At 63.0% G+C, this 57,671-nt stretch carries 45 protein-coding genes and 2 tRNA genes (2 of these 47 only partly in view); 23 read left to right on the top strand and 24 right to left on the bottom strand.

Annotation, left to right across the window (positions count from 1 at the left end):
• Nucleotides 1-954 carry the 5' end (the start) of a xanthine dehydrogenase family protein molybdopterin-binding subunit gene (locus tag GTP45_RS22875; protein ID WP_229258591.1) on the bottom strand. 1,206 nt of this gene lie to the left of the window's left edge, so 954 of the gene's 2,160 nt are visible here — the first part of the coding sequence; its start codon is at nucleotides 952-954; its stop codon lies off the left edge, out of view.
• Nucleotides 955-956: 2 nt separating this feature from the next.
• Complete coding sequence (locus GTP45_RS22870) at nucleotides 957-1,421, bottom strand: (2Fe-2S)-binding protein (protein WP_161016133.1); 465 nt, start codon at nucleotides 1,419-1,421, stop codon at nucleotides 957-959.
• Nucleotides 1,422-1,643: 222 nt separating this feature from the next.
• Between GTP45_RS22870 and GTP45_RS22865 the strand changes: the two genes are divergently transcribed.
• Both GTP45_RS22865 and GTP45_RS22860 read left to right on the top strand, forming a co-directional pair.
• Nucleotides 1,644-3,593, top strand: coding sequence for an acid phosphatase (locus tag GTP45_RS22865; RefSeq protein ID WP_161016132.1), 1,950 nt, complete (start codon nucleotides 1,644-1,646; stop codon nucleotides 3,591-3,593).
• Between the two features lie 60 nt (nucleotides 3,594-3,653).
• Complete coding sequence (locus tag GTP45_RS22860) at nucleotides 3,654-4,241, top strand: hypothetical protein (RefSeq protein ID WP_161016131.1); 588 nt, start codon at nucleotides 3,654-3,656, stop codon at nucleotides 4,239-4,241.
• A 52-nt stretch (nucleotides 4,242-4,293) separates the two neighbouring features.
• Here GTP45_RS22860 and GTP45_RS22855 read toward each other — a convergent pair whose 3' ends face one another.
• Both GTP45_RS22855 and GTP45_RS22850 read right to left on the bottom strand, forming a co-directional pair.
• On the bottom strand, nucleotides 4,294-6,435 hold the full coding sequence (locus GTP45_RS22855) for a S53 family peptidase (RefSeq protein ID WP_161016130.1): 2,142 nt from the start codon (nucleotides 6,433-6,435) through the stop codon (nucleotides 4,294-4,296).
• A gap of 135 nt (nucleotides 6,436-6,570) precedes the next feature.
• On the bottom strand, nucleotides 6,571-7,464 hold the full coding sequence (locus GTP45_RS22850) for a LysR family transcriptional regulator (RefSeq protein WP_166454697.1): 894 nt from the start codon (nucleotides 7,462-7,464) through the stop codon (nucleotides 6,571-6,573).
• Nucleotides 7,465-7,586: 122 nt separating this feature from the next.
• Between GTP45_RS22850 and GTP45_RS22845 the strand changes: the two genes are divergently transcribed.
• From GTP45_RS22845 to GTP45_RS22820, 6 genes are all read left to right on the top strand, one after another.
• The gene (locus GTP45_RS22845) at nucleotides 7,587-8,267 is read left to right on the top strand and encodes a type 1 glutamine amidotransferase domain-containing protein (protein ID WP_161016129.1); all 681 of its coding nucleotides are present in this window, start codon (nucleotides 7,587-7,589) and stop codon (nucleotides 8,265-8,267) included.
• Entirely contained in the window at nucleotides 8,264-8,563 is a 300-nt protein-coding gene (locus GTP45_RS22840) for a putative quinol monooxygenase (protein ID WP_161016128.1), read from the top strand. The genes GTP45_RS22845 and GTP45_RS22840 overlap by 4 nt, the downstream gene beginning before the upstream one ends.
• Before the next feature lie 42 nt (nucleotides 8,564-8,605).
• Nucleotides 8,606-9,565: a GlxA family transcriptional regulator gene (locus tag GTP45_RS22835; protein ID WP_161016127.1), complete on the top strand. Its 960-nt coding sequence runs from the start codon at nucleotides 8,606-8,608 to the stop codon at nucleotides 9,563-9,565.
• Between the two features lie 74 nt (nucleotides 9,566-9,639).
• Nucleotides 9,640-10,629, top strand: coding sequence for an SLAC1 anion channel family protein (locus GTP45_RS22830; protein WP_161016126.1), 990 nt, complete (start codon nucleotides 9,640-9,642; stop codon nucleotides 10,627-10,629).
• Between the two features lie 19 nt (nucleotides 10,630-10,648).
• Entirely contained in the window at nucleotides 10,649-10,873 is a 225-nt protein-coding gene (locus tag GTP45_RS22825) for a DUF2783 domain-containing protein (protein WP_161016189.1), read from the top strand.
• Between the two features lie 69 nt (nucleotides 10,874-10,942).
• Complete coding sequence (locus tag GTP45_RS22820; RefSeq protein ID WP_161016125.1) at nucleotides 10,943-11,428, top strand: DUF3016 domain-containing protein; 486 nt, start codon at nucleotides 10,943-10,945, stop codon at nucleotides 11,426-11,428.
• A gap of 66 nt (nucleotides 11,429-11,494) precedes the next feature.
• On the opposite strand, the gene ssb is transcribed toward GTP45_RS22820, so the two are convergent.
• A complete protein-coding gene (gene ssb / locus GTP45_RS22815) occupies nucleotides 11,495-12,013 on the bottom strand; it encodes a single-stranded DNA-binding protein (protein ID WP_161016124.1) in 519 nt (172 codons plus the stop codon).
• A 214-nt stretch (nucleotides 12,014-12,227) separates the two neighbouring features.
• Here ssb and uvrA point away from each other — a divergent pair, with 214 nt between their 5' ends.
• Genes uvrA through GTP45_RS22800 form a run of 3 tightly spaced genes read left to right on the top strand, consistent with a single transcriptional unit; the run spans nucleotide 12,228 to nucleotide 16,862 of the window.
• Entirely contained in the window at nucleotides 12,228-15,074 is a 2,847-nt protein-coding gene (gene uvrA, locus GTP45_RS22810) for an excinuclease ABC subunit UvrA (protein WP_161016123.1), read from the top strand.
• A 1-nt stretch (nucleotide 15,075) separates the two neighbouring features.
• Entirely contained in the window at nucleotides 15,076-15,978 is a 903-nt protein-coding gene (locus GTP45_RS22805; protein ID WP_161016122.1) for an AraC family transcriptional regulator, read from the top strand.
• Complete coding sequence (locus GTP45_RS22800) at nucleotides 15,975-16,862, top strand: hypothetical protein (RefSeq protein ID WP_161016121.1); 888 nt, start codon at nucleotides 15,975-15,977, stop codon at nucleotides 16,860-16,862. Before GTP45_RS22805 ends, GTP45_RS22800 begins: the two co-directional genes overlap by 4 nt.
• Here GTP45_RS22800 and GTP45_RS22795 read toward each other — a convergent pair.
• Nucleotides 16,810-18,612 (bottom strand): DUF885 domain-containing protein, encoded by a 1,803-nt coding sequence (locus GTP45_RS22795; RefSeq protein WP_161016120.1) that lies wholly within the window; start codon nucleotides 18,610-18,612, stop codon nucleotides 16,810-16,812. The genes GTP45_RS22800 and GTP45_RS22795 overlap by 53 nt on opposite strands.
• Nucleotides 18,613-18,803: 191 nt before the next feature.
• Between GTP45_RS22795 and GTP45_RS22790 the strand changes: the two genes are divergently transcribed.
• On the top strand, nucleotides 18,804-20,240 hold the full coding sequence (locus tag GTP45_RS22790) for an aldehyde dehydrogenase family protein (protein WP_161016119.1): 1,437 nt from the start codon (nucleotides 18,804-18,806) through the stop codon (nucleotides 20,238-20,240).
• Between the two features lie 230 nt (nucleotides 20,241-20,470).
• Here GTP45_RS22790 and GTP45_RS22785 read toward each other — a convergent pair whose 3' ends face one another.
• A complete protein-coding gene (locus GTP45_RS22785) occupies nucleotides 20,471-21,076 on the bottom strand; it encodes a TetR/AcrR family transcriptional regulator (RefSeq protein WP_161016118.1) in 606 nt (201 codons plus the stop codon).
• A gap of 88 nt (nucleotides 21,077-21,164) precedes the next feature.
• On the bottom strand, nucleotides 21,165-23,030 hold the full coding sequence (locus tag GTP45_RS22780) for a phosphoenolpyruvate carboxykinase (GTP) (protein ID WP_161016117.1): 1,866 nt from the start codon (nucleotides 23,028-23,030) through the stop codon (nucleotides 21,165-21,167).
• Nucleotides 23,031-23,311: 281 nt separating this feature from the next.
• Between GTP45_RS22780 and GTP45_RS22775 the strand changes: the two genes are divergently transcribed.
• Nucleotides 23,312-24,310 carry a D-2-hydroxyacid dehydrogenase family protein gene (locus tag GTP45_RS22775; RefSeq protein ID WP_161016116.1) on the top strand — a complete coding sequence of 333 codons (999 nt, stop codon included), beginning with the start codon at nucleotides 23,312-23,314 and terminating at the stop codon, nucleotides 24,308-24,310.
• On the opposite strand, the gene GTP45_RS22770 is transcribed toward GTP45_RS22775, so the two are convergent.
• Entirely contained in the window at nucleotides 24,307-25,074 is a 768-nt protein-coding gene (locus tag GTP45_RS22770; RefSeq protein ID WP_161016115.1) for a phosphonate C-P lyase system protein PhnG, read from the bottom strand. The two genes, GTP45_RS22775 and GTP45_RS22770, sit on opposite strands and share 4 nt — an antisense overlap.
• 107 nt (nucleotides 25,075-25,181) lie before the next feature.
• Here GTP45_RS22770 and GTP45_RS22765 point away from each other — a divergent pair, with 107 nt between their 5' ends.
• Nucleotides 25,182-25,667 (top strand): asparaginase domain-containing protein, encoded by a 486-nt coding sequence (locus tag GTP45_RS22765; RefSeq protein ID WP_161016114.1) that lies wholly within the window; start codon nucleotides 25,182-25,184, stop codon nucleotides 25,665-25,667.
• A 70-nt stretch (nucleotides 25,668-25,737) separates the two neighbouring features.
• Here GTP45_RS22765 and GTP45_RS22760 read toward each other — a convergent pair whose 3' ends face one another.
• From GTP45_RS22760 to dinB, 5 genes are all read right to left on the bottom strand, one after another.
• Entirely contained in the window at nucleotides 25,738-28,155 is a 2,418-nt protein-coding gene (locus GTP45_RS22760; RefSeq protein WP_161016113.1) for a hypothetical protein, read from the bottom strand.
• A gap of 84 nt (nucleotides 28,156-28,239) precedes the next feature.
• Nucleotides 28,240-35,046: a beta strand repeat-containing protein gene (locus GTP45_RS22755; RefSeq protein ID WP_229258590.1), complete on the bottom strand. Its 6,807-nt coding sequence runs from the start codon at nucleotides 35,044-35,046 to the stop codon at nucleotides 28,240-28,242.
• A 153-nt stretch (nucleotides 35,047-35,199) separates the two neighbouring features.
• Nucleotides 35,200-36,096 (bottom strand): recombination-associated protein RdgC, encoded by an 897-nt coding sequence (locus GTP45_RS22750; RefSeq protein WP_161016111.1) that lies wholly within the window; start codon nucleotides 36,094-36,096, stop codon nucleotides 35,200-35,202.
• Nucleotides 36,097-36,151: 55 nt separating this feature from the next.
• The gene (locus tag GTP45_RS22745) at nucleotides 36,152-37,684 is read right to left on the bottom strand and encodes a sensor histidine kinase (RefSeq protein WP_161016110.1); all 1,533 of its coding nucleotides are present in this window, start codon (nucleotides 37,682-37,684) and stop codon (nucleotides 36,152-36,154) included.
• A gap of 45 nt (nucleotides 37,685-37,729) precedes the next feature.
• Nucleotides 37,730-38,878 carry a DNA polymerase IV gene (dinB, locus tag GTP45_RS22740; RefSeq protein ID WP_161016109.1) on the bottom strand — a complete coding sequence of 383 codons (1,149 nt, stop codon included), beginning with the start codon at nucleotides 38,876-38,878 and terminating at the stop codon, nucleotides 37,730-37,732.
• A 93-nt stretch (nucleotides 38,879-38,971) separates the two neighbouring features.
• Here dinB and GTP45_RS22735 point away from each other — a divergent pair, with 93 nt between their 5' ends.
• The 9 genes from GTP45_RS22735 (at nucleotide 38,972) to GTP45_RS22695 (ending at nucleotide 44,301) form a co-directional block, all read left to right on the top strand.
• Entirely contained in the window at nucleotides 38,972-39,799 is an 828-nt protein-coding gene (locus GTP45_RS22735) for a substrate-binding periplasmic protein (RefSeq protein ID WP_229258589.1), read from the top strand.
• A 125-nt stretch (nucleotides 39,800-39,924) separates the two neighbouring features.
• Nucleotides 39,925-40,000, top strand: a tRNA-Val gene (locus GTP45_RS22730).
• A gap of 22 nt (nucleotides 40,001-40,022) precedes the next feature.
• Nucleotides 40,023-40,099: transfer RNA gene (locus tag GTP45_RS22725), tRNA-Asp, on the top strand.
• 61 nt (nucleotides 40,100-40,160) lie between these two features.
• Nucleotides 40,161-41,252: a hypothetical protein gene (locus GTP45_RS22720; RefSeq protein WP_161016107.1), complete on the top strand. Its 1,092-nt coding sequence runs from the start codon at nucleotides 40,161-40,163 to the stop codon at nucleotides 41,250-41,252.
• Nucleotides 41,243-41,848, top strand: coding sequence for an ABC transporter ATP-binding protein (locus tag GTP45_RS22715; RefSeq protein WP_161016106.1), 606 nt, complete (start codon nucleotides 41,243-41,245; stop codon nucleotides 41,846-41,848). The genes GTP45_RS22720 and GTP45_RS22715 overlap by 10 nt, the downstream gene beginning before the upstream one ends.
• Before the next feature lie 79 nt (nucleotides 41,849-41,927).
• Nucleotides 41,928-42,410, top strand: a complete 483-nt coding sequence (locus tag GTP45_RS22710) for a cyclic nucleotide-binding domain-containing protein (RefSeq protein WP_161016105.1) — start codon at nucleotides 41,928-41,930, stop codon at nucleotides 42,408-42,410.
• Entirely contained in the window at nucleotides 42,407-43,534 is a 1,128-nt protein-coding gene (locus GTP45_RS22705; RefSeq protein WP_161016104.1) for an AI-2E family transporter, read from the top strand. The genes GTP45_RS22710 and GTP45_RS22705 overlap by 4 nt, the downstream gene beginning before the upstream one ends.
• A 77-nt stretch (nucleotides 43,535-43,611) precedes the next feature.
• Complete coding sequence (locus tag GTP45_RS22700) at nucleotides 43,612-43,806, top strand: hypothetical protein (RefSeq protein ID WP_161016103.1); 195 nt, start codon at nucleotides 43,612-43,614, stop codon at nucleotides 43,804-43,806.
• Nucleotides 43,807-43,815: 9 nt separating this feature from the next.
• Nucleotides 43,816-44,301 carry a hypothetical protein gene (locus GTP45_RS22695; protein ID WP_161016102.1) on the top strand — a complete coding sequence of 162 codons (486 nt, stop codon included), beginning with the start codon at nucleotides 43,816-43,818 and terminating at the stop codon, nucleotides 44,299-44,301.
• A gap of 28 nt (nucleotides 44,302-44,329) precedes the next feature.
• Here the strand turns inward: GTP45_RS22695 and ahpF are convergent, their stop codons facing one another.
• The 10 genes from ahpF to GTP45_RS22645 all read right to left on the bottom strand — a co-directional run.
• Nucleotides 44,330-45,928, bottom strand: a complete 1,599-nt coding sequence (gene ahpF, locus GTP45_RS22690) for an alkyl hydroperoxide reductase subunit F (protein WP_161016101.1) — start codon at nucleotides 45,926-45,928, stop codon at nucleotides 44,330-44,332.
• Nucleotides 45,929-46,039: 111 nt separating this feature from the next.
• Nucleotides 46,040-46,603, bottom strand: coding sequence for an alkyl hydroperoxide reductase subunit C (gene ahpC / locus GTP45_RS22685; RefSeq protein ID WP_161016100.1), 564 nt, complete (start codon nucleotides 46,601-46,603; stop codon nucleotides 46,040-46,042).
• 147 nt (nucleotides 46,604-46,750) lie between these two features.
• A complete protein-coding gene (locus GTP45_RS22680; protein WP_161016099.1) occupies nucleotides 46,751-47,065 on the bottom strand; it encodes a hypothetical protein in 315 nt (104 codons plus the stop codon).
• Nucleotides 47,066-47,108: 43 nt separating this feature from the next.
• Nucleotides 47,109-49,901 (bottom strand): EAL domain-containing protein, encoded by a 2,793-nt coding sequence (locus GTP45_RS22675; protein ID WP_161016098.1) that lies wholly within the window; start codon nucleotides 49,899-49,901, stop codon nucleotides 47,109-47,111.
• 24 nt (nucleotides 49,902-49,925) lie between these two features.
• A complete protein-coding gene (locus GTP45_RS22670) occupies nucleotides 49,926-51,374 on the bottom strand; it encodes an RCC1 domain-containing protein (protein ID WP_161016097.1) in 1,449 nt (482 codons plus the stop codon).
• A gap of 163 nt (nucleotides 51,375-51,537) precedes the next feature.
• Nucleotides 51,538-53,940, bottom strand: a complete 2,403-nt coding sequence (locus tag GTP45_RS22665) for a YgiQ family radical SAM protein (protein WP_161016096.1) — start codon at nucleotides 53,938-53,940, stop codon at nucleotides 51,538-51,540.
• Between the two features lie 221 nt (nucleotides 53,941-54,161).
• A complete protein-coding gene (locus GTP45_RS22660; RefSeq protein WP_161016095.1) occupies nucleotides 54,162-54,437 on the bottom strand; it encodes a DUF4404 family protein in 276 nt (91 codons plus the stop codon).
• A 13-nt stretch (nucleotides 54,438-54,450) separates the two neighbouring features.
• Nucleotides 54,451-54,654 carry a VF530 family protein gene (locus GTP45_RS22655; protein WP_161016094.1) on the bottom strand — a complete coding sequence of 68 codons (204 nt, stop codon included), beginning with the start codon at nucleotides 54,652-54,654 and terminating at the stop codon, nucleotides 54,451-54,453.
• Between the two features lie 80 nt (nucleotides 54,655-54,734).
• Nucleotides 54,735-56,864 (bottom strand): M3 family metallopeptidase, encoded by a 2,130-nt coding sequence (locus tag GTP45_RS22650; protein WP_161016093.1) that lies wholly within the window; start codon nucleotides 56,862-56,864, stop codon nucleotides 54,735-54,737.
• Between the two features lie 28 nt (nucleotides 56,865-56,892).
• Nucleotides 56,893-57,671 carry the end of a M3 family metallopeptidase gene (locus tag GTP45_RS22645; protein ID WP_166454696.1) on the bottom strand. Its footprint extends 1,345 nt past the window's final position, so only the last 779 of its 2,124 coding nucleotides appear in the window; the start codon falls outside the window, past its right edge — the gene reads right to left on this strand; it ends in the stop codon at nucleotides 56,893-56,895.

Genomic DNA, 57,671 nt, shown 5'->3' with positions numbered 1-57,671 from the left:
ATCGCCGTCGTTGCGGGCAATGTGGCCCGGTTTGGCCAGCGCCGCCACCATGGTGGTGCGCACCTCGTCGGTGGTCAGCTTGGCGTACTTGCCCTCGTCCCACTTGATATCGAGCGCGGCCAGGCCCTGCTTGGCGTACCAGTAATTGTCGGCCACCACCGCCACCGCGTTGTCCAGCTTGACCACCTGGCGCACGCCGCGCAGCTTGCGCGCCTTGGCGTCGTTGACCGATTTGAGCTTGCCGCCGATCACCGGGCTGGCCGCCACCACCGCCACCTTCAAGCCCTTGACCTGGGCGTCGATGCCGAATTGCGCCGTGCCGTCGGTCTTGCCCTTGGCGTCGAGGCGCTTGAGCGGCTTGCCGATCAGCTTATAGTCCTTGGCATCCTTGAGCGCGATCTTTTGCGGCGCGGGCAGCTTGGCCGCCGCTGCCGCCAGCTGGCCATACTTGAGGCGGCGGCCGCTGGCCGCGTGGATCACTTCGCCGTGCTCGGCGCGGCAGCTGTCCGCCGTCACGCCCCACTGCGTGGCGGCGGCCTGCACCAGCACCATGCGCGCGGCGGCGCCGGTCTGGCGCATCGGCTCGAACATGGTGCGGATGGTCAGCGAGCCGCCGGTGAACTGGTCGCCGAACGGCGCGCCGTAGACCTTGGCGTCGGGCGGCGCGTGGCGCAGCGCGATCTTGTCCATGTCCACTTCCAGCTCTTCCGCGATCAGCATCGGGATCGAGGTGTACGTGCCCTGGCCCATTTCCACTTTCGGCATGGTCAGCACGATGCTGTCGTCGGCGCCAATGGCGATGAAGGCGTTGAGGTCGGCCGGCGCGCTGGCCATGGCAGTCGCCGCCTCGCCCTCGCCGGGCCAGAAGCCGACCATCAAACTGCCGCCGGCAGCGGCCGCCACTTTCAGGAAACTACGGCGCGACACGGCGCCCGGAGCGTAGGGGGTATGCATGCTCATGCTCCTTTCAGCGTTGCGCCGGCGTCCTTGATGGCGGCGCGAATGCGGCTGTAGGTGCCGCAGCGGCAGATATTGCCCGACATCGCATCGTCAATCTCGGCATCGGTCGGCTTGTTATTTTTCGCCAGCAGCGCTGCGGCCGACATAATCTGCCCCGATTGACAGTAGCCGCATTGCACCACCTCGGCCTTGAGCCACGCCACTTGCGCCGCCTTGCCGGCCGGCGTGGCCGCCACGCCTTCAATGGTGGTGATCTGCTTGCCGGCCACCGCCGATACCGGCAGCACGCACGAGCGGGTGGCCTCGCCGTCGACGTGCACGGTGCAGGCGCCGCACAGCGCCATGCCGCAGCCGAACTTGGTGCCGGTCATGTGCGCTTCGTCGCGCAGCAGCCACAGCAGCGGCATATCGCCGGGAACATCGAACTGGCGCGGCTGGCCATTGATGGTGAGCTTGATCATGTGCGGCCTCCATGGACAAAACCCCAACTATAGCCAGATATGTACGCTAGATAACACTAGCCGTAAGGGATACAGAAACAACCATCAGTTGTAAATCCAGACGATTTTTCGCAGCAGCGATAATATTTTCATCTGGAAGCGCTGCCAGTCGATGGGCGTAACAGCCATGTCATATGACCTCTCTACCCTGTGGCCTTTTTCCAACTGACCACGGACACCACCATGCACCTCCTTCCCGCCCGCCCCCTGGTACTGGCCCTGAGCATCGCCGTCGCGCTAAGCGCCTGCGGCGGCTCCAATTCCGACGCACCGCTGGTGATCCCGGCCGCGCCGGCCGACCAGGGCGCGCCCGAAACCGTGGCCGTGCCATCGGCCACGGCGTTTGTCGACACCATCGCCAGCAACCAGCGCGGCGACGCCCGCTACGCCACCCTGGCCACCAACGCCGGCGTGCGCGTGCTGGGCGGTTTCCTCAGCATCTGGAAACCGCTGACCGAGCTGGTCGACGCCGGCCAGAGCGCGCCGGCGGTGGACGGCTTCCCGGCCGTGACGGCCTCCAAGTGGACCGGCGTGCCGGGCGACGGCAGCCCGGACGGCACCGTGCTGAACGCCGCCGTGCACCAGGCCAATATCGACTACGTGGTCAAGGCCACGGCCAACCGCACGCCCGAGCAGGCGCAGCAAGCCTACCTGGACGACCGCCGCGGCAAGGGCTACAGCGTCAGCGACGGCATGGGCCCGCTGACCGCGGCCTACCGCGCGGCGGCCCAGCAGACCACCACCATCACCAGCGTGGCGGCCGACGCCACCACCGTGCTGTACAACGACGGCGGCAACAACACCGGCGTCGGCGGCAGCGCCAACGCCAGCTTTGGCGCCGTGGTCGACCTGGTCAACCTGGTCGGCAACAACGCCTCGACCGAGCCGGCCAAGCGCTTCTACAAATACGCCCGCCCGTACCGCTGGAGCAGCAGCGTGGCGGTGCTGCCGGCGCTGGTGCCGGCCAAGAGCAGCACGCCCGCCACCGACGGCGGCTACACCAGCGGCCACACGGCCGAGGCGGTGCGCGACGCCATCGCCATGGCCTACGCGGTGCCGGAGCGCTACCAGGAAATGCTGAGCCGCGGGCTGGAGCTCGGCGAATCGCGCATCCTGGCCGGCATGCACTCGCCGCTGGACGTGGTGAGCGGGCGCATGCTGGGCACCGCCAGCGCGGCCGCCAACCTGGCCGACCCGGCCAACGCGGCCAAGAAAACTGCCGCCGTCAGCCAGGCGCACAGCGCGCTGATGGCCGCCACCGGCACCACGGCCGGCACCTTTGCCGCCTACGCGCAATCGGGCACCGTGGCCAACGACCGCTTTGCCGACTACGCCGCCAACAAAGCCAACTACCTGCGCCGCAGCACCTTTGGCTTCGCGCCAATCGCCGCCACCAATGCGGCGGCCGTGGTGCCGAAAGGCGCCGAAGTGCTGCTGGAAACCCGTCAACCGTACTTGTCCGACGCGCAGCGCCGCGTGGTGCTGAAAACCACCGCGCTGGCCTCGGGCTACCCGGTGATGGACGACGCCGAGGGCTGGGGCCGTTTGAACCTGTTTGCCGCCGCCGACGGCTACGCCGCCTTCAGCGGCAACGTCACCATCGTGATGGATGCTAGCAAGGGCGGCTTCCACGCGGTCGATCGCTGGCGCAACGACATCAGCGGCGCGGGCAAGCTGGTCAAGCAGGGCACGGGCACCTTGAAGCTGGCCGGCGCCAACAGCTGGAGCGGCGGTACCGAAATCACGGCCGGCACGGTGCAGGGCGACTCGGTGGCAGCGCTGGGCGCGGGCGACGTCTACAACAGCGGCGGCACCCTGGTGGCCAACGCCCCGGCCGCGCTCAAGCTGGCCGGCAAGTACACCCAGCTCAGCGGCAGCACCACGCTGGAACTCGACCTCGGCGGCGCCGCGGCCGGCGCGCCCGGCAGCCTGAACGTGGCTGGCACCGCCACCATTGCCGGCGGCACCTTGCGCATCAAGTTCGCCAACGGCTACAAGCCGAAAGCGGGCGAGGTGCTGAACGTGATCACGGCCGGCAGCCTGAAGGGCAAGTTCAACACCATCACGGTGGACGGCTTCAGCACGGTGACGCCCAACTACGGCGCCACCACCCTGACCTTGACGCTGGGCTAAGCGGCGCAAGCGCGGCGGCACGCGGTATGATGGCAGCATCGACCATTTGCCGACCGCGCCATGAACCAAGCTGAACTCGATCTCTTCCACGACAAGCTCGACGCCCATGCCAAGGAAGTCGAGCGTTTTCACGGCGAGGTGGCCAACGTCACGCGGCAGATCGCCAACTGCGACAAGCTGGTGCGCCTCGCCAATGCCGGCCTGAGCCAGATTGACGGCAAGATCGCCGACGCGGTGCGGGTCGGCGCCGCGGCGCAGCTGGCGGCCGATGCGGCCGGCGCGCAGGCGAGCCAGGCGGCGACCGCCGCCACCCAGGCGGCAGTGCAAGAGATGGTGGCGCAATTGCAGGCCGCCACCGAGGCGGCGCGCAAGACCAGCTTGTCGCTGAACCTGCTGCAATTCAAAACCGGCGGCTGGATCGCCGTCTACACCGTGCTGGTGTTGCTGTGCTGCCTGGCCACCGGCGCGCTAACCAGCTGGGCGCTGCGCGGCAAGGCGCTGACGCCGGAGCAAGCCCACTACATCGAGCTGGGCAAGGCGCACGAAGCGCTGCTGGCCAACGCCAGCGACAAAGAACTCAAACAAATCACCGCCATCCGCAACAAATCCGGGGTCAGGTCCCCCATTTCTACACGGCCCCAGCCGTAGCGAATCGCTATGGCCGTGCTCGTGTCTGATTGGCAGAACTGACCCCGACGTTTTAGCGGGCCTTGATGGTGACCGGGATGCTGGCCGTGGCGCTGGCGCCGGTGCTGTCGGTGGCGGTCAGCTTGAGGGTGTAGCTGCCGGTGACCGGCGAAGCCCAGCTCACCACCACATTCATGCCGCTGGCGGTGAACATCATGCCCAGCGGCGCACCGCTGATGGCGAGACTGACCGCGCCGCTGTTGCTGACCTTGACGCCGATGGTGCCGCTCAGCGCCTTGCCGGCCACGCCGCTCAGGGCGGTGGCGGTGATCACCGGCGGCGTGGCCGATGGCTTGGTGGTGGTGGCCGTGGTGCTCGCAGCGGCAATCACCACGGTGTACACGCCCTGCCCGCTCAGGCCGGTCTTGCTGTCCTTGGCAGTGACGGTGACAGCATACGTGCCGGCCACCGGCGCCGCCCAGCTGACCACGCCGGCGCTGCTGATGGCCATGCCGGATGGCGCGCCGCTCAGCGCGTAGGTGACGGCGTTGCTAGCCGTGACCGAGACGGTGAAGCTCAGCGCCGTGCCGGCCTTGCCGTTGATGGTGGCGGCGCTGACCACCGGCGCGGCCTGCACGGTCAAGCCGGACAGGGTCGACAGCAGCGACGCGGCGTTCGGCGTGCCGAGGCCAGTGGCCTGGTCATAGCCGGTCTCGCCGCTGCAGGCGCTGCAGGTGCCGTGGCTACCCTTGGTGATGTCGCTGAACACGCTGGCATAAGTGCCGGCCACGGTCGAGATATTGGTGTACAGCGCGGCGTGCGGCGCAGCCAGCGCGGCCTTGCCGTTGACGGCGCGCAGCGCGTTGGCGACCGCAATCAGGCCGGCCCATTGCGGCGTCGACAGGCTGGTGCCGCCGACGCTGGCCCACTTGACGGTGCTGCTGCCGGCGGCAATCACCGCCACGTACTGGCCGCTGTTCGGATCGGCGTTGAAGGCCACGTCGGCCACGGTGCGGCGGGTGGCCGTGCCCATGCCGGGCACGGCGCTGCTTTGGTAGCTTGGTGTCGCCACGTACTGGCTGACGCCGCCGCCGGTGCTAGCCCATACCACTTCCGAGCGCGCACCCGCGCCGCTGTAGCTCAAGGTGGTGCCGCCAACGGCCAGCACCTTGGCCGACGACGACGGCCACGACACGGCCGCGCCGGAGTCGCCGGTGGCCGCCAGGTAGCTCATATTGGCCACCGAGAACACGCTGTCCGCGCTGCCCAGGCCGCTGCTCTCGCTGCCGCCAAAGCTCATCGAAACGATGCCCGGGCCCATCTTGTTGGCCAGGCGCACGCCGCCCAGCAGATTGTCGTAACTGGCGCTGGCCGCTTCGATCACGACGATGCGCGCCAGCGGCGCGGTGGCGTGGGCCCATTGCACATCGAGCGCGATCTCGGTGGCCCAGCCGGCATCGTAGGCCGGCGCGGTGGCAGTCATGCCGCCGCTGGCCGTGTTGTACACCACCGACAATTCGCAGGCGCTCGACGAGGCGGCCGCCAGCGGCAGGCTGGCGGTGGTGGCGATGGCCTTGGTGGTGCAGGCCGGCAAGCCGAACTTGCTGTTGAAGGCGGCCAGCTCGGCGGCGATGTTCGGGTTGTGCTGGGCGTCGACGATGTAGATGGTCTGGCCGGCGCCGAGCTGGGCGGCTTGGGCGGCGCTCAGGCCGGTGTAGCTGGCCGGCAGCGCCGGCAAACCGTAGGCGGCGCGGATCTGCGCCGGGGTGTAAGTCACCACGGTGCTGGTGGCGGCCAGCGGCGCGGCCGACGAGCTGCCGCTGGTATCCGCGTCGGCATCTGCGCTGCGGTTGGCTTGCACCTGGCGCAAGGTTTCCAGCGTCAGGCGCTTGCTGCCCAGGCGGCGGAATTGCGACGGCACGGTCTGGGTGTGGACTTCGCTGCTGGCGGCAGCGCCGGGCGCGGCGTCGGCCGGGGTCTCCAGCAGCACCGGCGCCATGTGGTAGGACGGCTGCGCGAATTGCTGGGCGTCAGCCGCCGGCAGCGCGCCGTCGTCGAGTTGCAGCACGGTGGACGCGGTCGCCAGCGGAGCGGCGGCGACCATTGGAGACGCCGTGCCGGCGCTCTCGCTACTGCCGCCGCAGGCGCTCAGCAGCGCGGCAATGCAGGTCAGTGGCAGCGCCAACAAGCGGCCGGGGCGGGAAAAGTATTGCATGGCAATCTCTCGGGGAATTGGGGGAGGAAGAGGCCAATAAATACTAACAAATTTCCACACGGAAATCTGTTACGGATCGGTCACACTGGGCCGGAAACCGCGTAAATCCACGTAAATCCGCGGCTGGAAGCGCTGTCAGTCGGCGGCCGCGTCAAGCAGAAAGTCACGCAATAAGCGCGCGCTGGGGCCGATGCGTTGTGAATGCACCAAGAAAATTTCCAGCGGCGCGGTCTCGGCTTCCGGCACCACCCGCACCAGCTCGCCCGAGGCCAGCAGCGCCGCCGCGTCGTAGGCCGGCAGGCGGGCGATGCCCTCGCCGGCCAGCACGAAGGCGAGGCGGGCGGCGGCGCTGTCGGTCACCACGTCGCCTTTCACCGGAATCTGGATTTCCTTGCCGTCGACGCGCACGGTGGCGGCGCGCTGGGTCGGCGGGTACAGCACCCAGCGGTGCTGCTCCAGCTCGTCCACCGAGGCCGGCGCGCGGTAGCGCCGCAGGTAGGACGGTGCGGCGCACAGCATGGTTGGCTCGCGCACCAGGCGGCGCGCCACCAGCGACGAATCGGCCAGCGGGCCGGCGCGCACCGCCAGCTCGATGCCGTGCTGGACCAGGTCGACATTGGAATCATTCATCGCCACGTGCACGCGGATGGCCGGGTAGCGGCGGCGGAATTCCAGCAGCGCCGGCATGATGCGCTTGCTGCCGAAGTGGTGCGAGCAAGTGATGCGCACCTCGCCGCGCGGCTCGGCGCGCAGCAGCTCCATGCCGCGGATGCCGTCGTTGGCCTCGTCCAGCAGGCGCTCGCAGTGGACGCGGAAGGCTTCGCCGGCCGGGGTCAGGCTGAAGCTGCGGGTGCTGCGCTGGGCCAGCGGCACGCCGAGCTTGGTTTCCAGCACGCGGATGTGGTGGCTGACCACGGCCCGCGTCAGCCCCAGCGAGCGCGCGGCGGCGGCGAAACTGCCGCTGCGCACCACGGTGGCAAACACCGCCATGGCGCGCAGTTCGTCAAGAATCGGGGATGGATCGTTCATGATTGTATGATTTTGTTTGACATTGCGTCATGCTGGCGCTATCTACTCCGACCGCTCACATGCTCCTATAGTTAGATCAACCGCAGACGTAGCGCGGATTCTTAATCAAACTGGAGGTTATCATGAGCGTCAAACACGTACTGTTTATTTTGACAAACGCAGCCGAAATCGGCCCTAACAAACGCGCCACCGGCTATTTCTTCCCGGAAGTCGCCCACCCGTACGAAGTGTTCGACCACGCCGGTATCGCGGTGGAATACGCTTCGCCGCTGGGCGGCGCCATCCCTGAAGACGGCTACGACGAAACCGACCCGGCCCAGCTGGCTTTCCGCAACAGCGCCGCGATCCGCCGCCTCAACCGCAGCCGCAAGCTGTCGGAAGTCGATGTGCGCGACTACGACGCCATCTTCTTCCCTGGTGGCCTCGGCCCGATGGTCGATATCGCCACCGATCCCGACGTCAAGCGCGCGGTACAGGCGGCATGGGAAGCGGGCAAGATTGTTGCCGCCGTCTGCCACGGCCCGGCTGCTTTCCTTGGCGTCAAGCTGGAAGACGGCACGCCGCTGGTGCATGGCCGCAAGCTGACCTCGTTCTCGAATGACGAAGAAGCCGGCTACGCCCAGGCTGACGTGTCCTTCAATCTGGAAACCGCGCTGCGTGCAGAAGGTGCTGAATACGCCTCGGCCGATGTGTGGCAAGAGAAAGTGGTGGTCGACGGCCGCCTGATGACCGGCCAAAACCCAGCCTCGGGCGGCCCGCTGGCCAAAGAAATCGTCAAGGCCCTGCAAGGGGAAGCAGCATGAGCGCCGCCGGCGTGATCACGGTGGTGGCGCGCTGGCAGCCAGTCGAGGGCAAGCTCGGTGATGTCCTCGCGCTGGTGGCGGAAATGCGTCCCAAGTCGCTGGCCGAAGCGGGCTGCCTCGGCTACGAGGTGTACCGCGGCGTCGACAAGCCGCACACCTTGCTGCTGCTGGAACACTACCTCGACGAGGCGGCACTGGAAGCGCATCGCCACTCCGAGCACTACCAGTCGCTGGTCATCGGCAAAGCCCTGCCGTTGCTGGCCGAGCGGCAAGTGGAGATCCTGCAGCCGCGTTGAGTATGGTAATTTGTTGCCCTGAGATGCAGAGACAGGGAAACAATGAAGCTCACCTTGGTAGTACTGGATGGGGTGCAGGCGCTGGATGTGGCCGGCCCCCTCGACGTGTTCGCGGAAGCCAACCGCTTCCTGCCCAGGCAGGATCATTACGAGATCACGCTGGTCGGCGGACGCGCCGACGGCGTGATGTGCTCCAGCGGCATGGAATTCAAGGTGCACCATGATTACCTGAACTACGCGGTCGACGGCGAACTGCTGCTGGTGGCCGGTGGCCCGCGCTACCCGGAGTACCGGCCGGAGCCGGCCTTCGTGCAGTGGCTGAGCCAGCGCGCATACGGCGCGCGCCGCGTCGGTGCGGTGTGCAATGGCGTGTTCCTGCTCGGGCATGCGGGCTTGCTGGCTGGACGTGAAATTACTACCCACTGGGATCATGCGCAGCGCCTGTCCGACCAATTCCCCGGCACGCACGTCCGGCCCGATAAAATCTTTGTTCGCGACGGCAACCTGTTCACTTGCGGCGGCGTCACGGCCGGCATCGACTTGTGCCTCGCGCTGATTGCCGAGGACTGGGGCCATGACCTTGCAGTCAAGGTAGCCAAGCAGTTAATCGTCTACATCCGCCGCGATGGCGGCCAATCGCAATATAGCCCTTACCTCGCGGTGGGGCCGGATGAAGATTCGCTGGTGGCGCGCGTGCTGAAATACGTGACCGACCACATTAGCGACGACCTCAGCATCGAAGAGATCGCCGATGCGGTGGGCATCAGCCGCCGCACCTTCTCGCGCGCCTTTGCCAAGCACGCGCATGTGACGCCATCGGTCTTTGTCGACCAGGTACGGATTGATTTTGCCCGCAAGCTGCTGGAAGAAACCGATGTGCCGCTGAAAACCGTGGCCTTCCGTTGCGGCTTTCACAACGCCACACGCATGCGCATGATCTTCTCGCGCCAGCTACAAACCACGCCTAAACTGTACCGGGAACGGTTTCGGGACAAGCAGTAGCGGTTTTGGGCCACGCCGCGCACGGCACTTAACTGCTGCGGCAGAATTCCTGCATCGACCTTCAAGGAGTCATCATGGAATCTGCCTCTACCAGCGCTGCGCTGCCTGCGCGCGCTTTACCCTCAGCCCGGTACATGCCGGTTAGCTTGTTCGGCTCAGTCATGAGCGTGGCCGGCCTGGCACTGGCGTGGCGTCTTGCCAGCAAATATTACGGCGCGAATACCGCAGTGGCCGACAGCATCGGCATGCTGGCCTTGCTGCTGTTTGGCGTGCTGTCGATTTCTTATTTAAGCAAGCTGCTGCGCTACCCAGAGCTGGTGCGGCAGGAATTCTCGCATCCGGTGATCGGCAGTTTCTTCGGTACGGTGGGCATCAGCGTCTTGCTGCTGTCGAGTGTGATCGGTAGTTATAGCGCGAACGCGCAGCTGGTGGTTTGGTGCATCGGCACTGTGGCTACCTTGGCGCTCAGTGTGATCATGATTTCGCGCCTACTCAATGGCAGCGCCGCGCCCACCAGCGTCGTGCCGGCTTGGCTGATTGCCGGTGTCGGCAGCCTTGATATCGTGGTCACTGGCGGCGCGCTGAAGGCGGAGTGGACTCACGAGGTCAACCTGCTGGCAGCAGCCGTTGGCGGCGTCAGTGCCATCGTCTTCTTTGTGCTGATCTTTTCACGCCTGATTCATCACGAGCCCTTGGCCGCGCCGATGCGGCCATCCAAAATGATCTTGGTTGCGCCGTTTGCGGTGGGCTTTATCGCGTACGTCAATCTGGTGCAGAAGGTGGATATGTTTGCGGCACTGCTGTTCTACTTCGGGCTGTTCCTGTTCGTGATTATCGCGTGGCGCTTGGTAACGCGGCCCGCGCCGTTTTCGCCAGCATGGTGGGCGATTGGCTTTCCGCTGGCGGCACTAGCGAACACCGCGCTTATCTACGCTGATGCGGTGGGCGGTGTGGTGTTGCACCTGATCGCCTTCCTGCTGCTGATGCTGCTGACCGTAGCGATTCTCGGGCTGGCACTGCGCACCCTCTACGCCCTGTGCACTGGCCGCTTTTTAACTGCTTAATCAAGGAATCCACATGAACATGCAACTGAACCTGAGCCAGAATCTCGACAGCTACGACGATTTCTACGACATGCTCACCGACTCGCACCACGACCTCGACGAAGGCCAAAGCAAAATGCTGGATGCGCAGTTGGTGCTGCTGCTCGCGAACCATATCGGCGACCTCAACGTCCTGCGCCAAGCCTTCGCGCTGGCGCGGGTGAATGTGGAGCAAGCGTTGCCGCACACGCCGAGCGCCGGCTAGACCATCTGCGCCCGCGTGCCAGAAAAGGCGTATAGTCCCGCAGGTCACATCTTGCACGAGAGGCCAGTCATGAAAATACCGGCATTGAAATCCGCTGCCGCCATCACCCTGCTGATCGCATCGGCTGCTGCTGCCGCTGGCACGGCCGAGGCGAAGTACGTGAACACGGACAAAATGACCGACGTGCCCCGGCATTACAAAGACCTGGAGGCCATGGAATACCTGTTCACCGAGCACCTGAAGCAACTGTCGGAGCAGCTTCCGGCGGGGCAGGTGCTGAAGGTGGAATTCCTGGACATCGACCTGGCCGGCGACGTCTTCCCGCGCATGCCGGTGCGCGACATCCGCGTGACCAAAGGCCAGGCCGACTGGCCGCGCATCGACCTGCGCTACAGCATCGAGCAAGACGGCAAGCTGATCCGCAGCGGCGAGGCCAAGCTGTCCGATCCGAACTACCAGCAAGGCATCAATCGATACCAGCAAGAGCTGTACGGCTACGAGAAACAAATGCTCGATACCTGGTTCCGCAAAGAGCTGCTGCCAGCGAAGCGATAAACGTGAAAAAGCCCCGTCACTTCAAACAGTTACGGGGCTTTTTTAACAGCTGGTTCTATTTAAATTTTAGAACGGGATGTCGTCATCCATGTCCGAGAAGTTCGGCGCTGGACGTGGTGCCGGGCGCGGCGCCGGGGCTGGTGGCGCCATTTGTGGGCGCGGGGCCGGGGCTTGGCGCTGTGGTGGGGCTTCGTAGCCGCCGCCGCCGCCGTAACCGCCGCCGTCATCCATGTTGTCGCCGCCCATACCGGCACGGCCGCCCAGCATTTGCATGTTTTCTGCAATGATGTCGGTTGCGTATTTCTCGACGCCGTCTTTGTCGGTGTACTTGCGGGTCTGCAGACGGCCTTCGACGTAGACCGACGAACCTTTTTTCAGGTACTGGCCGACGATTTCCGCCAGACGGCCGAAGAACGAAATACGGTGCCACTCGGTTTGCTCTTTCTGCTCGCCGGTGTTGCGGTCTTTCGATTTGTACGATGTCGCCACTGCAATGTTGGCGATCGCGTCACCGCTAGGCATGTAGCGAATTTCTGGATCGCGACCCAGATTGCCGACGATGATGACTTTGTTGACTGATGCCATGTTGTTAAAACTCCTGAGTAACGACCGCCGCCGTGCTGGCGGGCCTATTTATCTAAAAGCTAAACGGGGATTATAGTGCACCGCAAGTTGAAACGGCGCAAGAAAATACTGGTATTATATACAGTGCCGCGCCGCCGCAGCTCGATCTAGCGCAAGGTCGGCGCATATATCCAAACCCGGCTATAGTAACGGGTTGACTCTAAAGGCCAAATCAATGGAACAGATCCGCATCCGCGGCGCACGCACGCACAACCTGAAAAACATCAATCTCGATCTGCCGCGCAATAAGCTGATCGTGATCACCGGCCTGTCCGGCTCCGGCAAGTCTTCGCTGGCGTTTGACACGCTGTACGCCGAAGGCCAGCGCCGCTATGTGGAATCGCTGTCGGCATACGCCCGCCAGTTCCTGCAATTGATGGAGAAGCCGGATGTCGATCTGATCGAAGGCCTGTCGCCGGCCATCTCGATCGAGCAGAAAGCCACCTCGCACAACCCGCGTTCGACGGTCGGCACCGTGACCGAGATCCACGACTACCTGCGCCTGTTGTACGCGCGCGTCGGCACGCCGTACTGCATCAACCACCCGGATCAGGCGCTGGCAGCGCAGACCGTGTCGCAGATGGTGGACGCCGTGCTGGCGCTGCCGCAGGACACCAAGCTGATGATCCTCGCACCAGTGGTGGCCAACCGCAAAGGCGAGCATTCCGATTTGTTCGAATCGATGCAAGCGCAGGGCTTCGTGCGCTTCCGCGTGCAAAGCGGCACGCATGACGCAAAAATCTACGAAGTAGACGACCTGCCCAAGCTGAAGAAAACCGAGAAGCACACCATCGACGTGGTGATCGACCGCGTTAAGGTCAACGCCGACATCAAGCAGCGCTTGGCCGAAAGCTTTGAAACCGCGCTGCGCCTGGCCGATGGCCGCGCCGTCGCGCTGGAAATGGACAGCGGCGCGGAGCACGTCTACTCCAACAAGTTCGCCTGCAACACCTGCGGCTACTCGCTGCAAGAGCTGGAGCCGCGCCTGTTCTCGTTCAATAACCCGATGGGCGCATGCCCTGAGTGCGACGGCCTCGGTCACATCGAGTTCTTCGATCCGAAGCGCATCGTCGCCTTCCCTAACTTGTCGCTGGCTTCCGGCGCGGTGAAAGGGTGGGACCGCCGCAACCAGTTCTACTTCCAGATGCTGTCCAACCTGGCGGCCTACTACGAGTTCGACCTGGACCTGCCGTTCGAGCAGCTGCCGAAGGCGTCGCAGGAAGTGATCCTGCACGGCTCGGGCAAAACGCAGATCCCGTTCACCTACATCAATGAGCGCGGCCGCACCGTGGTCAAGGAGCACGCGTTTGAAGGCGTGGTCACCAACCTCGCGCGCCGTTACCGCGAAACCGATTCGATGGCGGTAAAAGAGGAACTGGCAAAGTTCATCAACGAGAAGAAGTGCCCATCGTGCGAAGGCGCGCGCCTGCGCGTGGAAGCACGCTACGTGAAGGTCGGCAGCGGCAAGCAAGAACGCGCCATCTATGAAATCGCCGAGAAGCCATTGCGCGAAACGCTGTCCTTCTTCGAACAGCTGAAGCTCAAGGGCGCGAAAAAAGAGATCGCCGACCGCGTGGTGAAAGAGATCATCTCGCGCCTGCAATTCCTGAACAACGTCGGCCTCGATTACTTGTCGCTCGACCGCAGCGCCGACACCCTGTCGGGCGGCGAAGCGCAGCGTATCCGCCTGGCCTCGCAGATCGGCTCCGGCCTGACCGGCGTGATGTACGTGCTCGATGAACCGTCGATCGGCCTGCACCAGCGCGACAACGACCGTTTGATCGAAACGCTGAAGCACCTGCGCGACATCGGCAATAGCGTGCTGGTGGTGGAGCACGATGAAGACGCGATCCGCACCGCCGACTACATCGTCGACATGGGCCAGGGCGCGGGCGTGCACGGCGGCGACGTGATCGCAGCCGGTTCGCTCAAGGACATCCTGAAGAACAAAAAATCGCTGACCGCGCAGTACCTCAACGGCTCGCTGAAAATCGAGGTGCCGAAGAAGCGCCACGTGGCCGATCCAGACAAGCAGCTGGTCATCACCGGCGCCACCGGCAATAACCTGAAGAAGGTCAACCTCAAGCTGCCGGTCGGCCTGATGACTTGCGTGACCGGCGTTTCCGGTTCCGGCAAATCGACGCTGATTAACGACACGCTGTACCCGGCCCTGTCGCGCCACCTGTATGGTTCGCAGACCGAGCCTGCGCCGCACGACGCTATCAGCGGCCTGGAGCACTTCGACAAGGTGATCTCGGTCGACCAGGCGCCGATCGGCCGCACGCCGCGTTCGAATCCTGCGACCTACACCGGTTTGTTCACGCCGATCCGCGACTTGTTCGCCACCGTGCCGACCGCGAAAGAGCGCGGCTACAGTGCCGGCCGATTCTCGTTCAACGTCAAGGGCGGCCGCTGCGAAGCCTGCCAGGGCGACGGCGTGATCAAGGTCGAGATGCACTTCCTGCCGGACGTCTACGTGCCGTGCGACGTGTGCCACGGCAAGCGCTATAACCGCGAAACGCTGGAAGTCCAGTACAAGGGCAAGAACATCACCGAGATCCTCGACATGACGGTCGAAGATGCGCACGAGTTCTTCAAGCCGGTGCCGCTGATCGCGCGCAAGCTGCACACGCTGCTTGACGTGGGCCTTGGCTACATCAAGCTGGGACAGAGCGCGACCACGCTGTCGGGCGGTGAGGCGCAGCGCGTCAAGCTGTCGCTGGAGCTGTCCAAGCGCGACACCGGCCGCACGCTGTACATCCTGGACGAGCCGACCACCGGCCTGCATTTCCACGATATCGACCTGCTGCTGAAGGTGATCCACCGCCTGCGCGACCAAGGCAATACGCTGGTCATCATCGAGCACAATCTCGACGTGATCAAGACCGCCGACTGGATCGTCGACCTTGGCCCGGAAGGCGGCGCTGGCGGCGGCAAGATCATCGCCAGCGGTTCGCCGGAAGAAGTGGCGGCCAACCCTGCCAGCGTCACCGGCAAATACCTGGTGCCGCTGTTGAAATAAGATGAAGCGCGACCTCGCCCCCACGCGGCTCGATCACATGATCGACATCGTCCAGCAGCACGCGCTGGACGAGCAGCGGGTGGCGACCAGCATTCCATTCTTATCGCTGCTGCGTTCCTCGCATCCCACGCCCGTGACCAAGGGCGTGTTGAAGCCTTCGTGCTGCGTGATCCTGCAGGGCCACAAGCGCGTGCACCTGGCCGACGAAGTGCTCGATTATGGCCCCGGCGAATACCTGGTGGTATCGGTCGATATGCCGGCCTCCGGCCACATCGTGCGCGCCACGGCGGACAAGCCCTACCTGCTGCTGAATATCGAACTCGATCCGCAGGAGATTGCGGCCATCGTGCTGGAAGCGAAGGTCGATATCGATACGCAGGAGCCGGTGCGCGGCGCTTTCGTCGGCCAAACCGATGACGCCTTGCAGGAGACCTTGTACCAGCTGGTGCGCTTGCTGCAAGCACCGCCGGCGGAAGCGGCCTTCCTTGCCGTCGGCTTAAAGCGAGAAATCATCTACCGCATGCTGACCGGCGCCTACGGCCGCCAGCTATATCAGAACGTGGTGCTGGACCAGCAGGATCGCGGCATCAGCAAAGCCATCGCGTGGCTCAAGGATCATTACGACCAGGCGATCAAGGTGGAAGACCTGGCGCAGGCCACCAATATGAGCGTCTCCAGCTTGCACCACCGCTTCAAGGCCGTGACCACCATGGGGCCAATGCAGTATCAAAAGCAGCTACGGCTCCAGCAAGCGCGCACCCTGCTGCTCAACGGCGATGTGGACGCCAGCACCGCCGCATATAAAGTCGGCTACGAAAGCGCCTCGCAATTCAGCCGTGAATACCGCCGCCTGTTTGGCGCACCACCGATGCAGGACATCAAAAAACTTCGGATCACGCCATGAACATCAACAAGAAGCGCTTACTACCATTGGGCATGGTGTTGTTTTTGTTTGCCATCGCCGCGCTGCTGGCCGATAAGTCGTGGTCGGAGAAACAGCAGCAGCTAGACCTGATCACCAACTTCTACAAAGATCACCTCGCGCGGCCGGAGACCCGGCAAGCGAGCCAGCTGCCAACAGGCTCCTTTTATTCCAGGGAGCTGGAAGCGCTGGTCGACGCCAACCTGCAACTGTGCGATAGCCTGTCGCGCGGCGACGATATCTGCGGCTACGGCGCCGATGGCGATGTATTCCTCGACGCGCAGGAAGTCTCGCCCAGCCTCGATTACGAACGCGCGCACTTCAACGTCACGCGCTCCGGCGAGGATACGGTCGATGCTTCATTCAACGTCTATCCCGACATGGGCTCGGCCTACGAACGGCAAATCCGCTATGTGCTGGTGCAAGAGGAGAACGGCTGGCGCGTGAACGATATGCTGTTCGGGCAAGGACGCTCGATGCGTCAAGAACTCCAGAAGGAAAACGAGACCGTGCTGGCGCGTGCACGCGAGCTGTCCGATGCGGCAGGCTGGGTGTTCAACTATCTGGGGAATGAGGACATGCTCGATCGCGCAGTGCGCTTCATCGCCTTCCCGGTGCAGGTGTGCGATCAATACGGCATTTGCACCGCCATGAAACGCGACGATCCGCGCCTGCTGCAAGCATTAGACGCGCTGGCAGACAACGGCGCCGATATGAGCTTCGTGCCCAAGCCCGGCGACGTAACAGCCAGTGAAGGCAAGGTCGTGGCAGTGCACGCCCTTGACTTCACCTTTCAGAACAAGGCGTGGTGGGTTACGAAGATTGACCTGCGACGCGCTGCTTCTCTGCCGCGACCCAATCCTTGACGTGGGTTTCCAGCACGTCCATCGGCAGGGCGCCCGCACCTAGCACCTGGTCGTGGAATTTGCGGATGTCGAAGCCGGCGCCCAGTTCTTTGCGAGCGTAGTCGCGCAGTTCCAGAATCTTCAGCTGGCCGATCTTGTAGCCCAGCGCCTGGCCTGGCCACACGATGTAGCGGTCGGTCTCGCTCTGCACTTCCACTTCCTCGATGCCCGAGTGGTCATGGAAGAAGTCCACCACCTGCTGGCGGTTCCACTTCTTGTAATGCAGGCCGGTGTCCACTACGAGGCGGATCGCGCGCAGCATCTCGTCCTGCAAGTGGCCGTAGTAGCTGTACGGGTCTTTGTAGAAGCCCAGCTCCTCACCCAGACGTTCCGAATACAGCGCCCAGCCTTCCACGTAGGCCGTGTAGCCGCCCTGCTGGCGGAAGTCCGGCAGGCCCTTGATCTCCTGCGCGATGGTCAGCTGCATGTGGTGGCCCGGCACGCCTTCATGCAGCGCGGTGGTTTCGATACCGATGGTGGAGCGGTGTTCGAAGTCGCCGGTGTTCACCATCACGCGGCCCGGACGCTTGCCATCCGGGGAGCCCGGCATATAGGCCGCACCGGAAGCGCCCTTCTCGGCGAATTCTTCCACTGGCTTGATCTCCACCTTGTTCTTCGGCAGGACGCCGAATTGGTTAGGCAGCTGTGGGTACATTTGATCGGTGTACTTCTGATAGAGATCGATGATCTCCTGGCGCGATTTCGGATGCAGCGCCGGGTTGTCGGCTACCGCCTTGTTGAAGGTTTTCAGATCGCTGTAGCCCAGCTTCTTCGCGGTTTCCAGCATCTGGCCTTCGATGCGCGCTACTTCCGACAGGCCCAGTTGGTGGATCTGCTCCGGCGTCATATCTGTGGTGGTCGAGTTGCGGGCCTTGAAGGTGTAGCGCGCGTCGCCGTCCGGCAGCGACCACATGCCCACGTCCTTGCGGCCATGCGGCAGGTACTTGGTCTTGGTGTAGACCGCCAGTTTTTTGTAGGCCGGTGCGACGTCGGTCTTCACCGCGGCCAGGATCTCCTTGCTCAAGCGCGCCTTGTCGGCGGCCGAGAAGTCTTTCGGGAAGCGCTTCAGCGGCTCGGCGTATGGCGAATCGGCTGGCTTCATGGCCGCCACGTCTTCGCACTGCTTGACGATTTTCGGGATCAGGAACTGCGGCGGCATCAGCTTGTCCTTCACGCCGTTGTCCATTTGCGCGCGGGTCTGGTCGAACAGCTTGGGCAGCGCGTGCAGGCGCTTGATGTAGTCCTCGTAGTCCTTCACGGTTTCAAACGGCAGCGCGGCCACGACTTGCGGGATGTCGAGGTGAACGCCGGAGTTCTGCGCCAGCGGCATCTCCCAATCCTTGAAGCGCGCGCCGTCGACGTTTTGACGCAGCTGGCGCAGCATCAGCTCGCGGTTCAGCTGTTCTTGCAGCGGGAAGCCGGTGGTGTCGACGGCTTCAAAGCGCTTGAGGAAATCGGCGCTGACCTTGATGTCGGCATCGATGCCGGCTTGCGAGAAATCGCTCCACTTGTCGTTGTAGCGCTTATCGCCCAGCAGCGAGGCCCATTCCGGGCTGCTGCGCATGGTGTAGTCCCACTGCTCTTTAATCAGGTTATTCAGAGTCGCACGGCGCGCTTCCAGGTCGGGAGCGGCGGTGTCGGCATGGGCCGCGCCCAGGATCAGGGAGAACAACAAGGCGCTGGCTGCGCCGATACGGGTAGTCGTTGTCATGGAGGCCTATCGTAAAAAATGTGGTGAGGCTGCACTTTAACGAGGAGCGCGGCAGGGCGCGGGCAAAATATGACGAAATGCCAAAAGTACGGCATGAATTGCAGAATCAGGCAACCCTGCGGCAGGAATCCCACTGATGCGGCGGCGCGCAGATTTCTAGAATGGCTCCATCAACCTAGCAAGGAGCTGTCATGCACACCATCGATCAGATTTACATCAACGGCCAGTTCGTCACCCCGCACGGCGAGGAGATGTTCGACCTTATCAATCCGACCACGGGCCAAATCGACGGCCAAGTACGGCTGGGCGACGCCGCAGACGTGCAGCGCGCCGTGGCTGCCGCCAAGGCTGCCTTCCCGGCATTTTCGCGCTCGTCGCTCGCTGAGCGCGGCGCAATATTGCAACGATTGCACGATGCGGTACTGGCGCGCGCCGACGACGCGGCCGCCGCGCTGGTCGAGGAATACGGCGGCCCGGTGAACACCAGCGTCGGCCGTTCGCGCTACACGGCGCAGATGTTCCTAGATGTTAAAAAAGTCATGGACGAACACCAGTTCGTGAAAACCATGAACAAGTCCAAGGTGGTGCTGGAGCCGGTGGGCGTGGTCGGCATCATCACGCCGTGGAATTCCAGCGCCTGGTTTATCGCCAATAAAGTGGCCACCGCAATTGCGGCCGGCTGCACGGTGGTGGTCAAACCGAGCGAGTTGAGCGCGCGCCAGAACCAGATACTGACCGAATGTTTCCACGCAGCACAACTACCGCCGGGCGTGGTAAATATCGTCAATGGCCGTGGCGACGTGGTCGGTGCGGCGCTGAGCGTACACCCGGATATTCAAAAGATTTCGTTCACAGGGTCTACGCCAGTCGGCAAGAGCATTGCCCGCTTGGGTGTGGATACCATGAAGCGCGTGACGCTGGAATTGGGCGGCAAGAGCGCCAATATTATTCTCGACGATGCGGACTTTGAAAAAGCGATTCCAGCCGCGATTCAAGCCTGCTTTATGAATAACGGCCAGGCGTGCATCGCCGGTAGCCGCTTGCTGGTGCCGGAAAATAAACTGGAATTGGTCAAGCAATTAGCCAAGGCAGCGGTGGAAGCCGTGAAAGTCGGCGATCCGCATCATGCGGAGTTTTCCGTCGGCCCTTTGGTTAATCAAAAACAATTTGAACGCGTTCAAAAATATATTCAAATTGGTTTGGATGAAGGCGCGGAGTTATTAGCGGGCGGCGTGGGAAAACCTGCTGGCCTGGAGGCCGGTTATTTCGTGAAGCCGACCGCATTTATTAACGTTAGCAATGATATGACGATTGCACGCGACGAAATTTTTGGCCCGGTATTGTCCATTATTAGCTATAAAACCGAGGAAGAGGCAATTCAAATCGCCAACGATACGCCATACGGTTTGCAGGCGTATATCAGCTCCACCAATCTCGATCGCGCTAACCGGATGGCCCGCGAGATCATCGCCGGCCGGGTGCATATTAATGGCATCCACGATGACTTGATTGCGCCGTTCGGCGGCTTCAAGCAATCCGGCATCGGCCGCGAGTTTGGCCCCTACGGATTGGACAGCTACCTCGAGCCGAAGGCAATTCTCGGGGTAGAGGCGCAATATCCGCGCTAATTCATGCCAAAAATTAGCACGTAAAGGCCAACATCCGGCATGACAGGCTCAGTAGTAGACGAGATCGTCATTGCAGTCCGGGAGCGAGCGCAGCAGGTTCCACAGCCTGCTGCGCATGACCAGATAAACCGCGACCGGTACGATCAATATTAAGCTCATCATTTTCGCTCCCATATTTCGCACAGGTGTGCGAAATTAAGTTAAATAAAACCCCAGACGGATCTGCGGCATCAGGAAATACGGTAGGACGCGATTAACCGGTCAAATGCCTTGAGCATATGGCGCCCAGCCGATTCTTCGCGCAGAAAACGGCTATCGTGAATCAAGCCGACGATTAAACTATAAATTTCGTACACCAATTGGCCGGGATCGGTATCCGGCTTTAAATGGCCTAATTCAATCGCCTGCAAAATAGTTCGGCGCAAAGAAGCACGCCATGCTTCGACACCTTGCTGCAAACGATCACGCAGCGGGCCATTTAAATCATCAAATTCAAAAGCGCCGGCGCTGTATAAACACGAATTATGCAAACCTTCATCCGAGATTCGGCGCGCCCATGTATTAACCTGTGCAATTAATCGCGGCAAGCCTTTTTCCAATTGCAGCGATGGCAGGAATATATCGGCAGAGAAACGGCGATCATATTCATCCAGCACTGCCGTCTGCAAAGCTTCGAGCGAACCGACGCGGGAAAATATTCCGCTTTTACTAATGCCGGTACGCTTGGCTAATTCACCGAGCGATAACTTGCCGATACCTTCGGCCGCCGCCATTTCCAACGCGGCATTAATGATGGTGGCGTAAGTGGCCTCGCTTTTTGCAGTCAACGTATCCATGGGCTGAACTTTAGCACACCTGTGCGAAACTGCAATCAAAAAAACGGCGCGTATTTCTACGCGCCGTCGCTGTCTCCTCCGGGCTGGCTTATTTTGCCAGGCGCTTCTCGAGGTCGGCTTTCACGGCCTTCAGTTCTTCAGGCAGGTGGTAAGCCAACTTGGTGAACAGTTCGTCGTGCAATTTCAGTTCTTCGCGCCATGCGTCCTTGTCGATCGAGGTGATGGTCTCGAACTCTTCCGGCGAGAACGGGATACCGTCCCAGTTCAGGTCGCCAAAGCGCGGGGTGGTGCCAAAGATGTTTTCGATACCGCCGGCTTCGCCTTCGATACGCTCCAGCATCCATTTCAGCACGCGCATATTGTCGCCGAAGCCAGGCCAGACGAAGTGGCCTTGCTCGTCGGTACGGAACCAGTTGACGCAGAAGATCTTCGGCAGGGTGGCGCCGTCGATCTTGCCTACTTTTTCGCCCAGATTCAGCCAGTGCTGGAAGTAGTCGCTCATGTTGTAGCCGATGAACGGCAGCATCGCGAACGGGTCGCGGCGCACCACACCCATCTGGCCGGCAGCGGCGGCAGTGGTTTCCGAGCCCATGGTGGCGGCCATGTAGACGCCTTCCACCCAGTTGCGCGCTTCAGTCACCAACGGCACGGTGGTCGAACGGCGGCCGCCGAAGATGAAGGCCGAGATCGGCACGCCGGCCGGATCGTCCCACGCTGGATCGATCACTGGATTCTGGGTCGCAGGCACGGTGAAGCGGGCGTTCGGGTGTGCGGCTTTGCCGGTCGATTCCGGCGTCCAATCGTTGCCCTGCCAGTCGATCAAGTGCTGTGGCGCCGGCTTGCTCAAGCCTTCCCACCACACGTCGCCGTCATCGGTCAGCGCCACGTTGGTGAAGATGGCGTTCTCGCGCAACGAGGCCATGCAGTTGTAATTGGTTTTTTCGTTGGTGCCCGGCGCTACGCCGAAGTAGCCGGCTTCCGGGTTGATGGCGTACAGACGGCCGTCGGCGCCCGGCTTGATCCAGGCAATATCGTCGCCGATAGTGGTGATTTTCCAGCCTTTGAACGAAGTTGGCGGAATCAGCATGGCGAAGTTGGTCTTGCCGCAAGCCGATGGGAAGGCCGCTGCCACATAGTGTTTCTTGCCTTCCGGCGATTCCACGCCGAGGATCAGCATGTGTTCAGCCAGCCAGCCAGTGCCGCCGTTTTGCGCGTCCTGGTGGCCCATGTTCGAAGCAATACGCAGCGCGAAGCACTTTTTGCCCAGCAGCGCGTTGCCGCCGTAGCCGGAACCGAACGACCAGATTTCGCGGGTCTCAGGATAATGCACGATGTATTTCGTGGCGTTGCACGGCCATGCCACATCTTTCTGGCCGGCTTTCAGCGGCGCGCCCACGGTGTGCACGCATGGCACGAATTCGCCGTCGGTGCCCAGCACGTCGTAGACGGCTTTGCCCATGCGGGTCATGGTGCGCATATTGACGGCCACGTATGGCGAGTCCGACAGTTCGACGCCGATGTGGGCGATCGGCGAACCCAGCGGGCCCATCGAGAACGGCACCACGTACATGGTACGGCCGGTCATGCAACCGTCGAACAGTGGATGCAGGGTGGCGCGCATTTCGGCCGGGTCCATCCAGTTATTGGTCGGGCCGGCTTCTTCTTTGGTTTTCGAGCAGATAAAGGTACGGTCTTCCACGCGCGCCACGTCGGTTGGATCCGAGCAAGCGAGGTAGGAGTTAGGACGCTTTTCCTGGTTCAGCTTTTTCATGGTGCCGGCGGCAACCATCTCAGCGCACAGGCGGTCGTACTCTTCCTGCGAGCCATCGCACCAGTAAATACGGTCTGGCTTGGTCAGGGCGGCGATCTCGGCGACCCAATTGATGAGCTTTTGCTGTTTGATGTAAGCTGGGGCGTTCAATGGTGCGACGCCACCCATTACAGGCTGGTTCATGGTACTTCTCCAATGCTAATTAAAATTCTGTGGTGGCAGGATCGTCGTCAGCTTTTGGCTTGCGCTCAGAGTTCCATTCGAAATGGATCGGCGGGTGTACGGCGGTCGTGCGCGGCCCGGATCTGGTCGTCGGGCCTTGGTTTTGGGCCGATTGTACACCCCTCAACAGGCGTTCCATACAAAAATGTAGGAGAATTAGTTGAGTAAAGTAGTAAGCTATTTGGGTTAACTTGGAACATGTTATTTCCCTACGAAATCAATCAAAACATCGCTTATCTTTCATGAAAATCGCCATCCTCGATGATTACCAGAATGCAACTCAAAGTTTGAAATGCTTTGAGTTGTTGGCAAACCACGAAGTAAAAGTGTTCAACAGCACTACTCGCGGGCTCGGTCAGCTGGCCATCCGGCTAGCGCCGTTCGATGCGCTGGTCTTGATCCGCGAACGCACCGCCTTCAACCGCGCGCTGCTGTCTAAATTGCCGAATTTGAAGCTGATTTCGCAAACCGGACGGCTTTCCGGCCACATTGATGTCGCGGCAGCGACCGAATTGGGGATTGCGATTGCCGAAGGCGTGGGCTCGCCGACCGCGCCGGCCGAACTGACTTGGGCGCTGATCATGGCAGCTGCGCGCAAGATCGTCCCTTATGCCAACAATTTGAAGGATGGGCTGTGGCAGACGGCATCCATCAACCCGCAATTGAACGGGCTGGGCTTTGTGCTCAAGGGCCGCACGCTGGGCTTGTGGGGCTATGGCAAGATCGGCCAGACCGTGGCTGGTTATGGCCGCGCTTTCGGCATGCAGGTGATGGTGTGGGGCAGCGAATCCAGCCGAGGCAAGGCGGTGGCCGATGGCCACACGGCAGCGGCGTCGCGCGAGGCGTTTTTCGGGCAGTCCGATGTGCTGAGCCTGCACTTGCGCTTGAACGAGGCGACGCGCGGCATCGTCACGGCGGAAGACCTGGCGCGCATGCAGCCAAGCGCGCTGTTCGTGAATACCAGCCGCGCCGAGCTGGTGCAAACGGACGCGCTGGAACAGGCGCTGGCCAAGGGCCGGCCGGGCTACGCCGCGGTAGATGTCTACAATTCCGAGCCGTTGGCAGCAGATTCGCCGCTGTTAAAGATACCAACCGTGCTGGCGACGCCACACCTGGGCTACGTCGAGCAGGATAGCTACGAAGTGTATTTCCAGCATGCGTTCCAGAACGTGGTGGAGTTTGCCAACGGCACGCCGGCCAACATCAACAACCCGGACTACGCCGCCCACGTCAAAGGCTAGTCGGCCTGCTCCGGCACTTCCGGCAAGCCGGTGAGATTGATGCGCGGGGTCGGCATGACGTGCACCTTGCTCCACAAGCCGGCCCAGCCGGGCGGCCACGGAATATCCGGGCCCGAGTAAGGCGGCAACGAGGCGCGCACCGGAATCACCGGCACCGGCGGCATATCGATCAGCGGGCCGCCATCGCTACGCTGCATGTCGAGGCTGTACATATAGCCCGGCAGCAGCGCATCGCAGACGGCGGCAAACCATGCCGCGTGATCCTCGTCGCGCCCCAGCGCCTGCGCCAGCCCTTGCGGATCGAACTTGGCCAGCGCGTGGATCAGCTCCTCGGTGCTGGCGCCCGGCAAATCGCCCCAGCCCATTACCGGATTGCTGTTGTAATCGGCGCCCGAGCCATACCAGCCCTCGCGCCACGAACGCTGCATCCAGTCGCGCGGGCCGGTAAACAAATGCCAGCGCCAATGCAGCCCGGACGGCTTGGGCCACGAATACAAGTAGAGTTTTTGATAACCAGCCTTGTGCAGCTCGCGCACCACGGCCATCAGGCGCGCGTGCGGCATGCGGTCGGGCGGGGCGCGGCGGAACAGGATGGCCTCGCCATCGGCAAACTGCACCTCGTCGGTGGACAGATTCAAATCGAGCGTGCGCGACTCGCTGCCGAAGCGGGCGGAAATCCAGCCGGTCAGCAAATTGACCGTCGTGATGACGCCATAGCCACGGTGGCGGTGGAAAATAACAGTGCCGGGAGCGAGCGCTTTCATAGTGTGCAGACGAACAAAGAAACCAGTGTAGACATAGTACGCCCAAGTTTCCAGTCCCGCGCATGGGTTATCATGCACATCATTTTCTTTTAGCTTGAGCTTTTATCATGACCCTGCGCATCCTGGCCACCGGCGGCACTTTCGACAAACACTACAACGAACTGAACGGCACCCTTGGCTTTGCCGATAGCCATGTGCCGGATCTGCTCAAACGCTGCCGCCTGACGATCGAAGTGGCGCTGGAGCAGCTGCCGCTGATGGATTCGCTGGACATGGTCGATGCCGACCGTGCGCGCATCCTGGCCTCGTGCCGCGCCGCCAGCGAGAAAGCCATCGTCATCATCCACGGCACCGACACCATGCCGCAGACGGCGCAGGTGCTGGGCCCGGCCAACCTCGGCAAGACCATCGTGCTGACCGGCGCCATGATCCCGTACGAGATCGCCAATTCCGACGCCATGTTCAACCTCGGCTTTGCCGCCGGCGTGGCGCAGACCTTGCCGCCGGGCGTGTACGTCGCCATGAACGGCAAAATCTTCGCGTGGGACAACGTGCAGAAAAACAAAGCGGCCGGCGTGTTCCAGCCGCTGTAACCCCAAATCCGGGGTCAGTTCTGCCATTGGTACATGAGCTCGTGTGCGGTTGGCAGAACTGACCCCGGTTTTATTTGCGCGGCGCCAGCAACGGCGGCGGCGTGTCGGGGGCGTATAAGTTCATCTGCAAGTGCGTGGCGGCCTGGGCGCGCTGCGGTTCCAATGAAGCGCTAAGCACCGGGTACGCGGCTAGCGCCTGCACCAGCCCTTGCACGCGCTCGCTCATGGCCATCGTCGCCAGCGGCGGGTTTTTGGCGGCATTCAGGGCCGCCAGCTGCGCGCTGCTCAGGCCCGCCGTCTGCGCGGTGGTGAAGACGTTGGCTTGCGTGGCGCTGAAGGCGCTGATCTGCGCGGTCGACAATACCTTCAACTGCGCGCTGCTCAGGACGCGCAAATCGGCCGTCTCCATCGCCGCCAAATCTTCCTGCTCCAAGGCCACCAAGGCCGTTTTGCTGAGTGCGCGTACTTGCGATGCAGTCAGTCCCACGATCTGATCCGTCGTCAGGGCCACCACCTGCGCACTGCTCAGCGTGGCGATGATCTGCGTCGACAGCCCGCCAAATTGATCGCTGCTGAGCGCCACCATCTCGCTGCTCGACAGCGATTGGTACTGGCGCGAACTCAGGCCCGCCAATTGCTGAGAACCGAGCGCGGCAAACTGCTCGTCGCTCAAGGCGCGCAGCGCCGCCGTCGACAGCACCGCCACTTGCCGCGCATTCAGCGCTGCGATTTGATCGGTATCCAGCGCCGCCACGGTGGCCGTCGACAGCGACGCGATCACGCCGGTATTCAAGGCGCCCACATCCTCGGCCTCCATGCTGGCCACCATGGTCGGATCGAGCGCGCGGAATTGCGCACTGCTCAGCGCGGCCGATTGCCACACTGTCAGCGCCCGCAGCTGGTCGCTGGACAGCGCCCGCACTTGATCGTAGCGCCAGCCAGCCATCGCGGCCGGTTTCAGCGCGGCGATTTGTTCCGGCAGCAGTTGCGCCACCAGCGCGCTCGACAAGGCAGCGATGTGATGGCTGCCCAGTCCGCTCGCTTGCGCCGTGGTTAGCCCCAGCACCTGGTCGCTGCGCAGCACCTTCAGTTGTCCCAGACTCAGGCCGCTAATGGCCGCGCCGCTCAGCGACGCAAAGTCCTCCGCTTCCAGCGCTGCAATCACCTTGGTGGACAAGGCCGCCACCTGCGCCGCGCTCAGGCGGGCAACTTGATCGGTAGTGAGCGCCACCGCCTGTGCGGTCGTCATGCCGGCCAGCGCCGCCGTGCGCAATTGCCCGATCTGGTTGGTGCTCAAGTAGCTGATATCGTGATTGACGCCGCCCAGCGCGGCAAACTGCGCCGAGTTGAGCGCCGCGATAAACGCCGCCGGCAGCGCGCCGAGTTTCTCCGCTTGCAGCGCGGCCAGATTGCGCGTTGATAGGCCACCCAGCTGCGCCGCGCTCAAGCCCGCCACTTGCGCCGTACTTAGCGCGAGGAACTGATCGCTGCGCAGCGCATTCAAGCTGGACGAGGACAAAGCCGCCATTTGACGCGGCGTCAGCGCCGCCAGCTTATCGCCATCGAGCAAGGCCAGCAGGCGGGTGGACAAGCCACCGATCGCAGCAGCGCCCAGCGCCGCCAGCCTATCAGTGCCCAGTCCGGCAAAAGTGTCGTTGGACAGTAAGTTGACCTGGCGGCTACTCAGCGCAGCGAAAGCCGCCGTGCTAAACGCTTGCCAGCGGCCGACATCGAGCGCCTGCACTTGCCGCGTACCCAGTGCCGCAAGCTGATGGCTGCCAATCGCGCCCAGCTGATCCTCGGTCAGCGCCAGCACCTGGTTCACATTCAGTACGCCGATTTGACGCGTGCTGAGCGCGGCGATGTCCTGCGTTTCAATCGCGCCGATCTCGGTCGCACTCAACTGCGCCACCACCGCCGTGCCCAGCGCCGCAATCTGGCGCGTGCTGAAAGCGGCAATCTGATCGGTGCGGAACATATCGCTGCCAGTATCGCGCTTGGTCGGCAGGAACGGCAATTGGATCATCGTCAGCGCGGCAATCTGGTCGGTGGTGAGCGCGTGCATCTGTTTAGCGGTGAGGCCGCGCAGCTGCATTTCGCGCAGCGCGGTCAATTGCTGGGTCTGTAATGCAGCCAGCACCTCGGGGCGCAGCGCGCTGATGCCCTTGGCGTTGAGCACCAGGGCTTGCGGCGTAGTCAGAGCGGCCAGTTGCTCGGCAGTGAGCGCCGCCATGAAGCTGGTCGATTGCGAGGAAGTGGTCAGCTGGGACAAGCCGAGTGCCGCAAAATCCTCGGCTTCAAGTGCCGCAACGCTGCTCATCGGCAGCGCTGCCAGTTGCTTGGCGCTGAGGAAGCGCGCTTGCGCGGTGGTCATGGCCTGCACAAAATCGGTGGACAGCTTGGCTAGATCGGTGGTGGTCAGGGTGGCGATCAAGCGCGTACCGCCGGCCGCGAATTGCGCGGTCGTCATATTGGAATTAAAGCTCATAGGGTTTCCTTTTTATCGTGCGCTGAAGTGGATCGGCGGACGAAACCGGCCGCCGCATACGCGGCAAGCCGGGGGACAAGGAAATTAACGCGGCAAAGCCAGCAGGCCTTGTGGTGCTTGCAGCGCTTTCAGGCGCAATTGCTCGTGCTCGGTATGCGCGGCGATGCTGGCCGGTGCGGCCGCATACTGCTGCAAGGCCTCGCCAAGCTGCGCTGCGTGCGCCGTCAATTGGCCGCCGCCGGCAGGCGGCGTGGATGCGCCGCTGTCGAAGTTGGACAAGGCCTGCGTCAAGCCGCTGACCTTGCTGCTCAAGCCCTGCGCGAACCACACGTCGGCCGCCGCATGCGACTGGCCATCGGCCGTGGTGTAAGTCGAGGTCAGGCCGACCAGGTTGCCATGATCGACGGCATCGCTGGCCTGCACATCCAGGTTCAGGCTGGTGATGTGCAGCTGGTCCAAGGTCTGCAATTCGCTCGCCTGGCTGATGCCGTCTGCATCGGCGTCGATCCACACGCGCAGCTGGCCGTAGCGCGCATCCTTGGCGTTGATGACGCCGTCGCCGTTGCTATCCAGTGCGGCCAACGCCTCGTAGCCGTTGCTGGCAGTGCGGCCGTCGGCCAGGCGCGTGGCCGAACCGAACAACTCGCTGCCGTCGTTGATGATGCCGTCGCCATTGCGGTCCAGCGCCAGCAAGCCGTCACCCGATCCCACCCAGCCGGTCGCGCGCTTGCTGCCGCTGGCCGCGAGGTCGAATTGCACGCCCGCTTCCAGCCCCAGCGTGCGCACGCCGTTGCCGTCCAGGTCCAGCACCAGCGGCGTCACGAACGGCATGGCCGCCTTCTGGTCGGCGCTAAATGCCGCCTGCTGCGACGCCGTCAGCGCATGGAATTGCGTCGAGGTCATCACGTGGGTCTGCGTGGTGGTCAGCTGCGCCAGCTGCGCATTGCTCAAGGACGCCATCTGGAACGGCGTCAGCGCGCGGATTTGCTGCGTGCCGAGGCTGGCGATATCGTCCACCTCGATTGCTTGCAAATTAGATGGGCTGAGGTCGGCAATCATGGCGGTGCTCATTGCCGCCAATTGCGCGCCGGAGAAGCCGGCCATCTGTGCCGCCGTGAATTGGTTGGCGCTGTCACTCGGCTTCAGCGCCGCCATTTGCGCCAAGGTCAGTGCCTGCACTTGCGGCACCGTCAGCCCCAGCAATTGCTCATCGGTCAGCGCGCGGATCACGCTGGTACCAAGCACGGCGATGTCGACTGCTTCCAGCGCCGCCAGCTGGGCCGGGCGCAGGCGTGAGATTGCCGTCGAGTTCAAGGCGGCCACCTGCGTTTCGCTCAGGCCGCGCAACTGTGCAGCGCTCATTGCCGCCAGCAGGTTGCCGTCCTTGGCGGCCGCGTTCAGCAGCGCCGGGCTGATCACCGAGATGTCTTCCAGGTCGAGGTAAGCCACTTGCGCGGCCGACAGCGCGGCCAGTTGCGCACTGCCCAGCGCCGCCACCTGGTCGGCACTCAGCGCGGCAATCTGGCTGCCTTTCAGCGCCAGCAATTGCTGGGTCTTCAGCGCTGCCACCGCCGACAGTTTCAAGGCCGCGATATCTTCCGCCTGCATGGCGCCAACCACGCTCAAGGGCAGAGACGCCAACTGGCCGCCGCTCAAGGCCGCTGCCTGCTCCACCGTCAGCGCCGCTGCTTGCGCCGAGCTCAGGCCAGCAAAGGCCTTGGTGCTGAGCGCCGCGATCTGCGCCGTACTCAGGGCGGAGATGCCCATGCCTTTACCACCGAGCACGTTCAATTGTTCGGAGGTCAGGCCGGCAATCGCCGCCACGCTGACCGCCGCCAGCGCATCCAGGCTGAGCGCGCCAATATTGGCGGCAGTCAGGCTGCCGAACTGCAGCGCCGTCAGCGCGTGCACTTGATCCGAACTCAGCATGCCGAACTGGGCGATGCTCAAGCCGCTCAGCTGCAAGGTGCTGAGCGCCGCCACTTGTGCCGTGCCGAGGCCAGCGATCTGGCCGCCGCTCAGCGCGCGCAGGAAGGCCGGCGACAGCGAGTTCAATTGCTTGATGCTGAGCGCGGCGATCTGGTCGCTGCCGAAGGCCTTGATCTGCACATTGCTCAGGAATTGCAAGGCGCTGGTGTTGATGGCGGCAATTTGCGCCGAACTCAACAAGTCAAAATTCACGGCCTGCCCCGCCAGACTGACGCCCAGCGCGGCAATCTGCGCACCGGACAAGCCAGCCACCGCTTGCGTGCTCAGCACAGCCACGTCGGTATCGAGCGCGCTGATGGCCGCCAGCGACAGGCCGGCCAGCTGACGCGAGCCCAGCACGGCCACCTGTTCCTCGCTCAGCGCATTGACCTGCGCCGTGCGCAGCGCAGCCAATTGCTGCGAAGCCAGCGTGACGATTTGGCGCGTGGTCAAACTCTGCATCTGGTCGGCGTTGAAGCGGGTCAAGGCGCCGTTGCTGAGCGCGGCAATCGCCTGCGTGTTCAGCGCGGCGAGATTGTCGCCGCTGAAGGCGGCAATCTTGGCGTCGCTCAGCGCATTGATCTGGCGGCTGTTCAGCACGGTAATCTGCGCCGTGCTCAGCGTGGCCAGCTGGCCGGCGGTCAGCGCCGCCATTTGCGCCGTGCCCAGGCCGACGATGGCGCGGGTTTGCAGCGCGGCCACATCCTCTTCTTCCAGGTTGGCGATGGCCGACAGGGACAGCGCGCCGAGCTGGCTGCTGTTCATCACAGCGGCTTGGTCGAGGCTGATGGCGACCGCTTGCGCCGCCGTCAATCCACTGAGCGCGCCGCTGCCCAGCGCGGCAAACTGGGCCGTGTCCAGCACGCTGAATTGATCAACGCTGAGGCTGGCCAACTGGCCCGAGGACAGGCCGCGAATGGTGTTGACTTTCAGCGCGGCGATGTCTTCCAGATCGAACGCGCGCAGGTCGGCATTCGGCAAGGCCGCCAGCTGGGCGCTGCTGAGCGCCGCCACCTGGTCCGAGGTCAGCGCCTGCGCCTGCTGGGTACGCAGGCCGGCCAGCGCGTTGGTGCGCAGCGCGGCGATCTGTGCCGTGCTCAGCGACCAGATCGCGCTCTCGCCGCTGCCATACGGATCGTTGCCCAGCACGGACAGCTGCGCGGCGCTCAATCCCGCCAGCGCGGCCGGCTTCAAGGCGGCAAGGTTATCGGTGTTGAGGACGGCAAGCTTGGCCGGCGACAGCCCCGCCAGTTGCGCCGAGCTCAGCGCGGCGATTTGCACCGATTGCAGGTTGAACACCTGGTCGCTGTTCAGCGCATTCAATTGGCTGGTGCCCAGCGCGGCGATCTGGCGGGTCGACAGTGCGGCCACCTGGTCGGTGGTTAGCGCGGCCAGCAAACGGTTGGACAGGCCGGCAATCACGCCGGTGTTCAGCACCGGAATGTCGTTCAACTCCAAGCCCTGCAAGCCATCCGAGCTCAGCGCGGAGAATTGGGCGGCCGTCAGCGCGGCAATCTGGGCGCTGGTCAAGGCCGTCACCTGGTCACTGCTCAGCGCGGCGGCCTGGCGCGTGCTCAAAGCGGCCAAAGCCGCGATGCGCAAGGCGGCCAGGTCGGCGGTTTCCAGGGCCACGATGTCATTGGTGGTTAGCGCACTCAACTGCAAGCTGCTCATCACTGCCGCCTGCGCGGTGCTCAAGGCAACGATCTGGTCGGTGGTCAGCACCGCAATCGAACGGGTGCCCAGCGCGCCGAACTGCGCGGTGGTCAGGCTGCCGAACAGGTTGCCTGCCGGATCGGCGCCCAGCGCCGCCAGTTGCGACGGGCTCAGCGCCAGCAGCATGGCAGTGCTCAGTGCGCGCATGCCGTCGCTGCCAATGGCGGCAATGTCGTCGCTGCTCAGGCCCGGCAAGTTGCGCGTGCTGAGGCCGATGATCTGGCGGCTGCCCAGCGTTGCCACTTGTTCCGGGCTCAGCGCTTGCAGCTGCTTGCTGCTGAACACCGCGAATTGTTGCGAGCTCAGGCTGTTCAATTGGTCCGAGGTCAGGCCGGCAATCATGTCCGCCGACAGCGTGGCGATAAACGCCGGGCCCAGCGCGGCCAGACTATCGCTGGAGAAGCCGGCAATCGCGTCGCTCGGCAGCGCGCCAAGCTGGCGCGTGTTGAGGGCGTTGAACTGGGCCGGCGTCATGGCCGCCAGCTGGTCGCTGGTCAGGGAGGCGATTTGCTGCGTGCTCAGCGCGGCGATGGCGGCGGTGCGCAGGGCAGCAAAATCGACCGCTTCCATGGCGGCCAGCGCCTCGGTGCGCAAGCCGCGTACCTGGTCGCTGCTCAGCGTGGCGACCTGGCTGGTGCTCAGGGCGACGACTTCGTCCGAGGTCAGGCCGGCCAGCGCCTTGGTGGTCAGGGCAGCGATCTGGCGCGTGCTCAGCGCCTGGATATCCATGTCCAGCGCGCCCAGCTGCGCCGAGTTCAGCGCGGCAATCGCGTTGGTGCTCAGTGCGGCCACACCGGCGCTGCTGAAGGCGGCCACGGTATCGGTGCTGAGGCCGGCGATCTGGCGCGAATTCAGCGCGCCGATCTGCGCCGAGCGCAAACTGTTCACTTGATCCGAGGTCAGCGAATTCCACTGGCCCGCGCCAAAGGCGTTCACTTGCGCGGTGGACAGGCCCACCAGCTGATTGGTGCCAAGCACGATCAAGGTATCAGTGGCGATCGCGGCGATGGTGTTGGTAGCCAGCGCGCCAAAGTCGCTGCTTTGCATGCCCATCAGCGCCGTGTAGCTGAGCGCTGCAAACTGCTTGCTGCTCAACACGCTCGCTTGCGCGGTGGTCAGCGCGGTGACTTGATCGGCCTCCAGCAGCGCCACTTGCGCGGCGCTCAGGCTGGCGATGACGTTGGTGCTCAGCGCGGCAAAGTCCCCCGTCTCCAGCGCCGGCACCAGCTTCAGGCCGATGGCGGCGATTTGACTGCTGCTCAGGGCTGCGGCTTGCGCCGTGGTCAAGGCAACGATCTGATCGGTGCTGACGCCGGCCCACGCGGTGGGGCGCAGCGCGGCGATTTGCGCGGTGCTGAGCGCGGCAATCAGGCTGCCGCTGCCATCGTCGTCCAGCGCCGCCAACTGGCTCGAATTGAACGCCGAGATGGCGCCGGTGCTGAGCGCGCGCACAGCGGCGCTGGCAAGCACCGTCACATCATCGGTGCTCAGCGCCGCCACTTGCTGCGAGCCGAGGCCGACGATTTGCCTGGTACTCAGCGAGGCGATCTGGGTGGTGGTCAGCGCATTGATCTGGCCGCTGCTCATCACAGCCAGGTGGCGCGAACCAAGGCCGGCCACTTGCGCCGTACTCAGCAGCGACAGCAACTGGTTGTTCAGCAGCGGCACGGCGCTGGTGGTCAGGGAGGCGAGGTCAGCGCTCGACAGGCCGGCCAAGGTATCGCTGTGCAAAGCCGCCAGCTGGCGGCTATTCAGCACCGAGAACTGGGCGGTGGTGAAGGCGGCCAGTTGCGCGCTGCTCAGCACCGCCATCTGCTTGGTCGATAGCGCGGCAATCGCATAGGTTTTCAAGGCCGCGATGTCGGCGGCGGGCAGCGCTTGTATCACGGCGGTGGACAGCGCGCCGATTTGCTCGCTGCTGAGGGCGGCCGCTTGGCGGCTGGTCAGCAGCGCCGCCTGGTCGCCGTTCAGCGCGGCCAGGGTGGCGGTGCGCAGCGCGGCGATCTGCGCCGTGGTGAGGCTGGCGATGGCGCTGTAGTCATCACCGCCCAGCACGCTGAATTGCTTCGAACTGAGCGCGGCAATCGCGGCCGTGCTGAGGTAAGGCAGATCGCCGCCATCCAGCGCGAGGATGTCCTCGGTGGACAGGCCGGCGATCTGGCGCGAACCGAGCGCGGCCAACTGCGCGCTGCGCAGATTGGTGATCTGGTCGCTGCTCAAGCCGGCGAACTGGGCGCTGCTCATGACGCTGATTTGCTGCGTGGTCAGGGCGCGGATCTGGTCGGTGCTCAGTTGCGCCAGCACGGCGGTGGACAGCTGCGCAATGGCGCCGGTGCTGAGGGCGGCGATGTCGGCGGTCGGCAAGCCGGGCAGCGCATCGCTGTTCAGGGCTGCCACTTGGCGCGTGCTCAGCGCGGCAAACTGGGCGGTGGTGAAGCCGGCCAGCTGGTCGGCGCTCAACAGCGAAATCTGGCGCGTCGACAGGCCGGCAATGGTGGCGGTCTTCATGGCGCCGATATCTTCGGCTTCCAGCGCGGTGAAATTGTCCGAGCTCAGGGCGGCCAACTGCGCCGAGCTTAGCGCGGCGGCCTGGCGCGTGGTCAGCGCCACGGTCTGGTCGGCGGTCAGGGCGGCGATCTGCTTGCTCGATAGCGACGCGATCACTTGCGTATTCAGGGCGGCAAAGCCGTCGTTGCTGATGGCCTGGATATCGTCGGTGGACAGCGCCACGGTCTGGCGGCTGCCGAGCGCGGCAAACTGCTGGCTCAGCAGGCTGGCGATTTGCGACACGTCCAGCGCGGCGATGTTAGCCGAACTCAGGGCGGCGATGTCGGCCGTTTCAAACGCCACGATGGCGTCAAACGCGAGGCTGGTAAACGCGCGCGTGCCCAGCGCCGCCACTTGTGCCGTGGTCAGCGCCACCACCTGGCCGGTGGTCAGCGCGCCCATCAACGCGGGTGCAGCGGCGCCAGCGGCATTCAGCACGGCGGGCTTGAGCGCGGCAATGGCCTGGGTGGTCAGCACCGAGAAATTGTTCGGCGCCAGCACCGAGAGCTGCAAGCTGGTGAACGCGGCCAAGTGATCCGGGCGCAGCGCTGGCACCTGCTCGTCGGTCAAGTCCACGATGTCCGCAGTCGTCCATGCCGCAACGGCCGCGACCGACAAATTGGCAATTTGCTGCGTGGTTAGACCGATCGGACTGCTCATGGACAATTCCTCTTTTGCTAAGACTTTTCACTATAGCAGAAATTGCTTTAATTTCCACAAGGCAACCACGAATTTTTTACCGCTGAGCCACAAAGAAAATGCCGCGAAATCAATGACTTCGCGGCATTTTTAATTGCAGAGCAAGGACGGGGGTTAAGCCTTGGCTTCGCCGCCCAATGCTTCCACCACGTCGGCCATCATCTTGGCCAGTTCGCCGGTCATCAGCATGAAATCGCCGTCGAAGCGTTCGTCGTCGTTACGGATGCCGGCGTCTTTTTCGTCCAGCACGTCCAGCGGCTTGATGCTCTTGATCGCCAGCGACTCGGTCAGCACGAAGGAAATCTTGCTGTCCCAGGTCATGGCCAGGCGAGTGCACTGCTTGCCGGCGGCGATGTGGCGGCGCACTTCTTCTGGATCCAGCGAGTGCTTGACGTAGCGCACGGCCGCCTTGCTCTCGCCAGTGGCGCGCAGCTCGGTGTCCATGTCGACCGTGAAGCCGGCTGGCGCTTCATCGGTTTGCAGCCACTCGGTCATCACGCCGACCGGCGAGCGCTGCACGCGCAGGCTTTCCAGCGGCAGCTTGTCGACCGCCTTCAGCAGCAGCTTGATGACTTCGTCGGCCTTGGCCGGGCTGGCGGCATCGACCACCAGCCAGCCGTTGACCGGGTCGATCCACGTCCAGACGTTGGAACGGATCGAGAAGGCGCGCGGCAGCAGCTCGTCGGCCACGCGTTCCTTCAATTCCTTCATGGCTTTTTTGCCGGGAGCGAAGCCTTGGGCTTCTTCCATCTCGGCGGCGCGCGCCTTGGCGACCTGGTTGATCACGCTGTTTGGCAGCAGCTTTTTCTCGGTGCCCAGCACGATCAACATTTGCTTGTTGACCACGTGCACCAAGCCGCCGTTAGGACGCGGCTTATCCCAGCCCTGGCGCAGCAATTCATTGCTGCTGGCCGGGGTGAAGGACGAACTAGCGAGCGCTTCTTCCAGTTGTTCGGGGGTATAGGCCCAAGGGGCCGGCAGACGATAAATCTGTAGATTCTTGAACCACATAAAGTTGACAGGCCTTGTTTCGGAAATGGCAAAGGAGCGCCATTTTACACGCTAATCAAGGCGCAACCAGCGGGATCGTGACGTCAAAACGCGCGCCATTGCCGACCGAGCTGGTCAACTCCACGGTGCCGCCCAGGATTTGGTAGACGATGTTGTGGGCAATATGCAAGCCCAGCCCGCTGCCGCCCTGTCCCAGCCGCGTGGTGTAGAACGGTTCGAACACATGGCTGTGCAATTCCGGCGCGATGCCCTTGCCGCAGTCGGACACCGAGATCGTCACTAAGCTCTCGCCCACCGGCCACGCGTTCAGGGTAATCACGCCGCCGCAACCATCGAGCCCGTGCTTGGCGGCGTTCTCGATCAGGTTGGTGATGACCTGCCCCAGCGGGCCGGGGAAGCTGTCCAGCTGCAGCGCGGCCGGCACGTCCAGCACCACCTGGCAGTTGGCGCGCTTGAGCATCGGCTGCAAGGTCATCTGGGTTTCGTGCACCACCTGGTGCAGCAGGAAGCGGCGCCGCTGCGAACTGGCGCGATCGGCCGCCACTTGCTTGAAGCTGCTCATCAGCTCGGCCGCGCGCTGCAGGTTGCGCATGGCCAGGTCGGCGCCCACTTCCACCGAGTGCAGGAAGTCGTCCAGCATCGAGCGCTTGAGGCCGTCCTGCATTTTGCTGCGGAAGGTGCGCAAGTCTTCGCTCAGCGTGCTGACCGCCATCAGGCCGTTGCCGACCGGCGTGTTCAGCTCGTGCGAGACGCCGGCCACCAGCGAACCGAGCGCCGCCATTTTTTCCGCCTTGACGATTTCGGTCTGGGTGTTCTTGACGATGTCGCGGATCGCTTGCAGCAAGCGGCCCGCTTCGCCGCGCGCGTCGGCGTGGATGTGCTGGCTCCAGTTGCCGCCGGCCACGCTCTGGGTGATTTTCAGCGCGTCGAGGATGGGATCGGCAATGCTGCGGCGCACCGTGTTGAAGATCAGCACAAACACGCCGACGATCAGCACGAACACAGCGCCCAGCGACCACGCCATCATCTGCACCCGCTCGCGCGCGGCCAGTTCGTCGGCGGCGTTGCGCTGGCGCGCCAGTGCGACCACGTGCCCGATCACTTGCCGCTGCTGCTCGTAGGTCGCGCCCAGCCGGGCCAGCGTGCGGCGCGCCAGCACGTCGTCGCCCGCTTGCAGCGCCGGTATCAATTGGCCAAACGCTGCGGCGTAGAACTCCAGCGCCAGCGCGTGCGATTGCTTGAGGAATTTTTCTCCGAGTTCGCCGCTCAGGCCTTGCGCCAGCCAGTAGCTGTGGCGCTGCTGATAGGTCAGCTCGGCAGCCTGCATGCGCTTGATCAGGGGCCGCGCGTGCTCGGCGTCGGCGTCGGCCAGTTGCAGCGCCACGAGGTAGGATTCGACGAGGTAGGCCGGCGGCGGCAAAATATCGGCCACCAAGTCCTGCCCTTGCATGATGCGTTCATAGATGGGGCCGTTGACGCGGATCTCGGCCAGCGTGCGGTAGACAATCACTCCGCACAGGGCGAAGCAGGCTAGCGAAACCACCAACAGCAAGCGGAACCGCTGTTGGATACTCAGGTGCTCCAGCATATCCATGACTCCCGGCAAACAAGGCTAATGCCAAATATACCGGTTTCAGGCGAATAAATCTCCCTGCACCGGCAGCCGCCGCACCACTGTTGCGCCGGGCGCTTCCAGGGTGCTGGCGCGCACGCCGAGCAGGCGCAATTTGCGTTGCAGCGGCACCCGCTTCAGGCACTCGCGCGCGGCCTGCAAGATGCCGGCGGCATCGGCCACCGGCAGCGGCAAGGTGACGTTGCGGCTGACGATCTGGAAATCGTCGTAGCGCAGCTTGATGCTGATGGTGCGGCTGACGTAGCCCTTGCGCTTGAGGTCGTCCGCCAGGCGCTCGCACAGCGTGGTCAGGATGGCGGACAAGGTGTCGCGATCCTGGCGCGCGTGCAGGTCGCGTTCGAAGGTGGTCTCGCGCGACATGGACTTGCTTTCCGAGCTGGTGGAAATCTCGCGCTCATCAATGCCGCGCGCGGCGCGTGCCAGCCATGCCGCGTAATGGGCGCCGAAATAATCTTGCAGCAGGCCGGCGTCGGCCTGCGCCAGCTGGCCGATGGTCTCGATGCCCAGCGAGGCCAGCTTTTCGGTGGCCTTGGGGCCGATGCCGTTGATCTTGCGCACGCCCAGCGGCCAGATGCGGGCCGGGATGTCTTCAAAACCAAGCACGGTCAGGCCGTTGGGCTTTTCCAGATCGGAACAGATTTTCGACAGCAGCTTGTTGGGCGTGACGCCGATCGAACAGGTCAGCCCGGTGGCCGCGTGCACGGCTTGCTTGATGCGCATGGCCAGCTCGCGGGTCTCGCCCTCCACCCGGCTGAGGTCAATGTAGATTTCATCGATGCCGCGGTCTTCGATATCGGGCGCAATGCTGGCCACCGCCTCCTTGAACAGGCGCGAGTAGTGGCGGTAAGCGTCGAAGGTAACCGGCAGCAGGATGGCGTCGGGCGCCAGCTTGGCTGCCTTCATCATACCCATGGCCGAGCCGACGCCGAGCGCGCGCGCCTCGTAGGTGGCCGTGGTAATCACGCCACGGCCGACATAATCGCGCAGGCGGGCGAACACGTGGCTACCGTCGGCTTGCTTGACCGGCTGGCGCTCGCGGCCGCCGATCACCACCGGCAAACCGCGCAGTTCCGGGTAGCGCAGCAGCTCGACGGAAGCGTAGAACGCATCCATATCGAGGTGGGCAATGCGGCGCGCGGCGTCAACCATGGTGCAAAAACAATACTGTGGATAAACACAGTATCCACCGAAAGCCGCCATCGTGCAAGTTGCCAGTGTTACACTCTTGGCATGACCCAGCGCTTGTCCGCCGTTTTGTTGGCCTCGTTGCTACCGCTTGCTTGCACGCAGGCCGCGGCGCTGGATGCCGCTTGCCCGCCGTCCACCGTTGGCGTCAGCGACCTCGGTTATTCCTCCTACCTCGACGGCGCCAAGGTTCGGGGCAGCAATATCGATCTGCTGGAAGAAATCCAGCGGCGCAGCGGCTGCCAGCTGATCGTGCGCTGGTATCCGCGCAGCCGCCTGTACGCCCAGTTTTTCAGCCAGCAGCTGGACATGACCGGCGCCTCGCTGCGCACGGCCGAGCGCGACCGCTATGGCACCTGGCTGCCTTACACCTATACCCATTTCGAACTGGTGCTGTTGAACAAGGATGCGGGCAAGTTCCGCAGCCTGGCCGAGTTCGTCGAACGCAGCAGCGCGCGGCTCAACATCACGCGCGGCATCCTCTACGCGCCGGAGACGCAGCGGCAGCTGGATCGCCTGCAGCAGCTGGGACGGCTGGAATACGTCAACGATTACAGCGTGGTGTTCCGCAAGATTCTGGCCGGGCGCGCCGAGGGCACGTTCGCGCCGGCCACCATCCACCTGATCAACCAGCGCCAGTTCGGCATGATCGGCAAGATGAGTGCGAGCACCGTGGCGGAGTCGCCGCGCACCATGGTCGGCCTGTACGTCTCGAAGAAAGTCGCGCCCGAGGTGCTGCAGCGCTACGCGGACGCGCTGCGCTCCATCGTGATCGATGGCACCATGCAAAAATTCCATGAGCGCTACCTCGGCGCCGAGATCACGCGCAACCTGTACCATGATGGCACGCGCGACATTCTCGCCGCCCTGCCGCCGGCACGCTAGGGGCCTCCACCCTGTGTGCGGAAACAATTTTCTAAATAATTTTCAAAAACCCTTGCGGAAGTGAATCAGGCTCCTATAGAATACGGCCTCGTTCAGCAGTTGTGACAAACGCTGATAAGTTCACTGGGTGCTTAGCTCAGTTGGTAGAGCGGCGCCCTTACAAGGCGTAGGTCGGGAGTTCGACCCTCTCAGCACCCACCAGTTGAACTTATAAAAACGAATTGGAGCGGTAGTTCAGTTGGTTAGAATACCGGCCTGTCACGCCGGGGGTCGCGGGTTCGAGCCCCGTCCGCTCCGCCAATATTCAGAGAAAGGCCCGATGTTCGCATCGGGCCTTTTTCATTTCCGTCCAAGGAGTACGATGTATCTCCGCTTCCGCCTTCGGCTGGCACGGCACGCGCTGCTGCAATTTGCCGCCAGCCTCACCAGTTCCCTCGAATATATTTTGCTTGGCTTTGGCCCGGTGCTGATCGGCCTGCTGGCCGTGATCGCCTTGCCCGGCATGTTTGCCGCGACCCAGCCATGGCCGGAGGCGCTGGGCCTGGTGGCGGGACAGGTCGTGCTGATCAGCGCACCGGCATGGCTGCTGCGCAAGCGCCTGCACCCGGCCGCCGTGCATGCCTGGAGCCAGACGCTGCCGATTCCAGCGCGCAGCCGCTGGCTGGCCGATGCGGCGGTGGCTGCCTTGATGGTCGGCCCGGTGGGGGCGGCGTACGCCGTCTCGGTTGGCATCTGGCTGTACCAGTGGCCGGACTGGCTGCGGCCCGTCGCGCCGCAAGCACTGCTGCTGACATTCGCCTCCGTGCTGGCGGCATGGCTGCTGTCAACGCTGACGCTGGCCCAGCGCAACCGCCTGCCCACGGCTCGCAAGCCCGGCCGCACTCGCCCCGCCCCAGCCGCATACATTCCCTGCGCGGCCGCGCGTGGCGGTCTCGCGCTGGCCTATTACTGGAAACAGCTGTTCTGGCTACCCTTCTGGCGCGCCGAGAACGTGATCGGCATCCAGCAAACGCTGCTGCTGATGGGCGCTCTGGCCAGCATCGCCGCCTGGCTGTGGCATCCGCCGCTGATCCCACCGGCGCTGTGGGGCGCCTGCGCCGCGCTGATGACCATGCTGCTGACCGACCGCGGCGACAAAGCCGTGGCCGAACAAATCGCCGTGCTGCGCCCCATCGCCACACAATGGCCGCTTAACGCCGAACGCCTGTACCGCCTCGCCATCCTGCTCGCCCTGCTGCCCGGCGCCACCGTGCTCGCGTGGTTTGCCGCACTGACACTGGGCCGCCCAGCTGAGGGCTACAGCCACACCGTGGCCGTGGTCTGGCTATGCTTTGCCGCTACCGCCCAAATCGCCATCGTCGCACTGCGCAAACTCAGCACGCGCGGCCGCGTCGGCCTGGTGCTCGGCGCCATCCTCATCCTGACCGCCATTGGAAGCGAACTATGGAATTAAGAATCGAACAGCTCAACTTTGAATACACCAGCCACCCGCTGTTCCGCGACTTCAACCTGCAACTGGGCGCCGGCATCACCTGGCTGCGCGGCGAAAACGGCGCCGGCAAAACCACCTTGCTGAAACTGATCGGCGGCGCCCTCGCGCCGCACGCCGGCCGCATCTGGCTGGACGATATCGAAATCCACGCCCAGCCCCTGACCTACCGCCTGCACTGCTATTACTGCGGCGGCGACACCCCGCAACTGCCATGGCTGACCGTGCGCGAAGTGCTCGACATGCACGTCTCGCTGTACGCCGGCGCCGATCCCGAACTGCTCAACGCCGAGCTGGCCGCATTCCACCTGCTGCCGGCACTGGATCAGCCGATCACGACACTCTCGCTTGGCCAGCACAAGAAAATGCAGTTGGCGCTGGCCCTTTCGCTGCCGGTAAGCCTGCTGCTGATCGACGAGCCCTTCAACGGCCTCGATGTCGATGCGGTAGCCTACCTGCGCCAGCAGCTCAGCGCCCCGGAACGGCTAGCGCGTCAATGCATCCTGCTGACCAGCCACCTGGAACCGGCGCTGCCGCTGGTAAGCACCTTGCAACTGTGATTTCTTAACAACAAACACGCAGCGAGAGGGCAAAACCGGCGACAATATCAGGCACACCCTTCCTGTCCCGGAGTTCCCCTTGATTTTCGGCTTCCTCAAATCGCCCGAACTGTCGCCGCGCCTGCTGCGCCTGAAAGAATCGGCCCTGTTCTCGTCGCTGACGCCGCTCGAACTGAAAATCGTGGACGGCCTGATGCACGAGCGCCGCTACCTGGCCGACGAAATCATCTTCGACGAGGGCGAGGAAGGGCAGGCGCTGTACCTCGTCATGTCGGGCCGGGTCATCATCAGCCGCCAGCTCGGCGCCGGGCGCGAGGTGGTGGCCGAACTGTCGGCCGGCTCCTTCTTCGGCGACCTCGCCTTGCTCGACAACTCGCCGCGCAACGCGCAAACGCGGGCGCTCGACAACTGCGAGCTGGCGGTGTTCTTCCGCGCCGACTTCATGGGCCTGATGGAAACCGACGCCGTGATCGGCTACAAGATCTCGCTGGCCCTGGCGCGCCACATCGGCCGCCGCCTGCGCGACTGGATGACCGGCAAGCCGCAAATCGAGGCGCTATGAATTTACTGCCGACCCAAAAGCGCGGCGGGCCGGTGGTGTGGAGCGGCATCATCGCCGCCACCTGCGTGCTGCTGTTCCTGTTGCAGCAGATGCTGTTTCTGGCGATTCCGTTCTTGCTCGGCATCGTGCTGTACTACATACTGCAACCGCCGACGCAGCGCCTGATCCGCATGGGCTTCAGCCAGAACGGCGCCACCCTGGTGGTGGGCGCGGTATTCCTGCTGCTGGTCACGCTGGCCATCCTCACGGCAATCTTCTGGAACTCGGCGCCGGCCACCTCGTGGCAAGACATGCTGGGCATCTACCTTGCCGGCGGGCTGGAATTCGTGCGCCATACCATGGTGGCGCTGGAGCAGCAATTCCCCATCCTCAAGCAAGTGAACCTGGCCGAGACCATCAACCAGCGCATGAGCGAATTCACCGGCGACTTCATCCAGTCGCACCTGACCGACATCCTGGTGTCGGCCGCGGCGTGGCTGCCGTCCCTGCTGCTGGCGCCGTTCCTGACCTTCTTCTTTTTGCGCGACGGCCTGCGCTTCAAAAAATTCCTCGCGCGCGCCGTGCCGAACGCCTTCTTCGAACGCACCCTGTGCCTGCTGCACGAGGTCGACCAGACCGCGCACCGCTACTTCCAGGGCTTGATCCGCCTGACCATTCTCGACACGGCGGTGCTGGCGTTCGGGCTATGGGTGATCGGCGTGTCCTCGCCGCTGGTGCTGGGCTTGATTGCGGCGGTGCTGGCGTGGGTGCCGTACGTCGGTTCCATCGTCGGCTGCGTGCTGGTGGTGATGGTGGCCTCGACCGATGCGCCGGCCAATCCCTCGGTGGCCTACCTGGCGATCGGCGTGTTCATCCTGGTGCGCCTGCTGGACGACTTCGTGTTCATGCCGCTGACCCTGGGGCGCAGCCTGCACATCCATCCCTTGATTACCGTGCTGATGATCTTCATCGGCGGCTCGGTGGCCGGCGTGGCGGGCCTGATGCTGGTGCTGCCGCTGCTGGGCGTAGTCATGGTGATCGGCGAAACGCTGGGCCGCCTGATCACCGACCCGCGCCTGCGCGCCCGCCACCGCAACGCCATGGAACTGCGCGCCAAGCAAGCCAGCTACGACTTGAGCGTCTAGATCTACATCAAACTCGCATCAACCGTGCGCCGCCTCACGCGGCGTACACTCGATGAACGTCCCCGAAGGAGGTCATCATGAGATTCGACAATCTTACCTCAGCAGAAATCCGCGAAATTTGCCATGCCGTCGAAGAAGACATGCGCAACGAACGTGCCGGTAAGCCAAGGCCCAAGAGATTCTTCGACGATTGGCCCAGTGCGCAGTTCACTAGCGAACAGATTCGGGCCGCACTAGACGCAGCTTGGAAAGAGACGTTCAAAATTAAATGAGCCCTCATCATGCCCGCCATGTATCAATTGCTGGCGCAGGAATGCAGCAGTGAAGTCCTGGCCATCTTTGCCTACACCGTCTATAAACAGCATAAAGCTGAGGCGCTGCGGGCGATTCGAGAAAAGAACGGCACAGAGGCTACACAAGACGAGCTAGAAACCTTTTATCTCTCCTGCTGCACGCCAAGCATGCGCAAGATGTACGTGCAACAAGCCGAAGAATTAATGCAGCAATTGGTTGGGAAGACTCTGGAGCTACGTAAACGTGAGCTGGAGCAGGATTTTTTAGCGACGAAGGTAGGGGAAAAGCTAGAGGTAATCCACACCAATCAGCAACAAAAACGGACGTGGAAAGGCTGGGCAGCGGATGTGAGTGGGAATTTGGCGGTGAACTTTGTGACCATCCTCGTTATTGCTGCACTGCTGTTTGGCTTTCGAGGATTGGATCAGATGCTCACCGAATTTGGACAGCACTCAGGCGTACTGCACAAGTAAAAACGGGAGCCGAGGCTCCCGTTTCACATTATGCCGTCAAGGCTTGCTTGCCGGCCGATTCGGCGACCGCTTCGTCGTCGTCCGAGCGGATCAGGTGGTCGAAGGCGGACAGGGCCGCTTTCGCACCTTCGCCGGTGGCGATGATGATTTGCTTGTACGGCACGGTGGTCACGTCACCGGCGGCAAACACGCCCGGCAGCGAAGTCTGGCCGCGTGCATCCACTTCAATCTCGCCGTGGCGCGACAGGGCTACCGTGCCTTTCAGCCACTCGGTGTTCGGCACCAGGCCGATCTGCACGAACACGCCTTCCAGCTCCACTTTGTGCGACACGTTGGTGTTGCGGTCGGTGTAGCTCAAGCCGTTGACGATCTTGCCGTCGCCGTGGATCTCGGTGGTTTGCGCCGAGGTGATCACGGTAACATTCGGCAGGCTGCGCAGCTTGCGCTGCAACACCGCGTCAGCGCGCAGTTCCGCGCCGAACTCGATCAGGGTCACGTGCTTGACCAGGCCGGCCAGGTCGATCGCCGCTTCCACGCCGGAGTTGCCGCCGCCGATCACCGACACGCGCTTGCCCTTGAACAGCGGGCCGTCGCAGTGCGGGCAGTAGGCCACACCGTGGTTGCGGTATTCCTTCTCGCCCGGCACGTTGATTTCGCGCCAGCGGGCGCCGGTCGCCAGGATCACCGACTTGGCTTTCAGCACCGCGCCGGAAGCGGTCTGCACTTCCACCACTTTACCGAGCGGCACCAGCTTGCTGGCGCGCTGGGTGTTCATGATGTCGACGTCGTATTCTTTAACGTGCTGTTCCAGTGCGACGGCAAATTTCGGGCCCTCGGTCTCTTTCACCGAAATGAAGTTTTCAATCGCCAGGGTGTCCAGCACCTGGCCGCCGAAACGCTCGGCCAGCACACCGGTGCGGATGCCTTTACGGGCAGCGTAAATCGCCGCAGCCGCGCCAGCAGGGCCACCGCCGACCACCAGCACGTCGAACACGTCTTTCTTGCTGATCTCAGCGGCCTGGCGCATGCCGGCGTTGGTGTCCAGCTTGGCGAGGATTTCCTCGACCGAAGTACGGCCTTGGCCGAAATGCTGGCCGTTCAGGAACATCATCGGCACGGCCAGGATCTGGCGCTCTTCGACTTCTTTCGCAAACAGGCCGCCGTCGATGGTGGTGACCTTGATGCGTGGGTTAATCACCGACATCGCGTTCAGGGCCTGCACCACGTCCGGGCAATTGTGGCAGGTCAGCGACATGAAGGTTTCAAACTCGAAGTCGCCTTCGAGATTGCGGATTTGTTCAATGACGGCTTCGTCAAATTTGATGGTGTGGCCGCCCACTTGCAGCAGCGCCAGCACCAGCGAAGTGAATTCGTGGCCCATCGGGATCGCGGCGAAACGCACGCCGATCTCGGTGCCAGCACGGTTGATGCTGAACGATGGCGTACGCACGCCTGCATCAATGCGCTCGACCAGCGAAATCTTGTCGCTCAACTCGGCAATCTCGAGGAGCAGTTCTTTCATTTCACGGGCCTTGGCGCTGTCGTCAAGAGCGGCGACCAGTTCCAGTGGATGCACCACTTTCTCGAGGTAGGCTTTTAACTGGGTTTTGAGGCTAGCGTCCAACATGATGTTCTTCCTTTATTCACAAATATTTAGGCGTATGCCGGGCCGGACGCCCGGTCCGGCATCGCGGTAACTACTTGTTTGCTGCTGTCTTTTTCAAGACTGGTTCAAGCCTTAGATCTTGCCAACCAGGTCCAGCGATGGGGTCAGGGTAGCTGCACCCTCGGTCCATTTAGCTGGGCAAACCTGGCCTGGGTGCTCAGCAACGTACTTGGCGGCTTTAACTTTGCGCAGCAGTTCCGAAGCGTCGCGGCCGATGCCGTTGTCGTGTACTTCCATCACTTTGATGAAGCCTTCTGGATTGATCACGAAGGTGCCGCGCAGTGCCAGGCCTTCTTCTTCGATCATCACTTCAAAGTTACGCGACAGTTTGCCGGTTGGGTCGCCGATCAGCGGGTAGTTCACTTTCTTGATCGCGTCCGAAGTGTCGTGCCATGCTTTGTGCGCGAAGTGGGTGTCGGTCGACACGCCGTACACTTCTACGCCCAGCTTGGCGAATTCTGGTTGGAAGTCGGCCAGGTCTTCCAGTTCGGTTGGGCACACGAAGGTGAAGTCGGCTGGGTAGAACATCAGAACGGACCACTTGCCTTTCAACGACTCGTCGCTCACGTCGATGAACTTACCTGCGTGGTATGCGGTGGCCTGGAAAGGTTTGATTTGGGTATTGATCAGGGACATTGTGGTTTCCTCGTTGGGTTGTGAATCATTGAGACGCCAGTTTAAGGGCTTTTGCCCCATTTGCAAAATTGATTGTTCCAATAGTTTCAATTGGATTTAGCTATTAAGACGGCAAACGGGATAGCTATTATCTCTGCCCCGGCGGGATTAGTGTTGGGTGGCGCTGGCGTAATCGGCAATGCCGAGCTGGGCGAGGAAGCTGTGCAGTTGCGGGCCCAGCGGCTCCGCCGGGTCGAGGCGACCGTGGTGGGCGTAGCGGTGCTGGCGGCTCACGCCGTCGGTGATGACGGCGTGATAGTTGCAGTTCTCCCAGCAGGTGACGCTGGCATGCCAGTTGTCCGAGGCGAATTCCACCCGGATGCTCGGGTTGTGCGCGCTCTGGGCCATGGTCAGCTGGGCGTTGATGGCTTCGGGCACGTGATCCAAGGTCAACCGGGCCCACGCATAGAATGCGTTCAGCATGATGCTCTCCCCTGCGGCAATGCCGCCAACCTCTTGATTGTAGTCAGCCTTGCGCCGCTTGCAAGGCGGGCGCGGCGCGCAGGAAGGCGTCGAACTGCGCGGCCGGCATCGGCTTGGCGAATAAATAGCCTTGGCCGTAGTCGCAGCCGGCCGCCGCCAGCAGGTCGCGCTGCTCGGGGGTTTCCACGCCCTCGGCGATCACTTTCAAGTCCAGCTTGTGGGCCATGACGATGATCGCTTCCGACAAGGCCATGTCGCTCGAGTCGGGTGACAGGTTGCGGGTGAAGGAGCGGTCGATTTTCAGGTAGTCGATGTCAAACTTCTTCAGGTAGGACAGCGAGGAATAGCCGGTGCCGAAATCGTCCAGCGCCACCTGGATGCCGGCGTCGCGCAATTGCAGCAGGCGGTTGCTGACCGTGTTGCTGGCGTCCAGCAGCAAGCCCTCGGTGATCTCCACCACCAGCGACTGGCCGGGCAGCGCCAGCGATTGCAAATGCGCCAGCCAGCTGTCGTAGGAGCTGCCTTCGCGCTGGAATTCCAGCGGCGACTGGTTGAGGCTGACCTGGAACTCCGGGTGGCATTCGCGCCGCCACTGTTGCACCCAGCGTGCCGCCTCGCGGAACACCCACTCGCCGATCTCGACGATCAAGCCGCTCGACTCGGCCAGCGGGATGAACTCCAGCGGGCTCACCACGCCGCGCTGCGGGTGGTTCCAGCGGATCAGCGCCTCGGCCTTGTGGATGGCGCCGCTGGCCAGGTGCACGATGGGCTGGAAGTACAGCTCGAACTGCTCGCCCTTGAGCGCGCCGCGCAAGTCGTTGGTCAGGCGCATGCGGCTCAGCGCCGCCACTTGCAGGGTCGGCGTGAAATAGCTGTAGCGGTTGCGGCCCGCGCCCTTGGCCGCGTACATGGCCTGGTCGGCGTGCTTGAGCAGGCTGTCGATGTCGAGTGCGTCGTCCGGGTACAGCGTGATGCCGATGCTGGCCGAGACAAACGCCTGTTCCTGCCCCAGCACAAACGGTTGCAGCATGCGGGCCAGGATGTCCTGCGCGATGCGCTCGACTTGATCGGGCGTCTCCAGCTCGCACAGGATGACGGTAAATTCATCGCCGCCCAGCCGCGCCACGGTGTCGGACTTGCGCACGCAGGCGCTGATGCGGCGCGCCGCGTCCACCAGCAAGACGTCGCCCTGCTGGTGGCCCAGCGTGTCGTTGACTTCCTTGAAATGGTCGAGGTCGATAAACAGCACGGCAATGCGCGACTTGTCGCGCTGGCTCTTGAGCATGTCATGCGCCAGCCGGTCGAGGAACATGCGGCGGTTCGGCAAGTGGGTCAGCGTATCGAAATTGGCCTGCTGCCAGATCAGCGCCTCGCTTTGCTTCTTGGCGGTCACATCCTCGATCATGCACAGATGATGCGGATGGCTGCCGGCCTCGGTATCGATGGCGTTGACCGACACATCGATCCACGCCACGCTGCCATCGGGCCGGAACAGGCGGCTCAGCGCCTTGAAGCTGCTGATCTGCTGCGAGGTCAGCAGCGCCATTTGCGCCTTGATGCCGGCCACGTCGTCCGGGTGGCCCACATCCAGCCAGCGCAGCGCGCGCAATTCGTGCTGCGAGCGGCCGAGGATTTCCTGGTAGCGCGCGTTGATGTCGCGGTACTCGTAGCTGATCGAGTCAATCAGCGCAATGCCCAGCGGCGAGGCCTCGAACATGGTGCGGAAGCGCTGCTCGCCCTTGCGGATGGTTTCCAGCGCGCGCTTGCGCTCGCGTGCCAGCAAGCTGAAGTGAATCGCCGCGCCCAGCACCAGCAGCAGCGCCGCCACGCCCAGCACGCGGTATAGCCAGACCAGGTTGCCGCGATTGGTATCGACGCGGTACATAAAGCCATCAAAGCTGGCGTTCTTGGCAATGATGCCGAGGCTGGCGTAGACCTCGGCAATATGCTGCCAGCGATCCGGGTTCATGTAGCCGATTTCGACCAGCACCGGCTGCACCAGCGGCACCATCTGGCGCGCCTCGTACAGCAAGTGCTGGCGGTCGGCGCGGCGCGAGTACTTGTTGAGGATCAGGTCGGCCGCTTCCTCCTGGTGGCTCATGGCCCACTGCCAGCCGCGCATGCTGGCGGCGCGGAAGGCGCGCACCCGCGCCGGGTGATTGGCGATTTCCTGCTCGCTGGTGAACAGGTTGTCGCCGTAAAAATCGATGCCGACCGCGCGCGGGCTGTAAATATCATAGGGGAAGCCAAGGCGGTCGAAAGTGTCCGGCTCGTTGGTGGTGTAGATCGCCATCGCGTCCACCTTGCCGCTGACCAAATCCTCGGGATTGAAGCTGTGGGTCAGCCGTTGGAAACTCTTGGGCGGCACGCCTTCCTTGGCGAGGAAAGCCAGCAGTTCGTCGGCGTTGCCGAGTTCGTCTGTGAACGAGCCTATCATGGCGCGCTTGCCGACCAGCCGGCGAATATCGGGATCGCCGCCGGTCTGGCGCATGGCCAGCGCGTACGGCGAATGCTGGAACACCACGCCCAGCACCACCACCGGCTTGCCGGCCAGCCGCGCCAGCAGCAGGCTGCTGCTGCCGGTGCCGTATTCGGCCTTGCCGCTGAGGACGTCGCGCTCGGGCGCATTGCCGTCCTGCCCTTCGAGGATGCGCACGTCCAGCCCGGCGTCGCGGTAATAGCCCAGTTCCTGCGCGGCGTAGTAGCCGGCAAACTGGAACTGGTGCGCATGCTTCAGTTGGAGGGTGACTTTTTCCAGCGCCATGGCGGGCGCCGCAGCCAGCACGATGGCAGCGGCGACGCACAGCTTGGCAAGGGCGGAGAAGCGGGGGCGCATGCCCCCTAGTGTAACTTAGGTAACTTAGTTCGGCACGTTCACCGGGATCGGCGACAGCACGTTTTTACCGTTGCCGAGCTGGCCTTCCTGATTGCGGCCCCAGCCCCACAGCGTGTTGTCGGTCTTCAGCGCGAAGCTGTGGCCGGTACCGACGCTGACCGTGACCCAGTTGTTGGCCGTGCCGATCTGCACCGGCGAGGTGGTGTCGCCCAGGCCGTCGCCGAGCTGGCCCTCGGCGTTGGAGCCCCAGCCCCACAGCGTGCCGTCGGTGCGCACGCCCATGGTATGGATGGCGCCGGCCGAAACGACTGCCCAGTTGTTATCGGTGCCGATCTTGGTCGGTGCGCTCACCGAAGTCGAACCGTTGTTGCCCAGCTGGCCCGAGCTGTTCAAGCCCCATGCATACAGGAAGCCATTGGCGTCGATGGCCATCGAGTGGCTGGCGCCGGCCGATACCGAGGTGTAAGTCAGGCTGCCGATCTTGACCGGCGCGGTGACGTCGGAGCCGGAGGAGGCATTGCCGAGCTGGCCGTCCGAGTTGCCGCCCCACGTCCACAGCGAGCCATCCTTCTGGATGCCCAGCGAGTGGCTGCCGCCGGCGGCGATAGCGATCCAGGTGGCGGTGCCGATCTTGGTCGGGGTCGATTTGCCGATGATGGTGCCGTCGCCCAGCTGGCCGTTCGCATTGCGGCCCCATGCATACAGCAAGCCATTGGTCTTCAGCGCCAGCACGTGGCCCTTGCCTGCCACCACGTAAGCCCAGTCGGTATCCTTGCCGATAATGGTCGGGGTCGAGCGGCTGACCAGTTGCGTAGCGTCCACGCCCAGCTGGCCGTTCTGGTTGTAGCCCCATGCCCACAGCGTGCCGGCGGTGGCGCCGGCGGCGGCGCGAATGCCGACTGCAAACTGGTCGCCTACAGCGACTTGCTTCCACGGCGTGGTGGCGGCGCCGGCATTGACCAGCACCGGCGCATTGCGCGGGGTGGTGCTGCTGTCGCCCAGCTGGCCCCAGTTATTCTGGCCCCACGAGTACAGGAAACCGTCGGCCTTGCGGGCGATGGTCTGGAAGCCGCCGGCCGAGACCATCGTCCACGGCGCGGTAATCGTCAGGGTGATGCTGCCAACCACGTTTTCCTGGGTGGCGTTGATGGTTTCCGTGCCCACCGCCACGCCGGTCACTTTGCCGCTGCTGAACACCTGCGCGATGCTGGCGCCGCCGCTCTTGGTCGTCCAGGCCAGGCCGGTGGTCGAGCTCAGCGCCTTGGTGCTGCCGTCCGAGTAGGTGCCGGTGGCAGTAATGGTTTGGCTGGAGCCGATAGGAATGGTGCTGCTCGGGATGACGAGAGCGATGCTTTTCAGCGTAGGCGTGGTGGTGGTCGAGCCGCTGCCCTTGTCGTCGCCACCGCCGCCGCACGCGGCCAGCACGGCAAACAACGGGGCCAGCAGCAGGGAGGAGAATTTAAAGTTTTTCATGATCTTCCAGTTCACAGAATGAGGTCTGCGGTGCGAGCAGTGTAACCCTGCGCGCTTGCCGCGCATCGCACGAGCAGACCTGAATTATCCACGCATTTGCGCCGATAAGGAAATTTACAACATTTCCCCTGAGAACGTCGATCTAAACTTTCTTACTTTCCTCTTACTTACGGCCGCGCGGGGCGCCACTGGCTGCCGCGCGTCCCGGATTGCCGCCCTTGGCCGGCGCCGGTGCCGCTTTCTTGACCTTGATGGTGTCCAGGATCGACGGCTTGGCCTTGGTTTCCACTGTCTGGCGCGCGGTCAGCGAGCCGGTCAGGGCGTTCGGCTTGCCGCGGCCGCCAACTACCGGCGCACCACGGCCGCCGCGCTTGTCAGCGCCCGGCGCCAGCATCGGCATTGCGCGCTTGCCTTGCGAGGCCTTGAAGTTTTCCTCGCCCGGCGTGTACGGCGGGATCAGGTGACGCTCGCCGGTGCCGATCAGGTCGCCCCGGCCCATGTTGCGCAATGCATCGCGCAGGATCGGCCAGTTCTTCGGATCGTAGTAGCGCAAGAACGCTTTGTGCGCCTGGCGCTGCTTGAGCGAACGCGGCGTGAACACTTCTTCCGAATCCTCGGTCACCTTGTGCAGCGGATTGCGGCGCGAGTGGTACATGGCGCTGGCCATGGCCATCGGCGTCGGCATGAAGGTCTGCACCTGGTCGAGGCGGAAGTTGTTCTTCTTCAGCCACAGGGCCAGATTCAGCATGTCCTCGTCGGTCGCGCCCGGGTGGGCGGCGATGAAGTAGGGGATCAGGTACTGCTTCTTGCCCGCTTCCAGCGAGTATTTCTCGAACAGCGCCTTGAACTCGTCGTAAGCGCCAATGCCCGGCTTCATCATCTTGCTCAGCACATTGGATTCGGTGTGCTCAGGCGCGATTTTCAGCAGGCCGCCCACGTGGTGGGTCACCAGTTCCTTGACGTATTCCGGCGAACGCACGGCCAGGTCGTAGCGCAGGCCCGACTGGATCAGGATCTTTTTCACGCCCGGGATTTCGCGCGCGCGGCGGTACAGCTTGATCAGCGGATTGTGGTTGGTGCCCAGGTTCACGCAGATCGACGGGTACACGCACGACAGGCGGCGGCAGGTGGTCTCAATCTCTTTATCTTTGCACGACAGGCGATACATATTCGCGGTCGGGCCGCCGAGGTCGGAGATGATGCCGGTGAAGCCCTTGGTCTTGTCGCGGATGTGCTCGATCTCGCGCAGGATCGACGGCTCGGAACGGCTTTGAATAATGCGGCCCTCGTGCTCGGTAATCGAGCAGAAGGTGCAACCGCCGAAGCAGCCGCGCATGATGTTGACCGAGAAGCGGATCATTTCCCACGCCGGTATATTGGCGTTGCCGTAGCTCGGGTGCGGGCCGCGGGCGTAGTTCATGTCATAGACGTTGTCCATCTCGTCCATGGCCAGCGGCAGCGGCGGCGGATTCATCCACACGTCGCGGTCGCCGTGGCCTTGCACCAGCGCGCGCGCGTTGCCAGGATTGGACTCGAGGTGGAATACGCGCGAGGCGTGCGCATACATCACCGGGTCGTTGGCGACGGTCTCGTAGGACGGCAGGCGCACCACGGTCTTGTGGTGCTTTTCCAGCTCCATGGCGCGGCGTTCTTCGCGGCTCATGATGCGGATAGGCTTGACTACTTCCGCCGGCGGCGGTGGAGGCGCAGCCATCTTGGTCGGCTCAACCATGGCCGGATTGACTTCATCGGCCGGCTTGCCGGCGGCGGTGTCGGTGGCGCAGGTCGGCGAGCTTGGGTTCACCATCAGGTAAGGGTCGACGTGCTTGTCGATCTTGCCCGGGGTGTCCACGCGGGTGGAGTTGTGCACGCCCCATTCTTCGCTTGGCATCCAGCCGGACGGCACCAGGAAGGCCGTACCGCGCAGATCGCGGATGGTCTTGATGTTCTCGCCGTCGGCCATGCGCCTGGTCAGGTCGACCAGCGCGCGCTCGGCGTTACCGAAGATCAGCATGTCGGCCTTGGACTCGAACAGCACCGAGCGGCGCACCTTGTCCGACCAGTAATCGTAGTGGGCGATGCGGCGCAGCGACGCTTCGATCGAGCCGATCACCACCGGCGTGCCAGGGAAGGCTTCGCGGCAGCGCTGGGCGTACACCGACACGGCGCGATCCGGGCGCTTGTTCGGCTCGCCGTTAGGCGTGTACGCATCGTCCGAGCGCGGCTTGCGGTCGGCCGTGTAGCGGTTCACCATCGAGTCCATATTGCCGGCGGTGACGCCGTAGTACAGGCGCGGCTTGCCCAGCGCGCGGAAGGCGTCAGCCGACTGCCAGTCCGGCTGGGCGATGATGCCGACGCGGTAGCCGTTCGCTTCCAGCAGGCGGCCGACCAGGGCCATGCCAAAGCTAGGATGGTCGATGTAAGCGTCGCCGGTCACCAGGATGACATCGCACTCGTCCCAGCCGAGCGCGTCCATCTCTTCACGGGACATCGGCAGGAAAGGCGCAACGGGAGCGCGTGCAGACCGTTTCGGGACGGCCGCAAATAAATTGGTTGGGGGATTCATGGGGCGGTATTGTACCGGAAAGAGTTCCGCTACGCTCACGCCGAAATAAATTTTCTTTTAGTATTCAATCACTTGCAAGAAATGATGTCAGTCTCGCATTGAATTGGCCCCGAACTTTGCTATAACGGAGATGCGGCAGGACACTTCTGCCAGCAACCGCCGGTGTTTGAGTAACGCTGGCCGCCCGGGGACTTGGATTCCCCGGGTTTTTTATGGGCGTTTCAAATACCCATATTCGACAGGATGGTGCCCAGCTCGCGCAGGGCCGGCTCCAGCTGCGGGTGCTTGACGGCAAACTTGGCCGACAGCTCCTGGGTTCGCTCGGCCAATCCAAAGGTGGTGGTCTCGCCCGGCAGCGGGTCGGCGCCGCGTTCCAGCAGGGTTTTGATATCGCCGTCCAGCTGTTTTAGCAGCTCCAGCAATTCCTCATCGACCGGGCCGGCATGGGCCAAATTGGCGTGCAGGCTCTTGAGCGAGGTTTTCAGATTGCTGTCCATATGCGTCCCCTGTTTAGAATTTGGTCGCCAGATAAAGTTCTTCTACCTGTGCCCTGGCCCACGGCGTCTTGCGCAGGAACTTCAGGCTGGATTTGATGCTGGGATCATTGCTGAAACAGTTGATATTGATCCGCTGAGCCAGCTGCTCCCAGCCATAGTACTCCTGCAAACGGGTCAAAATCACTTCCAGCGTCAGGCCGTGTAATTGCTTATTCATATCTTACTCAAAAATCAAAAGGCCGGATCTGATTCTAGCAAAATCAGATCCGGCCTTGCGGTGTGGTGTTTAACGCAAGATTACTTTTCGGTCAAGCCACGGCGTTCCAGCAGCGGTTGGATGGTGGCGTCGTGGCCGCGGAAGTTGCGGTACATCTGCATCGCATCCAGCGTGCCGCCTTTCGACAGCAGCATCTTGCGGAAGTAGTCGCCGTTCTTGCGCTGCATGCCGCCGTTTTCGATGAACCACTCCACCGCATCGGCGTCCAGTTTCTCGGCCCATACGTAGCCGTAATAGCCGGCCGAGTAGCCGCCTGCGAAAGTATGCGAGAAGTAGGTGGTGCGGTAGCGCGGCGGCACCGGCGCGTAGTTGATGCCGGCTTCCTTCAGCGCGGCGGCTTCAAAGCCCAGTACGTCGGTTGGGATCTGGTTCACGCCCAGCTGGTGCCATTTCTGGTCCAGGATCGAGGCGGCCAGGTACTCGGTGGTGCGGAAGCCTTCATTGAATTTCTTCGACGCGATCACCTTGTCCAGCAGTTCTTTCGGCATCGGCGCGCCGGTCTGGTAGTGCTTGGCGTAGTTGGCCAGCACTTCAGGCCACACCGACCACATCTCGTTCACTTGCGATGGGAACTCGACGTAATCGCGCGGCACGCGGGTGCCGGAGAAGCGCGGGTACTTCACGTTGGAGAACATGCCGTGCAGCGCGTGGCCGAACTCGTGGAACATGGTGCGCAGTTCGTCGTAGGTGAGCAGGGTCGGCTCGCCCTCGTTCGGCTTAGGAATATTGAGGTGATTCGCCACCACCGGGCGGGTGCCCATCAGCGACGATTGCGACACGTAGGCATTCATCCAGGCGCCGCCGCGCTTGTTGGAGCGGGCGTAGAAGTCGGCGATGAAGATGGCCAGCTGCTTGCCGTCGGCGTCGAACACGTCGAACACGCGCACGTCCGGGTTGTACACCGGCAGATCCTTGCGCTCCTTGAACGACAGGCCGTACACCTTGTTGGCGGCGAAGAACACGCCGTTGGTCAGCACGTTGTTGAGTTCAAAATAAGGACGCAGTTCGTTGGCGTCGAAGTTGAAGCGCTCGGCCTTGACCTTGTCGCTGTACAGCGACCAGTCGTACGAGGCCAGCTCGAAGCCGCCTTTTTCCTTGTCGATGACTTGCTGGATCTCGGCGCCTTCTTTCTTGGCGTTGGCAACGGCAGGGCGGGTCAGCTCGGCCAGGATTTTGTTGACGGCGTCGGTGTCATGCGCGGTTTGGTCGGCCAGCGCGTAGGCGGCGAAGTTAGGATAGCCCATCAGCGCGGCCTTCTCGGCGCGCAGCTTGACCAGCGACAGCACCACTTGGGTGTTATCGAACTTGCCGCCATGACTGCCGCGCGCCAGCGACAATGCCATCAGCTTTTCGCGCACGGCGCGGTTGGTCAGCACGGACAGGCTGGCCTGGCCGGTGGTATTCACTACCGGGATCAGGAATTTACCTTCCTGGCCCTTGGCTTTGGCAGCGGCGGCAGCGGCGTCGATCGCCTTGTCCGACATGCCGGCCAGTTCTTCGCGCGTATCGACCACCAGCGCCGAGGCGTTGGCTTCTTCCAGCACGTTTTGCGCGAAGGTGGTTTGCAGCTTGGCCAGTTCGCCGTTCATGGCTTTCAGCTTGGTTTTGTCGGCGTCAGACAGCTGCGCACCGGCGCGCACGAAGTCGGTGTGGTAGCGTTCCAGCAGGTACTTGGATTCTGCATCGAGGTGCAGCTTGTCGCGCTTGTCGTACAGCGATTTGATGCGGGCGTACAGCTTGCCGTTCAAACGGATAGCGTCGTTGTGCGCGGCCAGTTTCGGGCCCAACTCACGCTCCAGCGCCTTGAAAGTGTCGTTGGTGTTGGCGCCGGACAGGCTGTAAAACACGGTCGATACACGGTTCAGCAGCTGGCCGCCTTTTTCCATCGCCACGATGGTGTTCTCGAAGGTCGCTGGCTTCTTGTTGTTGGCGATGGCGTCGATTTCAGCGGCTTGCTGGCGCATGCCTTCTTCAAACGCCGGTGCGTAGTCTTCGTTCTTGATCTTGTCAAAAGCCGGGTAGCCGAACGGCAGGGTGCTGGCTTTGGCGAATGGATTCGATGCAGCCAGCAGCGATGCCGGTTCCGCTGCGTGAGCGACGCTGAAAACTGCCGCTACGCTGGCGGCGATAATGACGTTGGTGCGATTCATTGAGTATCCTTATAAACTATTTATACAATTATTTCAGGCCGCGGCGTTCCAGCAGCGGTTCGATCACTGGATCGCGGCCGCGGAAATTGCGGAACAAATTCATGGCGTCGTCGGTGCCGCCGCGCGACAGCAGCTTGGCGCGGAACCAGTCGCCGTTCTTGCGTTGCAGGCCGCCGTTTTCCTTGAACCATTCGACGGTGTCGGCATCGAGTTTTTCCGACCACAGGTAGGCGTAATAGCCGGCCGAGTAGCCGCCCGAGAAGCTATGCGAGAAGTAGGTGGTGCGGTAGCGCGGCGGCACCGGCGCGAAGTCCACGCCCATCTCTTTCAGCGACTGCGCTTCAAAGCCCAAAACGTCGGTTGGGATTTGTGCAGGGGTCAGCTGGTGCCAGCGCTGATCCAGCAGCGATGCTGCCAGATACTCGGTGGTCATGAAGCCCTGGTTGAATTTCTTCGACGCGATCACCTTGTCCAGCAGCTCTTTCGGCATTGGTGCGCCGGTCTTGTAATGCTTGGCGTAGTTGGACAGCACCTCAGGCCACACGGCCCACATCTCGTTCACTTGCGACGGATACTCGACGAAATCGCGCGGCACGCTGGTGCCGGAGAAGCGCGGATACTTCACGTTCGAGAACATGCCATGCAGCGCGTGGCCGAATTCATGGAAGGCAGTCTTCACTTCATCGTAAGTCAGCAGCGTAGGCTCGCCGGCCGGCGGCTTAGGAATGTTGAGATGATTCGCCACCACCGAATGCGTGCCGTTCAGCGACGATTGCGATACGTACTCGTTCATCCATGCACCGCCTT

The sequence above is a fragment of the Duganella rivi genome (assembly GCF_009857435.1).
Taxonomy (GTDB): domain Bacteria; phylum Pseudomonadota; class Gammaproteobacteria; order Burkholderiales; family Burkholderiaceae_D; genus Rugamonas; species Rugamonas rivi.
Note: the sequence above shows the minus strand (reverse complement) of the source record. Positions and strands in the feature narration are given on the sequence as shown.

What these genes read in the sequence shown, in the direction of transcription:
- GTP45_RS22780 (WP_161016117.1), bottom strand. Translation starts at nt 23,030, where the DNA reads ATGAACCAGCCTGTAATGGGTGGCGTCGCACCATTGAACGCCCCAGCT.
- uvrA (WP_161016123.1), top strand. Translation starts at nt 12,228, where the DNA reads ATGGAACAGATCCGCATCCGCGGCGCACGCACGCACAACCTGAAAAAC.
- GTP45_RS22795 (WP_161016120.1), bottom strand. Translation starts at nt 18,612, where the DNA reads ATGACAACGACTACCCGTATCGGCGCAGCCAGCGCCTTGTTGTTCTCC.
- GTP45_RS22840 (WP_161016128.1), top strand. Translation starts at nt 8,264, where the DNA reads ATGAGCGCCGCCGGCGTGATCACGGTGGTGGCGCGCTGGCAGCCAGTC.
- GTP45_RS22835 (WP_161016127.1), top strand. Translation starts at nt 8,606, where the DNA reads ATGAAGCTCACCTTGGTAGTACTGGATGGGGTGCAGGCGCTGGATGTG.
- GTP45_RS22775 (WP_161016116.1), top strand. Translation starts at nt 23,312, where the DNA reads ATGAAAATCGCCATCCTCGATGATTACCAGAATGCAACTCAAAGTTTG.
- GTP45_RS22865 (WP_161016132.1), top strand. Translation starts at nt 1,644, where the DNA reads ATGCACCTCCTTCCCGCCCGCCCCCTGGTACTGGCCCTGAGCATCGCC.
- GTP45_RS22770 (WP_161016115.1), bottom strand. Translation starts at nt 25,074, where the DNA reads ATGAAAGCGCTCGCTCCCGGCACTGTTATTTTCCACCGCCACCGTGGC.
- GTP45_RS22800 (WP_161016121.1), top strand. Translation starts at nt 15,975, where the DNA reads ATGAACATCAACAAGAAGCGCTTACTACCATTGGGCATGGTGTTGTTT.
- GTP45_RS22700 (WP_161016103.1), top strand. Translation starts at nt 43,612, where the DNA reads ATGAGATTCGACAATCTTACCTCAGCAGAAATCCGCGAAATTTGCCAT.
- GTP45_RS22650 (WP_161016093.1), bottom strand. Translation starts at nt 56,864, where the DNA reads ATGAATCGCACCAACGTCATTATCGCCGCCAGCGTAGCGGCAGTTTTC.
- GTP45_RS22830 (WP_161016126.1), top strand. Translation starts at nt 9,640, where the DNA reads ATGGAATCTGCCTCTACCAGCGCTGCGCTGCCTGCGCGCGCTTTACCC.
- GTP45_RS22750 (WP_161016111.1), bottom strand. Translation starts at nt 36,096, where the DNA reads ATGTGGTTCAAGAATCTACAGATTTATCGTCTGCCGGCCCCTTGGGCC.
- GTP45_RS22705 (WP_161016104.1), top strand. Translation starts at nt 42,407, where the DNA reads ATGAATTTACTGCCGACCCAAAAGCGCGGCGGGCCGGTGGTGTGGAGC.
- GTP45_RS22805 (WP_161016122.1), top strand. Translation starts at nt 15,076, where the DNA reads ATGAAGCGCGACCTCGCCCCCACGCGGCTCGATCACATGATCGACATC.
- GTP45_RS22655 (WP_161016094.1), bottom strand. Translation starts at nt 54,654, where the DNA reads ATGAATAAGCAATTACACGGCCTGACGCTGGAAGTGATTTTGACCCGT.
- GTP45_RS22850 (WP_166454697.1), bottom strand. Translation starts at nt 7,464, where the DNA reads ATGAACGATCCATCCCCGATTCTTGACGAACTGCGCGCCATGGCGGTG.
- GTP45_RS22820 (WP_161016125.1), top strand. Translation starts at nt 10,943, where the DNA reads ATGAAAATACCGGCATTGAAATCCGCTGCCGCCATCACCCTGCTGATC.
- GTP45_RS22765 (WP_161016114.1), top strand. Translation starts at nt 25,182, where the DNA reads ATGACCCTGCGCATCCTGGCCACCGGCGGCACTTTCGACAAACACTAC.
- GTP45_RS22785 (WP_161016118.1), bottom strand. Translation starts at nt 21,076, where the DNA reads ATGGATACGTTGACTGCAAAAAGCGAGGCCACTTACGCCACCATCATT.
- GTP45_RS22855 (WP_161016130.1), bottom strand. Translation starts at nt 6,435, where the DNA reads ATGCAATACTTTTCCCGCCCCGGCCGCTTGTTGGCGCTGCCACTGACC.
- GTP45_RS22760 (WP_161016113.1), bottom strand. Translation starts at nt 28,155, where the DNA reads ATGAGCTTTAATTCCAATATGACGACCGCGCAATTCGCGGCCGGCGGT.
- GTP45_RS22870 (WP_161016133.1), bottom strand. Translation starts at nt 1,421, where the DNA reads ATGATCAAGCTCACCATCAATGGCCAGCCGCGCCAGTTCGATGTTCCC.
- GTP45_RS22845 (WP_161016129.1), top strand. Translation starts at nt 7,587, where the DNA reads ATGAGCGTCAAACACGTACTGTTTATTTTGACAAACGCAGCCGAAATC.
- GTP45_RS22660 (WP_161016095.1), bottom strand. Translation starts at nt 54,437, where the DNA reads ATGGACAGCAATCTGAAAACCTCGCTCAAGAGCCTGCACGCCAATTTG.
- ahpC (WP_161016100.1), bottom strand. Translation starts at nt 46,603, where the DNA reads ATGTCCCTGATCAATACCCAAATCAAACCTTTCCAGGCCACCGCATAC.
- GTP45_RS22790 (WP_161016119.1), top strand. Translation starts at nt 18,804, where the DNA reads ATGCACACCATCGATCAGATTTACATCAACGGCCAGTTCGTCACCCCG.
- dinB (WP_161016109.1), bottom strand. Translation starts at nt 38,878, where the DNA reads ATGGTTGACGCCGCGCGCCGCATTGCCCACCTCGATATGGATGCGTTC.
- GTP45_RS22720 (WP_161016107.1), top strand. Translation starts at nt 40,161, where the DNA reads ATGTATCTCCGCTTCCGCCTTCGGCTGGCACGGCACGCGCTGCTGCAA.
- GTP45_RS22665 (WP_161016096.1), bottom strand. Translation starts at nt 53,940, where the DNA reads ATGAATCCCCCAACCAATTTATTTGCGGCCGTCCCGAAACGGTCTGCA.
- GTP45_RS22745 (WP_161016110.1), bottom strand. Translation starts at nt 37,684, where the DNA reads ATGCTGGAGCACCTGAGTATCCAACAGCGGTTCCGCTTGCTGTTGGTG.
- GTP45_RS22670 (WP_161016097.1), bottom strand. Translation starts at nt 51,374, where the DNA reads ATGAAAAACTTTAAATTCTCCTCCCTGCTGCTGGCCCCGTTGTTTGCC.
- GTP45_RS22755 (WP_229258590.1), bottom strand. Translation starts at nt 35,046, where the DNA reads ATGAGCAGTCCGATCGGTCTAACCACGCAGCAAATTGCCAATTTGTCG.
- GTP45_RS22715 (WP_161016106.1), top strand. Translation starts at nt 41,243, where the DNA reads ATGGAATTAAGAATCGAACAGCTCAACTTTGAATACACCAGCCACCCG.
- ssb (WP_161016124.1), bottom strand. Translation starts at nt 12,013, where the DNA reads ATGGCATCAGTCAACAAAGTCATCATCGTCGGCAATCTGGGTCGCGAT.
- ahpF (WP_161016101.1), bottom strand. Translation starts at nt 45,928, where the DNA reads ATGTTGGACGCTAGCCTCAAAACCCAGTTAAAAGCCTACCTCGAGAAA.
- GTP45_RS22825 (WP_161016189.1), top strand. Translation starts at nt 10,649, where the DNA reads ATGCAACTGAACCTGAGCCAGAATCTCGACAGCTACGACGATTTCTAC.
- GTP45_RS22675 (WP_161016098.1), bottom strand. Translation starts at nt 49,901, where the DNA reads ATGCGCCCCCGCTTCTCCGCCCTTGCCAAGCTGTGCGTCGCCGCTGCC.
- GTP45_RS22695 (WP_161016102.1), top strand. Translation starts at nt 43,816, where the DNA reads ATGCCCGCCATGTATCAATTGCTGGCGCAGGAATGCAGCAGTGAAGTC.
- GTP45_RS22680 (WP_161016099.1), bottom strand. Translation starts at nt 47,065, where the DNA reads ATGCTGAACGCATTCTATGCGTGGGCCCGGTTGACCTTGGATCACGTG.
- GTP45_RS22860 (WP_161016131.1), top strand. Translation starts at nt 3,654, where the DNA reads ATGAACCAAGCTGAACTCGATCTCTTCCACGACAAGCTCGACGCCCAT.